Here is a 51123-nt window from a genome sequence, read left to right as displayed (position 1 = left end):
GTTCGCGGCCTCCCTGCTGGTCGCCGTCCTCGCGGGCTGGACGTGGGCCCTGTTCGGCAAGGGCGAGTGGATCCGCGTCCCGCCCCGGCCGCACACCGCGCACGGCGCCCGCTGGGACGCCTTCCGCCAGGCCATGCGGCACGACATCATGCACGCGGGCGGCTTCCTCGTGGTGGGCGGGCTCGCCGCGGCCACGATCAACGTCGCGGTGCCCCCCGCGTGGGTGGACGGCGTCGCCGGCGTCCCCTGGGCGCCCGTCCTGGTGCTGGCCGTCCTCGCCGTGCTGATGTCGATCTGCTCGGAGGCGGACGCGTTCGTCGCGGCCAGCCTCACCTCGTTCTCCCCCACCGCGCGGCTGGCGTTCCTCGTCGTCGGGCCGATGGTGGACCTCAAGCTCATCGCCCTGCAGGCGGGCTTCTTCGGACGCCGCTTCGCCGTCCGGTTCATCCCGCTGACCTTCGTCCTCGCGGTCGCGGTCAGCACGGCCGTCGGAGGGATCCTGCTGTGACGCGGTCCGCCCAGAACCTGCTGCTCGTCCTGATCGGCGCGGCCGTGCTCTGGATCACCCTGGGCTCCGGCGAGTACGTCAACTACGTCAAGCCGGGGTTCCGCCACCTGCTGGTCCCCGCGGGCGGCGTCCTCGTGCTGCTCGGCGCCGCCGGCCTGCGCCGCGAATGGCGGGACCGCCCGGGGAGCACGCCCGGAGCCGGTGACGGCGGCGCCGATGACGGGCACGGGCACGACCACGCGCGCGGCCCGCGGGTCGCCTGGCTGCTGTGCCTGCCGGTGGCCGCGATCTTCGTCGTCGCGCCGCCCGCGCTCGGCTCCTTCACCGCCGCCCGCGACACCGGGCGGCCCGCGCCGCCGCCCGCGCCGCCCGCTCAGGGCTTCGGCGCCCTCCCCCGCACGGGAGGGCCGGTCTCGATGACCATGGGCGAGTTCATCGGGCGTTCCTACCAGGCCCAGACGGGCGACCCGGCCTCACTGACGGGCGTCCCCGTTCGCCTCACCGGCTTCGTGACCCCTCGCAAGGGCGGCGGCTGGCAGGTGACGCGCCTCAAGATGGCCTGCTGCGCGGGTGACGCGATCCCGTTCCCGGTGATCGTCCGGGAGCTGCCCCGGCCGCCCGCCGACGCTTGGGTCCAGGTCGACGGCGTCTGGGCGCCACCGGCCTCGGGCCGGGTGGAGACGGGCGTCCAAGAGCTCCACGGCACGGCGGTACGGCGGATCGCCAAGCCGCGCAACCCGTACGAGTAGCTCCCGACTCAGACGCGAGGGGCGGGGCCGCTCAGGGCCGGCCGATCACACCACGCGTGACGGCCTCGGGGTCACCGTCCGAGGTCCTCATGCACACGGGCGCCGAGACCGGCGCGCCGTTCGTGGACGTCGTCCTGGACCAGGCCCGAGCAGAAGGGCACCGGCCGCTGGAGGCGCGGACCGCGCTGGACCACGGAGTCCCGGTGGGCGGTATCGCCGAGGCGGTGTTCGCCCGGCCGGTGTCCGGCCCCGGGTCGAGAGATCCCAGGGCCGCCGGACGGCGCGCGATCAGTGCGTCGGGTAGACCGAGGGCACCAGCGGTACCGGGCCGGTTCCGCCCGGGAACATCGGCGCGCCGGGGGGCGGCTCGATGAACGGCGCCTCTCCGTACGGGGTCTCCCCATACGGAGTCTCCACGTACGGGGGTTCCCCGAAGGGGGAGCCCGCGACCGCCATGGGGCCCCGCGCCGGCACGGCGGCCTGCGCCATGGGCGGGGGTTGCGCCGGCGGCGGCACGTGGGATCCGTCCGCCCTGCGCTGCTCGGTGGGTGGCGCGCCGGTCCGCTCCAGGCGCCGCTCGGCCAGGACGGCCATCAGCGCGCGGGCGGTGCCGGCGTCCATCCGGAGCAGGACGCTGGGCGTCCCCGCCGGGTCGACGAAGGGAGAGACCGAGGGGGCGGCGGCCTGCGGCGGAAGCGCCGCCCGCATCTCCTCACGGAGATCCTGGGCCAGCCGCAGCGCCTGTCGGTCACTGTCGCTCAAGTGTGCGGTCATCGCGATCTCCGGGGAGTTCACGTGCGGGGGGTCCGGGGCAATCCTGCTAGGGATAGCGTGCAGGTGCAAGAGCTGATGCACGTGCATTTTCCGAAAAATCCTCCCGTATCCCCCGCCCTCGACGCTCGTTAACGATCATTCCATGCCGCGCCCGCCCGGCGTCCAGAACGGCTTGACCAGCACCGATCTCCGCTCCCACCCGCGCTCGCGCACCAGGTGGGCGCGGACGGCCTGCACGGTGCGCGCCTCGCCGGCCACATAGGCGGCTCCCGCCGGCGCCGGAGGCAGCTCCAGCTCTCGCACGGCGTCCACGAGCGTCGCCGACGAGGCCGCCGGAGCGTCCCCGCGATGGCGCCAGACGAGCTCCGCTCCCCTCGGCAGCGGCAGCCTGTCCTCCGCCCCGGCGACCTCGATCACCCCGCGCACCGGCTCTTCCGGCGGCAGGGCACGGAGCATGGCCCCGAAGGCGACGGAGGCCGTCTCCTCTCCCACGAAGAGGTGGAACGCGGCCGGCCTGAGCGAGAGAGCCCTCGGGCTTGCCGAGGACGACCTCCTGGCCCACCCGAAGCGTCCGGGCCCACTCCGCCCCCGGGCCACCCTCCGGGTGGTCAAGCACGCACAAGTCGAGGACGCCCGCGGCCGCGTCGTACTCCCACACCGAATAGGTCCGCAGCGCGTTCCGCACGGCTCCGCCGACCCAGGTGCGGGCGGCGGTGATATCCGCCACATGGACGCGGACCTGCTGGCCCGGCGTCCATTTCAGGCCGGGCATCCCGCCGAGGCGGATCCAGCGCATCCGCCGGCCCGCCGGACGCACGTGCTCCACCGTCCCCCGCGCGAAGAGCAGATCGAGAAGCCTTCCGCGGACCCCGCGAACCGGACGACCTTCTTCCAGGACCACGTCCACTCCTTGCGATATATCTCATTTGCACCCACGCCATCGTCACCCGCGGGGCGTCCGGTCCCGGCCTGGCAGCCCCAGCGCGACCACGACGGCCGCCGCCAGCACCACCAGCGCGACCACCCGGTATCCGGCCCCCATGGCGCCGGTGAACGCCTCGACGACCCGCTCGTGCGCGCCCGGCCCCGCGCCCGCCGCGTCCGATGCCGCGAGCGCCTCTCCCGCCGAGTGCGCGTGCCCGGCGAGGGCGGGCGGCAGCCCGTCCGCGAACCGGCCCGTGAGGACCGTGCCGAGGACGGCGACCCCGAGGGCACTGCCGATCTCCCTCGCGGCGCCGTTCAGCCCGGAGCCGAGGCCCGCCCGCGCCGGCGGAAGCGCGGCCATGACGCCCACCGACAGCGTCGGCACGCACAGCCCCATGCCGAGCGACATCACCACCAGGCCGAGCGCGTACAGCCAGTAGGGCGTGGACGCGCCGGCCAGCGACAGCAGGCCCAGCCCCGCGGCGATCGTCGCCATCCCCGCCGCGACCATCGGGCGGCTCCCGAAGCGACGGGCCAGCCCGACGCTGCGCTTGGACACCGCGACCATCCCGACGACCAGCGGCGCGATGGCCACTCCGGTGAGCAGCGGCGAGTATCCCTTCGCGTACTGCAGGTACTGGGCGTTGACGAAGAACAGCGCGAACAGGCCGAAGAACGCCAGCCCCACCCCGAGCACCCCGCTGCGCAGCGGGGCGATCGCGAAGACCCTCGGGTCGAGGAGAGGGTGGGCCGCCCGCAGGCCGTACACCGCGAACAGGGCGAGCAGGGCGGCCCCGCAGGCGAAGCCGCCGAGCACGGGCGCCGCCGACCAGCCGCGCTCGGGACCCTCGATGATCCCGAACAGCAGGGCGAACAGCGCGAGCGTCAGCATCGCCGCGCCGGGGACGTCCAGGTCGGCGGGATGGCGCTCACCCCGCGGGGCCAGCCGCGCGACGAGGAGCGCGAGCAGGGCGGCCAGTGGTGCGCCCGCGAGGAAGAGCCCCTGCCATGGCAGCCACTGCAGCACCGCTCCCCCTCCGACGTTGCCGACGGCGCCCGCCACTCCGGTGGCCGCCGTCCACGTCGCGATCGCGTGCGGACGCCGGGCCGGCTCCGTCACCTGCAGCAGGAGCGACAGCGTCGCGGGCATGATCAGGGCCGCGCCCGCCCCCGTCACGAGGCGCCCGGCGAGCAGGACCACCACCCCGGGCGCCGCCGCCGACAGCAGGCACCCCGCCGCGAAGACGCCGAGACCGCTCAGCAGCACCCCCTTGCGCCCGTACCGGTCCCCGAGCGCCCCGGCGGGGATCAACAGGCAGCCGAACACCAGGACATAGGAGTCGACGATCCACAGCAGTTCGGTGGACGACGGGCTCAGCGAGCTCGCCGACAGCTTGGGAATGGACAGGTTGATCGCGGCGACCATGGCCACGACCAGCACCACGCATCCCGACATCAGCGGGGTCATCCCGCGGGCCGCTGCGCGGGCGGTTCCCGGCGGCGCGGCGTGCCGGGCGGCATCGATCGTCATGAGGGCTCCTCACGAAGGACGGTGAAGGCCGCAGGACCCGGAGGTCCCGGAGCACAGGGAGGGCGGAGGGGGATATCCGGGCCGCGCGCGCCGTCTCCGCGATCCCCAACGTAGGCTCGTCCTCACTTGCTTTCAAATGCATCTTTTGCAGCTCAGGAGTGCGTCCGATGCAATCCAGATTGGACCTGAACCTGCTCGTCGCCCTGGACGCCCTCCTGGAGGAGGGCAGTGTCACGGGCGCGGCCGAACGACTGCACCTGTCGGGTCCCGCGATGAGCCGCACGCTCGGCCGGATCCGCAAGGCCCTGGGCGACCCGATCCTCGTCCGCTCCGGCAGGTCGATGGTCCCGACGCCGAGGGCCCTCGCGATCCACGCCGAGGTGCGCGAGCTCGTCCAGCGCGCCCGCACGCTCTTCGCGGCGGACGGCTTCGACCCGGCGGAGCTGACCGGGAGCTACTCCCTCCAGGCGGAGGAGAGCAGCTTCGCCGTCCTCGCCGGCCCCCTGCTGGAACGCGTCGCACGCGAGGCCCCTCACCTCACTCTGCGGTTCCTGGGCGAGGGACCGCGGGACACCCACCTCCTCCGCCGCGACACCGTCGACCTGGAAGTGGGCGTCATCACCGAGGCGGCCGACATCCGGACCGAACCCCTCCTGGAGGACCGCTTCGTCTCGGTAGTCAGACCCGGCCACCGTCTCGCGGGCCGCGAGGTCACACTGGACGAGTGGGCCGAGGCGACCCAGCTCGTCAACACCCGGCGCGGCCGTCTCACGGGCCCGATCGACGACCTCCTCGCCGGCCTCGGCCGCACGCGCCGCCTCGCCGCGACCGCGCCCACCGTCGCCACCGTCCTGCTGATCGTCCAGACCACCGACCTGATGGGCTTCGCCGCCGAACGGCTGCACGGGCCGCTGGTGGACCGCCTCGGCCTCGTCCGCGTTCCCGTCCCGTTCGAACTGCCGCCGCTCCGCCTCTCCATGGCCTGGCATGCCCGCTACGACGCCGACCCCGCGCACGCATGGCTGCGCCGCCGCGTCCGCGAGACCCTGGCCGACGTCCTGGACGCCCCACTACCCTGACACCGAATGGAAGACCTCGCAGGTCGTGGAACCGGCCGCCCCGGCGGGCCGCATGAGCCGCGCGCTCACGGCGCTCCGAACATCGTCCATCACCTCGATTCCGTCCCGGAGACGTCCGGGACCATGAGAAGGCGACCACCATGGCGGACACCCTCAGCGTCCAGGCCCTCAACAGGGCCACGCTGGCACGGCAGCTCCTGCTGGCCCGGGAGGCGATCCCGGTCGCCGACGCGGTCGGACGTCTCTGCGGCCTCCAGGCCCAGGAGCCCAAGCCTCCCTTCTTCGGGCTCTGGGCGCGCCTGGAGGGTTTCCGGCCGCCCGACCTCGTCCAAGCCCTGCACGACCGCTCTGTCGTGCGCGCCACGATGATGCGCGCCACCCTTCATCTGATGACCTCCGCCGACTACGCGGCCTTCCGGACGTCGATGCAGCCGATACTCGACGGCGGGTTGCGCGTCCTCGGCGACCGCGCCGAAGGACTCGACCTGGGGAAGGTCGTCCCCGCGGCGCGGACTCTGCTGACGGAGCGTCCCCGCACCTTCAACGAGGTGCGGGCGCTCCTGCGGGAACAGTTCCCGGACGTCAACGACCGGGCCTTGGGCCATGCCGTCCGGATGTGCGTGCCGCTCGTGATGGTCCCGACCGGGGACAGGTGGGCCTTCCCCCGCGCGGCGGAGTTCGCGTTGGCCGACGGCTGGCTCGGCGCCGCCCCCGCCCCGGCCCCGTCTCTCGACGAGCTGATGCTGCGCTACCTCGCCGCCTTCGGTCCCGCCTCCGCGGCCGACGCGCAGGCGTGGTCGGGCCTGCCGGCCCTCGGCGAGGTCTTCGACCGCCTGCGCCCGCGCCTCAGGGTCTTCGCCGGCGACAAGGGCCGTGAGCTGTTCGACCTGCCCGACGCCCCGCGTCCCGCCGAGGACGTCCCCGCACCCGCCCGCTTCCTGCCCGAGTTCGACAGCCTCATGCTGGCGCACTCCGACCGCCGCCGCGTCATCTCCGATGCCCATCGCCCCGGCCTGACCACGAAGAACCTCCGTGTGCGCGCCGTCTTCCTCTGGAACGGCCTCGCCGCCGGAACCTGGGACATCGCGTCCAAACGCAAGATCGCCACCTTGAACCTCCACCCGTTCGAGCCTCTTCCCCCGGCGGCCCTGGACGCCCTGAGCGCCGAGGGCGAGTCACTGCTGCGCTTCGCTGAGCCCGATGCGAAGGAGACCCGTGTCGCGCTGGTCGAAGCGCCCTGAGAGGACCACCTCGCCCATGCCCCGCGTCACCTCCGTTCGGCTCCCGCCGGGCCGCCTCCGGCATGCCCATCGGCACCCATAACGTGCGGCTTATGACGCTGCGATCACCTACCAATCCGAATAGTGATCAATCCGAGACCTGGACTGATTGAAAGATCCACCAATTCGGTTCAGGCTGGCTCCCGACGTCTGGAATGACCCGCCCGTTCCTTCCGACCGACCGCCGACAGGACGCACATGTTCGAGATCTGGGAGACCGGCGAGCCCGCGCGGCTCATCACCGACGCGGGGAGCCTGGAGGTCGCTCTGGAGAAGGTCGACACGATGTGCCGCCTCCGGCACGACCAAGCGGTCGCACACGTCGGCGACGAGGACGAGAGCTACCACTTCGAGATCAGGGACCAGGACGGCAGGGCCCTGGCCCGCCTCAGCTACGTTCCCGACACCTCCCGCGCTTACCAGAGCGTCGTCGTGAAGGAGATGCGCGAGGGCGAGCACGACGCCGGCTGAACCCTCCAGACCGCCACCGGCGGCCCGAGCCATATCACCTCCCTGTCACCCATTCTCGATCGCCCGAGCACCGTCCGTGACCAGAATCCGATTCTGGGGATAACTCCCATAGGTGACGGCCCTCCAGGCGAACGGTGAGCGAAACTCCGGGGTCCCTAGGGAGTCTCCGCGCAGGGACCGGTCCCCGCGTGGCAGGATCGTCGTGCCCTGGTGAGAGTGCCTCAGGACGACGGGAGTGCCGGTGCGGAAGGCGTGGTGGCGACCACGGTCCGGAGAGGCGGCGGCTCGGCCCTCGGCCGCCGCGCCCACCTCTGCGGAGCTGGCCGCGGAACTGACGGCCGAGGCGCTGCGGGCGCTCTCGCACGGCGACGACGGCGGCTTCCGCCGGCATGTCGCCGAACTGGCCGGGGAACCCGATGTCGCGGAGTGGGCGCACGCCGTCGACCGCCGCCTCGCCGCCGCGCTACAGGACGGCGTGAGCACGGCCTGGGAGAGGGGCTGGCAGCCGGCCGACGTGATCCGGTTCGTCGGCCGCCGCCGAACCGCCCGGCACGTCCGGCTCGCGCTGGACGCGATCGCCGCCGAGATGCGCGCCTACTCCGCCGCCACCGTGGACGACCAGTGGCGAGAGCAACTCGCCGTCCTGGGCGCCGAGGTGTGGTGGGAGCACGACGACGAGCATCTGGCCGCCTGGTCCGAGGGGGAAGAAGTGGACCGGGCGGAGATGGTCGCCTGCGCGGTGGAACTCGTCCACTTGCTGGCGGGCCTGCCCCGGCTCGCGAGCATCGGCCCGCGGCCAGGCACCCCCCGGCGAGAGGCGCCGGCCTCGACCCGAGATCAGGTCCGGGACGTCGACCAGCGGATGCTCGGCAAGGTGCGGGCTCTGCTGGCCAAGGCGGAGTCCACGGAGTTCCCCGAAGAGGCCGAGGCGCTCAGCGCGCGCGCTCAGGAGCTCATCGCCCGCCACAGCATCGATCACGCCCTGCTCGCGGCCGAGAGCGGCGACACCCGCGGACCGTCCGGCAGGCGCGTCGCGGTGGACAACCCCTACGACGCCCCCAAGGCCGTCCTGCTGACGGTGGTCGCCGACGCCAACCGCTGCCGTGCCGTCTGGCATCGCGAGCTCGGCTTCTCGACGGTGCTGGGATTCCCGGCCGATCTGGCTGCGGTGGAGATGCTGTTCACCTCGCTGCTTGTGCAGGCGACGACCGCCATGGTGCACGCGGGCCCCAGGCGGGACGCGCGGGGCCGCTCACGGACGCGGTCGTTCCGTCACGCGTTCCTGAACGCCTACGCCGCGCGCATCGGGGAGCGGCTCCGGGAGGCGGCCGGAGAGGCGACGAGCCGGGCGGCCGCGGGCGAGGGTGGGAAGGATCTTCTTCCCGTGCTGGCCGCGCGGGACCGGGCGGTCGAGGAGGCCGTCGACACGATGTTCCCGAACCTGGCCAAGGGCCGTGCGGGTTCGGTGTCCAACTACGAGGGCTGGGTGGCGGGACGGGCGGCCGCCGACCTCGCCAGCCTGAACGGGCGCTCCGAGGTCACCGGAGCCTTCCCTCGTTCCTAGTGCTCGGTGTCCCCCCGGGGGGCGAGGGGGACGTCCGGCCATGGTCACTTGCCTGTGTTCTTCCTGGGGAGCGGTTCAGTCCTTCTTGCGCCGGGTGTTCCCGCCTCGGCCGCGTAGCGGGACGCCCGCCTCCTTCAGGACGTTGTAGATGAATCCGTACGAGCGGCCGGTCTCGGCGGCCAGATCACGGATGCTCTCGCCGGCGGCGTAACGCGGGGCGAGTTCCGCGGCGAGCCGCGTGCGTTCGGCACCGGTGACGCGGGTGCCCCTCGACAGCGTGCGGGTCACGGAAACCTCCTGTTCCGAAGCTGGGCCGCGGGACGGTCCCCGCAGCTCACAGCTGTGTTGATCTACCCAACGTACACATTCCCCCCAATTAACCCCGTGATGCCGCGCGAAAGGATGCGATATCGGCCGAAGCTGGACTTTTCCATGGTCAACGGCGTGTCGGAGCTGGACAGACGGTCCCTATGCCCCCGTCACCTGCGACCTGGGCACTTGCGAGGGCACCGGAAGGGCCTGGACCGGTCCGGTTTACCGACGCTCGTGGGGACCTCCGGCGGCACGGCCTTCACCGCGTCGCCTCGTCCCCCACAAGGAGCATCCGTCTCCCTCGCCGCCGAGGCCGGAGCGGAGACCCATGGTCACCCCAGCGGCACCGGCACCGGCGGAAACCTCATCACCCCACGCCGCGGCCCCCTCGAACGACGACCGAGACCTTCGGCCCGAACACCCGCCCCAGCCGGCCCCTAAGAGCCCGCGGACACCTGGGACGACTCTGGCCGCGGCGCCGGCACGGACCGCTGGAGGGACGCGTTCTGCGCCGCCACGGCCGTCCGGGGCTCGGAGCCGTCGGGCCCGCCCCCGGCGGCGCCCGGCCCGGCGGGAACGGCGGGCTCCACCGGGACGACCTCCTGCGATGCGGCCTCCCTGGCGGACAGGTCCGAGCGGCGCAGCGGATGGCGCGGCGGCTCGAAGGGAAAGCACGAAGTCTCGGCCAGGCCGTCGACGGCGAGCAGCTCTCCGGGTTCGAGGGGCCGCCAACGCGGGTGGTCGTCCATCGGCTCGCTGGCGATGATCACCGCGGGCACGGAGGCGGGCGGCCCCGCCTCGCTCTCGGGCCCGCTCCTGCCGCCCTCAGCGGGCGAAAGGACCCACAGCTCGTTGCTCTCGGGATAGCGCAGGGCCCACATGCGCCCCGCCTCGGCCAAGACGAAGTTGAGCGAGTACACGGGCAGTTCCGCTCCGATGCGCCGGACCGCCCGCGTGATGCCGGCCGCGGTGTCGGCCTGGCGGCGGATCTCGGCCGTCACATAGGCGAAGAACAGCTCGGAATCGGTCTCTCCGGCGACGTGGGCGTACTCCACCTCGCTCAGCCACGTCCGCAACGTGTCGTGCCCCTTCACCACGCCGTTGTGGGCGAACAGCCGGTCGTTCATCACGAACGGATGGCAGTTGTGGACCGTCAGGTCCCCGACGGACGCGTCACGGACATGGGACACGAACGTGTGCGACAGGACGTTCCGGGCGTGCAGCGCGAAGTCCGTGTTCTCGAAGGCGGCCACGGGCGCCCTGTCGCGGACCGGCTCCCCTCCGAGGGAGAACCAGCCCAACCCGGCTCCGTGCTGCATCCGGTGGCTCTGGACGCGCAGACTGCGCGGCGCGTCCAGCAACCAGTGGGCCGCTCTGACCCGGGGCCCTCCCGTGCTCATCCCGAACAGCCGGCACATGCCGTCACCTCTCAGTCGTTCCTGGTCCCGTGTCTCGACCCGGAAGGGCGGGAGGAGCAGGGCGTCGGCGTTGATGGCTGGGACGCGGTCATACGCGTGCGACCGCACCACGAGCGCAGCCGGCTTCGACCGGCATCGCACGAAATTAACTGCGAGTGATGACGACTTTACCCAAAGTCGCCACCACCTGTACGCCGAACCTCGCCGCTCAACCGGTCAGTTCGCGCTCGAGGAGGTCCATCAGCAGCCCGTCTCGCCACTCGCCCGTCAGCGGATCGCGCTCGTACTCGCGCATCGTCCCCACGGGCCTGAAGCCCACCTTGCCGTAGCAGCGGATCGCCGCCGCGTTGGCGGCCGCCGGATCGATGGTGATCCTGTGGTGCCCACGGTCAGCGAAGAGCCATCGTGCGAGCGCGCGCACCGCGTCCGCCCCCAGCCCACGCCCATGGTGGCGAGCACTGAGGAAGAGATCGATGCTCGCGCGCCGGTAGTCCTCGTCGAGTTCCTCGTCGTACGAGATGGCGCCGACGACCTGACCGTCGTCCAGCACGACCGCCAGCATCCCCTCGAAGCCGTCCGGCGGCGCCCACCACGCGGCCACCTCCGGCTCCCTGACGATCGCGTAGAGAATCTCGGCATCGGCCGCCGTGACATCACGCAGGACGATCCGCTCCCCTTTGATCTCCATGCGCTCAGTCCTACCTTGATCTCGAACGGGACCACCACCGCAAAAACCGGGTGGCGGGCTCCGGGATCACCCAACCCACGACCCGAGGATTATCCACAGAACGGCGTTCTACTTCTCTGGGAAGGGCCGCCAGCGGATCCTGGCAACGACTCGTCGTGAAAGGAGCACCTCGATGCCCACGGTCGCCTTCCCCGTTCCCGCCACCACGACCTCTCGCTTCGCCGTGGCCGCCGACCACATCCCGCACGATCTCAAGGGGCTTCTTCTTCGGAGCCCCTGCGGCGTCTTCGAGGCCCACATGATCGGACGCCTCGGATCACCCCAACTGGAACTCACCCGGGAAGACCTCGCCTCCCTGCGCTGGGACCCCACCCAGATCAAGGCCGTCCACGCCGACCAGCGTCGCCTCGAGCGAGGCTTCCAGCAAGCCGAGCAGTTCGCCGTCATCACCTCCTCCGCGCCCGTCACCGACCAGCCCAGAGGCGCCCAGGTGGCTCGCGCCGCTGCCCACGCCCTCGCCGGCGCCACGGGAGGAGTCTCCGCCGACCTGACCACCGGCCACATACTCACGCCGCCCACGTCCGAACGCGCGGCCTTCGTCCTGGCGGACCAATGGCTGGGCGATGTCCTTCCTCCCTTCAGGGCCAACGGCCGCTGCACCGCCCCCGACCCCGAGCGCGACCCAGACGGGGTGAACGGCTGTAGCTGCGTCCGCCTCCGCACCCGCGGCCTGCGCCGCTTCGGCCTCCCGGAACTGCAGATCGCCAACGTCGCATGCCCCCACGACCTGGCCGCCCTCAACGTCCTTCGCACCACTGCCCGTCACCTGCTGACGGCCCACTGGTCCTGGCTCTCCACCGGCCCGGCCGCCCAGGGCCGCGTGATCAACGCCGCGCTCCAACTGGACGAGAAGGACTTCGACGACTTCTGGGGCTCCACGCCCCGCGGACGCCACACGTCCGGCCCCCTCGACGTCCGCCTCACCACGATGACCCCGCGCCTGCTGTCGGTCGGCCCACCCGACGACTTCGAAGGCACGATCAACGACTGGCTTTGGGGCGACACGCTTCCCCTGGGCATGTACGACCTGGTCTCCTCCCCCGCCGCCCCGCCTCTCCCGGAAGCGGCCTGACCGCTGGGCCGGCCGGCGTGGTCATGCCCGACCGAGGTGGAGCACGACGCCCGACCAAGCACCTCCGAGAGCCCCGCCGCTCCTGAGCGGATCACCGCCCCGGAACGTTCCCGATCACGTCGAGAGGATGAGATGACCCCATACGAGCCCGCCGAAGCCGAGGGGTGAGGGGCCAGGGCCGGGAAGCCGGAGGCCGGGGAGCCGGGGAGCCGGGGAGCCGGGAAGCCGGAGGCCGGGAGACCGGGAAGCCGGAGGCCGGGGAGCCGGGAGGCCGGGAAGCCGGGGCCAGGGCCAGGGCCGGGGCCAGCATTCCGCCCTCGTCCTCCCCGCGTGGCGCCGACGACGACGCCGAGGTGAGCAGCCCATGGGTGCGGGGCCCTCCCAGGAGTTCTGAAGCCTCCCCGGCCCGGTCTCGGGCGGGGCCCGGGGCCAGGGGGCCGGGGGGCCGGAGGCCGGTGGGCCGGAGGCCGAGGGGCCGGAGGCCGAGGGGCCGGAGGCCGAGGGGCCGGAGGCCGAGGGGCCGGAGGCCGGTGGGCCGGAGGCCGGTGGGCCGGAGGCCGAGGGGTCGGGGGGCCGAAGACCGGGAGTTGAGATTCGAGGTTCCGTTGGTCCGAGGGCGGACGACCGAGGGCCGAGGGGCCCGGGTTCGAGGATCCTGGCGGCGAGGGGATACGGGGGGCGAGGGGCCCGGGGGGCGAGAGTCAGGGCGACGGTCGGGGACGCTGCCGTGGGCCGAAGGGGGTGGCTGTGGGTGCGGCGGGAGTCACCTCAGGGCGAGGGGGGACATATCGCCCAGCTTGGTGGGCGAACGTGAATGATCACACAGAACAACTGTCACCAATGCTCAACGCTGCGTAGCCGAATTGACTACGATCGGCGTTCTGACGGTGACCAACGCGATCCCCGGGGCGAAGATGAGCCGTTTCCTGGCAGATCCCAGACGCGCCGACATGATCGGCGACTTCCTCCGCTGCACTGGAGGAGTGCTGGGATGCACTGCGGTGGCCGGAGCCATCTCCCTCGGTGCCGCCACGGCGGCCGGCGCGGCCACGGCGGCCGAGCCTGAATCACGCAGACCGGTCCCCGCCATCTGCCGTCACCCCGTGAGCATGACGGACTGGTATACCGCGCGGATGTGCAAGGAGGCATGGCTGGCCATGTACGGGAAATCTCGGAAGAGGGCCCATCGGCACGGTCCTCGTTCCGGCCGATGGGGCGTGCGCCTGGAGCGGACGCCCAAGACTGAGCATCGCCCTCCGCCCATCAAGAGGCGGGCCAAGCCGGCCCCTCGGCCGGTACCGCCGATCCGTTCCAAGGAACCGACCCCATCACCTACGCCCCCGCACCATGGGACCACGGCGTCCGAACCTGCCCGCATCGATCGGCAGGCCGAGGGAGAAGCGCCCCGATCACGCTCGTTTCAGCCGCTTCTCCTCCTGGGCCTCCTCCTCCCGGCGGCGGCCGCGATCTACTACCCCTTCCGCCACCGGCTCTACGCGGCCGCAGGCCAGTTCGCACCACCGGCCGACGGCGGTGTTCCAGCGGTGCGAAGCACCCCGCTCACCTACCGGCCCGCTCTGGACCCGTTCGCCACACCGGCCATGGGGCTCGCGGGCCCCGCGGCGGTGAGCACCGCGCGCATCTTCGCGCTTGCCGCTCTCAGCGATCACGGCGACACGTCTCTCGTGGTGATCCCGCGGCCCGACGCGACACTGCTGTTCGGCCTGGCCGAAGACGAGCTGCTCGACGAGACCACGGCCGGGCTGTTCATACCGGGCAACCTCGACGCCGCGGTCGCCTACCTGGAGACCGAGCTGATCATCCGCGAGAACACCGGCGCAACGCAGGCGCGGCGGCTGCTCCTCGTGGCCGACTGCGATGACGAGGTCGGCCGGATCTCGAAACTGCTCGCACGGCACCCGGGTGGGGTGTCCACGGTCCTCCTCGGCCCCTGGACGGGTGATCGGGCGTCCATCGACGACGACGGGCTCGTCGACGCGCCGCCGGCGCTGTCCGCGCACCTGCCCAACCGCCTTCCCGCCCTGTCCCGGACGGAGGCTCGAGATCGCCTTTACGCGGCGATCCAACTCCACGAACCCGAACGGAAGCGCCCTTCGGGACGGCGTACCGGTACGAGACGATTCTGAATCCCCTCGCCCGTGTGCTCCGCGCGCACACGGGCACTTTCAGCGGTTTCTCCAGCCGAGGCAGGCCGCCCAGGGCTTCGAACAGCCTGGGGGCGATGAGGTTCTCGGCTTGAGCAGTGGTGATGGCGAAACCGGCGGATCCACATCTTCCTCCTGCGTCGTTCTCATGCGAGGCCCTCGTGTGCGGTGGTCCGAGCCGGGCTCACGCTTCCAAAGTCCCCCGCGTGGCCGACTCGGGTCCTCTGAAGGCGATGTGCGAGCCCACCGGAGAAGCACTCGGAGTCGCACCGCCCCAGCGGCGTGGCTACGACGTTGCGAACCGCTCCACCAGGACGTCTTCCGGTGGCCCCACCGCGAAACAGACACCGTCGATGACGGCCAGAAACGGCCCCGCCTCCGAGCTGGGCGGACACCGATCCGCAGTGACGACGTGGGGCCATTTCGGGACGTCCGCCATCCGCCGAGGTGGAGCCACCCGAGGACGTCACCCCGGGGCCAAGCGTGAACGTCATAGCCAAGCGGCGGGGAGAATCGCCGTATCGGAGCAGAAACGGACCGGCTCGATGACCTAGTAGGGCGGGCGTTCGAGGTCCGGGAACTGCCGCCGGGTCCGGTCGCCCCGTTCGCCGCCGAGGCACCGCCATTGCTGGTCGCGCCTCCTCCCCCGTCGCCCGCCCTCGAGCGGGAGGCGGCGGGCCCGGGTGCCGAACTGTTCTCTCCGGGGCGGAGGCTCGCCTCGGCATCAGTGCCAGGGTGATGCCTCCCGACCACGCTCCCTTTGAGCTCAGGTGGAGTCGAGACTTGAGCCACGAGAGCGACCTCGCGGACCAAGCGCGTTGCGGCAGGCGGCTGTACCGGGGCGCTCCGACACCCGGGCTCGCGGGCTACGAGCCCCACGATGGTCTCCGCCGGGCCGATGAGCGCGTCTGCGGGTCGACGCAGCGTCTAGGGCACCTCGTGCTCCTGCTTCATACTCTCCGCCCTTGCCGTGACAAGGGCGCGCAAGGTCCGGCCGATGGACGTGGTGTCCGGCGGCTGATCGGCGACCCGGTCGATGTACGCCGTGCATTGAACGAGCCAACTGCGCACCACGTCCTCGATCCTGGTCTCCGTTCGCCGCGTCTTGGCCAGGGCCAGGCGTCGCTTCTCTTCGGAGACCGCGCGCATCAGGACCTCGTCCGAGGCGAGACGCCGGACGTCGGAGAGCGAGTAGCGCCCCAGCCGGTCCGTCGCGAGGTCCTGCTCGCTCGCGATCCGGTCGAACGCCTTGCGGGGCCAGTCGAGGATCACGGCGGCGCCGTTGCCGTCGACGCTGTCGAGCAGCGGCCCCTTCCTCGCCGAGACCACCTCGCGCACGGCGTCCGGGTCGAGGCCGTCGAGGTCGCGGATGAGGTACACGGGATGGCCGCGAAAGCTGCTGATGACGTTGAGATCGCCTCTGGCGACCAGTACCTCTACGTCCCTGCGCTCCACGTCCAGCCCGACCCTGCTCGCCAGCCTCGCCGCCGCCCGGACCGACCCGATCGGCGGCTCCGCCCCGAACATGGCGATGACCTTGGCGCCATTTCCGTCGGCCTCGCGTACGAGCCGGGCGGACCAGCGTTCCCCGTCGAGATCGGGACCCGGGAGCATCCCGTGCTCCCGGCCGACGCGAAGCTGCCACCTGGAAAGCCCCAGGCGGGCCGCGAACTGCTGGACACCGAAGTCGCCGTGAATGATCTGCGCGGGCATCGCTGCTCCCTGTCGTGGTGGAACCGATGACGCACACCAGCCTCGCCCACATTCCGGCGAGGCAACACTGGAATGCGATTCTGTGGATAACTTGTTGACAGGGGCAGCGCTCGCCAATAATGGATTCATCGGACAATTTGGATATCCCAGTGCCGACCGCCCGGACTCGGCGTGATGCGTGCCAGGGTGAGGGGATGGATGCGATGCGACGCCTGGGGATCGGGCTGGCCGCACTGGGACGGCCGGCGTACATCAATATCGGACGGGCGGAGGAGCTCCCGCTGAGCCGGACCGTCAGAGAGTTGCGGGACGCGACGTGGAGCGTCCTGGACGCGGCCTACGCGCGAGGCGTCCGATGGGTGGACACGGCACGGTCGTACGGCAGGGCGGAGGACTTCCTCGGCGGATGGCTCATCGCACGCGCGCCCGTACAGGTGACGGTGTCAAGCAAGTGGGGTTACACGTACGTGGGCGATTGGAAGATGGACGCCGACGTGCACGAGGTCAAGGAGCACAGCCTCGACCGTTTCCAGGCTCAGTACGGCGAGACGAGGACAGTGCTAGGCGAGCACCTATCTGTTTATCAAGTGCATTCGCTCACTGAGGAAAGCCCCTTCTTCCAGGACGTCCCACTGCAGGCGGCCTTGGCGCAGATCTCTTCGGAGGGGGTGCGCGTGGGGTTCTCTACTTCGGGCCCCCGTCAGGCCGAAACGATTCGCCGGGCCATGGCGTTGAAAGTATCGGGTCAACGACTCTTCAGCACCGTCCAGTCAACGTGGAACGTCCTGGAAACCTCGGCCGAGCCAGCCCTCCGAGAAGCTCATGATGCGGGTCTCCATGTCATCTTGAAGGAGGTCCTCGCGAACGGGAAACTGGCTCTCCGCCCGCCCATGGACGTACGGCGGGTCGCCTTCCGCAATCACGTGAAGCCGGATGCCTTGGCTTTGGCAGCGGCCTTGAGCCGCCCCTGGGCGGACACCGTGCTCATCGGTGCGGTCAGTCCCTCGCAATTGGAGGCGAACCTCAAGGCGACAGAGGTGTCGCTCGATGATGAGGATCTGACGCTCCTCGCGGGGGTGAAGGTGGCATCGGAGCGCTACTGGGCCGAAAGGGGCGCGCTGCCCTGGACATGAGCATCGGCCGTGCGGAGCGATGGGACGTTTCGTGGCACGATGAAGCACGCCCATCATGATCGGATTTCGTGCGCATGCAGTCTGACCTCCCGCGGTCGATCGGCCCCTACCGCGTGATCGCGCGGCTCGGCGCGGGTGGGATGGGCGAGGTGTTCCTCGCGACGTCACCGAGCAGGCGGCTCGTCGCCGTGAAGGTCATGAGGCCGGAACTGCTGGACGACCCGCGGTGGAGGGCGCGATTCCGCCGGGAGGTGTCTTCGGCACGGTCGGTCAGCGGCTTCTACACCGCGCCGGTGATCGACGCCGATCCAGAGGCTGAGCAACCGTGGCTGGCGACGCAGTACATCCGGGGGGTGAGCCTGGCCGCGGCGGTTCACGAGAAGGGGCCGCTCCCGGAGCAGGCGGCGTGCAAGCTGGGCGCCGGGCTTGCCGAGGCTCTGATCGCGATCCATCAGGCGGGGATCGTCCACCGGGACCTCAAGCCGTCGAACGTCCTGCTGGCCTCGGACGGTCCGCGCGTCATCGATTTCGGTTTCGCGCGCCCGCTGGACGCGTTGCCGCTCGCCCGCGCGGAGGTTTTGGGGACTCCCGCGTACATGTCGCCGGAACAGGCCCTCGGGGAGCTTGTGACACCCCTGAGCGACGTGTTCTCCCTGGGGGTGACCCTGGTGTTCGCCGCGACGGGCGCGGCGCCGTTCGGCTCCGATCACAAGGTCCGGGGGCGGATCGTTTACAGCAGACCCGACCTGAGCCGGTTGCCCGACCCGATGCGGGGACTGGTGACGCGGTGCCTGGTCAAAGAGCCGGGAGAACGGCCATCACCGGAGCAGGCGCTCACCGCCCTCTCCACGCTTCTGGACGCCCACTATGGGGAAGAGTGGCTGCCCACTGATGTCGAAGACCTGATCGGCACACGGGAGCGGACGCTCGTCGAGATCCCGGCGGAGCTGCCCACCGTCCAGGAAGACCCTCGCTGACCCTCGTCTGCCGTTCCGAGGCGGAACCGCTTGATCCGCCCCCGGGATGATTACCCTGCGCAACGGTCGGATACGTACAGGTGAACGGGGTTGTCAGAGCCTCCTGGGGTGAGGCGGATGCGGAGTAGTACCGAAGCACCGGCGAAGGCGTTGCGGACGCCCCGCGCCGCGGGCATCGCGGGCATCATCTCCGCCATCACGCTCGGAGGCGCCATGGCCCTGGTGCACAGGGCGGTTCCAGATCATCCGGTCGACGCGGCCACCTGGCTCGCGAACACGGAGGACCGCCGGGCGCTGCGGGCGGCCCTGGTCCTGCTGCCCTTCGGGGGGATCTTCTTCCTGTGGTTCATGGGGGCCATGCGGGACTTCGTCGGGGGACGGGAGGACCGGTTCTTCATGACCGGCTTCCTGGGCGCGGGCTACCTGTACGTGGCGATGATCTTCGTCTTCGGTGCGACGGCGACCGCGTTCCTGGCCACGATCGACGATGTGGAGCACACGTCCCAGAAGATCGAGTTCTTCCACTATGGACGGCACCTCACGTCGAGCCTGCTGCGTGAGTACGCGCCGCGAATGGCCTGTGTGTTCGCACTGACGACCACGACCATCGGAACCCGTCTCGGGATTCTCCCCCGCTGGCTGTCCTGGCTCGGTTACGTCGCCGGGCTGGTGCTGCTCACGCTCGTGAGCAGTGTCGTCTGGGCGGAGATGGTGTTCCCCGTGTGGGTCCTCGTGCTCGGGGGCTATCTGACCGTCGCCCACATACGGCATGAGCCTGCGGAGAATGGCTGATCCCTCCTGTCACGAGGATGCCATCTCATTACCCTCCGCTCCACTTCAACAAGAACGGGGCGGGTAGAGCCGAACTGATCTGCCTGGTGTGCGTGCGACCACAGCGTTCAACGGGGGAAACGTCGTGAGAGTAGTCGTTGATCTCACGCGCTGTCAGGGCTACGGACAGTGCGCCTTCCTGGCACCGGACGTGTTCACGATGCGCGGCCGGGAAGCGCTCATGTACGACCCCGACCCCGCTGACGATCAGCGCGAGCAGGTGCTCCGCGCGGCGGCGGCGTGCCCTGTCCAAGCGCTGCACGTCGACCGGATGACCACCCAGCATCGAACGGTCCGGCCGGAGTTGCCTCCGTCACCGACGGGGGGCGACGACGACTTCAAACGCAACGGCAGGATCGTCATCGTCGGTGCCTCCCTTGCCGGCGGCAGAGCGGCGGGAGTGCTTCGCAGGGACGGGTTCACGGGCTCGCTCACTCTGATCGGAGACGAGGACCATCAGCCTTACGACCGTCCACCGCTCTCCAAACAGGTACTGACCGGAAGGGTCTCCGCCGAAGGAACCACCCTGCCCCATCTCCGTGAGATCGAGGTCGAATGGCTCGCGGGGACGCCGGCCACCGGACTCGACCTCGCTGCCAAGCAGGTGGGGCTGGCCGACGGGCGGAGGATCGGTTTCGACAAGGTGCTGATCGCCACCGGCGCACGGGCAAGGCGATGGCCCAACGAGACGGAGGCCGGACTCGACGGGGTGCACGTCCTGCGCACGCTGGAGGAGGCCGAGTTGCTGCGGGAGCGGCTCGATGCCGGGGTGAAGCGGGTCCTGGTCGTCGGAGCCGGCTTCACCGGGGCCGAGGTGGCCTCGGTGTGCCGTGGCCTCGACCTGCCGGTCACCGTCGTCGAGTCCGGTGCGGCGCCGCTCGTGGGGGCCCTGGGCGGGGTGGTCGGCGCGGTCGCGGCGGATCTGCAACGCGAGAACGGCGTCGACCTGCGCTGCGAGGTCAAGGTCACGTCTCTGGAGGGAGACGACCAGGGCCGGCTGACCGGGGCACGGCTCTCGGACGGCAGCATGGTGGAGGCCGACGTCGCGGTGATCGCGCTCGGCGCGGTCCGCAACGTCGAGTGGTTGCGGAACTCGGGGCTGGCGGCCGGGCCCTGGGGCGTCGCGACGGACGCGGGGTGCCGCGCCGTCGACGTCAACGGCCTGGTCACCGACGACGTGTTCGTCGCCGGTGACGTGGCACGGTTCCCGCACCCCGTGTACCACTACCAGTTCATGTCGCTGGAGCACTGGGGCAACGCCATCGCGCAGGCCGAGATCGCCGCCCACAACATGCTCAGCGACCAGGCCCATCGGTGGCCGCACCTGTCCCTGCCGGTCTTCTGGTCGCTCCAGTTCGGCGTCAACATCAAGTCCGTGGGCGTACCGACCTTCGCCGACGAGGTCGTGATCGCCCACGGCTCGGTGGAGGAACGCCGGTTCGTCGCCGTCTACGGCTATCAAGGGCGAATCACCGCCGCCGTCACCTTCGATCAGGCCTTCTGGCTCGACTTCTACCGGCGCCTGATCGAGCAGGCCGCGCCGTTCCCTCCCGATTTCCGGGTGGTCGACCGCCAGGACGGGGCACGCCCTGTTCCCGCGGAGGTCTCACAGCGGGTCGTGCCCGCTCAGGGGGCGACCGTCATGGTGACGGGCCACGACCCGGGCGAACGCCGGGTCGCGCTCGCCAACATCCAGGACGAGGCACGGCACTGAGCAAGGAAGGGAAGGGACGGGCATGAAGCCCACGAGTGTCTATGAGCGGATCCAGAAGCTCTCCAGCAGAGCGGACCCGTATCCGCTGTACACCGAGCTTCGCCGTACCCCGGTGTCACTGCAGGAGGACGGCTCGTACGTCGTGAGCACCTACGAGGAGATCATCGCTCTGCTGCACGATCCCCGGGTCAGCTCCGATAGGCGCAACCTGGCGAGCCCGCCCTCGCCGCAGCAGGACGGGCTGCCGCCCGCCTTCATCGGCCTCGATCCGCCCGAGCACGACCGGCTCCGCCGGCTGACGATGCGGCACTTCGGACCGCCGGACACTCCGGGCAAGGTCGCCGGCATGGAGGGCGAGCTCCGCGAGATCATCACGGGGCTGATCGACGGCATCGCGGACCGCGGGCGCGCCGACGTCGTCGACGACATCGCCTATCCGTTCCCGGTCACGGTGATCTGTCATCTGCTCGGGGTGCCCCGCGAGGACGAGCCGCGCTTCCATCAGTGGGCCGAGGAGATCGTCGAGACCCTCGGCCCCGGGGAAGGCGACCAGGAGGAGCGGGCCGGGCGACGCCAGGCCGCGATCCTCGCGCTGGGGAAGTATCTGGCCGAACTCGCCAACGCGCATCGGGACAGGCCGGGGGACGACATCCTGTCCGGGCTGGTCACCTACAAGGGACCCGACGGGCCCATGTCGGACATCGAGGTGATCACGACCTCGGCCCTGCTCCTCGTCGCCGGGCACGAGACCACGGTCAACCTCATCGCCAATGGAACGCTCACCATGCTGCGCGACCCGGTCCTGCTCGAGCGGCTCCGCAACGAGGCCGACCTCGTGCCCCATTTCGTCGAAGAGCTGTTGCGTTACGAGCCGCCGATCCAGTTCCTGCCGAACCGCGTCGCGCTCGACGACATCACCATCGCGGGCGTCACCATCCCGCGGGGCTCCTCCATCGTCCTGGCGCTCGCTTCGGGAAGCCGTGATCCAGCCCATACGAAGGATCCTGACCGTTTCGACCCCGACCGTGCCTACAACCAGCACCTGGGCTTCGGTGGCGGCGTCCATCACTGCTTTGGGGCGCCGCTAGCCCGCCTGGAGGCACAGATCGCGCTCAGTGAGCTCGCCCACCGCCTGGTCAATCCGCGCCTCGTCAAGGACCCGCCCGAGTATCGCCCAAGCTCCACTCTGCGCGGCCCTCGCCACGTCGAGGTCGAGTACGACGGAGTGGTTCCTCCCGCTCGTTGAACCTCCGCCGTCCCGGCCGCCAACGAACCCGGGGATGTCGGCGCCTCCCTGCGCCGGGCCCTCAGGTCAGGTCTTCCGCGAGCGCGTCCCAGAAGGCGGTCTCGTACGCATGGAGCAGACGTGCCGCGCGGGCGATCTCCCGAGGGTCCTCTCCCGCCGCGAGCCCGGCGGCGACGACGGCGAGCGCCTGCTCCTCGAACCCGGGCGGTGACTCGGCGAAGAAGCTGAAGAAGCCCACGGACTCCTCATCGAACCCATAGTGGGCGCGCAACGCCGCGGCGGCCCGCCCACAGAACCCTCCCCACTCCTCCAGGTTGGCGAGCATGGCCAAGGCGACCTCGGCCGCCGTCCCGAAGGCGGCCCTCTGTGCCAGATAGGCGGGGTACGCCTGCGCGAACGGACGCGGTTCGTAGACGCTGAGATTCTTCTCACTTTCACCGAGCGCTTCGGCGAAGCGGCCGAGCAGCCGGAGCGCTTCCCCCTCCCCTTGGGCGAGAGCGAGGAACAGGTCGCCGGCGGGCGAATCCGGAAAGCGGGCGGCCAACAGGGCGAAACTGCGCCGATCACTACGGACGATCCGATACTCCTCTCCAGCCAGCCAGACCAGGCGTTCTCGGGGCAACCGCCCCGCTTCAAGAAGATCGAGGAAGCGGTTGCCCGTGCCGGCGGCCGAGACCTCGCGGCGGGCACGCGCGAGGAGTTCGGCGGCGTTGTCGTCGGTCATGCCCCTACCGGAGCACCTCTCCGGGCCCTCCGTCAACGATACGGGCCCGGGAAGGCCCATGTGATCACGTGGATACGATGAAAGTCGGAACGTCTACGCAGGTGTGGACGGAGTTGGGAGCGAGCGAGCATGTCGGATTTCGAACTCAACCACGCGGGCGGCCGGGTGCCCCTGGAGGCGACGGAGGCGACGGAGGGACCTTCGGGGCTGGTGGTCGGCAACCTTCTGAAGGAGACCGGCTACGTCACCCTCGATCCCGGTTTCACCAACACCGCGTCCACCACGTCGGCGATCACCTACATCGACGGTGAGGCGGGGATCCTGCGCTACCGGGGCTACCCGATCGAGGAGCTGGCGGAGAAATCGTCCTTCCTCGAAGTCGCCTACCTGCTCATCTACGGCGAGCTGCCGACGACCGACCAGCTGTCGGAGTTCACCGACAGCGTCCGCAAGCACACGCTGCTGGACGAGAAGTTCCGTGCGTTCTTCTCGGCCTTCCCGCGTCGCGCGCACCCGATGGCGGTCCTGTCGTCCGCCGTCAGCGCCCTGTCGACCTTCTACCAGGACAGCCTCGACCCGTTCGATCCGGACCAGGTGGATCGATCCAGCATCCGGCTCATCGCGAAGCTGCCCACCATCGCCGCGTACGCGTACAAGACCTCCATCGGTCAGCCGCTGCTCTACCCGGACAACTCCCTCGGATACGTGGAGAACTTCCTCCGGATGACGTTCGGGCTGCCCACGCAGCCGTACGAGGTCGACCCAGAGATCGTCCGGGTGCTCGACATGCTGTTCGTCCTGCACGCCGACCACGAGCAGAACTGTTCCACCTCGACGGTACGGCTGGTCGGGTCCAGCCAGGCGAACCTGTTCTCCTCTGTCTCGGCGGGCGTCGACGCCCTCTTCGGTCCCCTGCACGGTGGCGCTAACCAGGCCGTCCTGGAGATGCTGGAGCGCATTCACGAGAACGGCGACAACGTCGACTCGTTCGTGCGGCGCGTCAAGGACAAGGAGCCCGGCGTCAAGCTGATGGGCTTCGGCCACCGCGTCTACCGCAACTACGATCCGCGCGCCGCGGTCGTGAAGCAGGCGACCGGCAAGGTGCTGGAGGCGCTCGGCAAGTCGGACCCGCTCCTGGACCTCGCCATGCGCTTGGAGGAGGTCGCCCTCAGCGACGACTACTTCGTCGAGCGCAAGCTCTACCCGAACGTCGACTTCTACACGGGCGTCATCTACAAGGCGATGGGCTTCCCCACCAACGCGTTCACCGTCCTCTTCGCCCTCGGCAGGCTCCCCGGCTGGATCGCCCAGTGGCGGGAGATGATGAACGACAACACCACCAAGATCGGGCGTCCGCGCCAGGTGTACGTGGGTCCGAACGAGCGTCACTACGCGGACATCTCCGCTCGCTGACGGCGATCAGGTCCGGCGGGTCGCGCCGCCTGCGCTTCGCTTCCATTGCGAGCCGCGTGGCGAGCGCTCCGTCCGGCCCACGGTTTCGGTGCGCGGCGGGCGGGCGTGGACCCCGCCCGCGCGCGCCCTCATCGGTACCCGCGGAGCCGGCACGACCGCACCGCCGGCGTGAGTGATCGCATTCTGAGGGTGGCCGCGTTAGCCTGTGGACGGCGACTCCCCCAGCGGAAGGCGGCTCCCCCCGATGCCCTCCCTCGTCGAGACGCAGTTACCCGATCTTGGCTTCTGGGCCAGGCCGCTGCCCGAGCGTGATGAGCATTTCAGTGCTCTGCGCGCGGCCGGCGGGCGGGTGTTCTGCCCGATCTCCGACCAGCCCGGTTTCTACGCGCTCACTCGGTACGAGCAGGTCAGCGAGGCGAGCAGGAACCCCGAGGCGTTCAGCTCCCAGCCGAGCGCCGTCAGCCTCATCGACCCGCCGCCACAGATCGCCGAGTTCGCCGGATCGATGATCAGCCTGGACGACCCCCGGCACGCCAGGCTCCGCAGGATCGTCTCCCGCGCCTTCACCCCGCGCATGGTCCAGCGCGTCGCGGGTGATGTGACCGTTCTGGCGCGCGGCATCGTCGACGACCTGACCGAACGCGGCGCGTGCGACTTCGTCGAACATGTGGCCGTGCCCATGCCCTTGCGGATCATCTGCTCCATGATGGGCATCCCCGACTCGGCCTACGGGGGCGTCATCGATGCCACCAACGCGATCCTCGCGATCGGGGACCCGGACTATGTGGGCCCTGACGGGAAGGACCGCTCGGCGACGCTGAAGGAGAAGCTCTCCTACTTCCACGGACTCATGGAGGATCTAAGTCGTCATCGCCGCGAGAACCCCGCCGACGATCTCGTCACCGCTCTGACGCATGCCAACGTCGATGGGGAAGCGCTGACCGAACTCGAACTGGCGCGCTTCTTCTCGCTTCTGGTGGTGGCCGGCAACGAGACGACCCGCAACGCGCTCTCGCACGCTCTCGCCCTGCTCACGACCCATCCGGCCCAGCGGGAGATCCTCCTCGCCGATCTGGAGGGGCATCTGCCCGGCGCGGTCGACGAGGTCGTCCGCTACTCGACACCGGTAACGTGGATGCGCCGCACCCTCACCCGCGACTACGAGTTGCTGGGGCAGACCTATCGATCGGGTGAACGGGTGGTGCTCTACTACAACTCGGCCAACCGCGACGAGAGCGTGTTCAAGGATCCGCACTCCTTCGACATCACCCGTTCTCCCAACCCGCACCTCGGGTTCGGAGCCCCCGGCCCCCATTTCTGCCTTGGCGCTCATCTGGCGCGTCGCGAGATCACCGTGCTGCTGCGTGAACTGTACACACGGCTTCCCGGTCTCCACTCCACGGCACCGCCGGTCCGGCAGCGAGCCAGCTTCATCAACGGAATCAAAACCCTTCCGTGCGCCTTCTAGCAAGGCCCCCAAAGCGCGAATATTAACAAGATAAACGACATCCGGGACATCACCCCCGCGGTTTTCCACAGAATTCCATTCCACTTCCCGTGCCTCGCCAACTCCTCGAAGCTGGACACACGCATCGGTCCGTCCCGAGGAGGCTGTCATGCCCGTCACCATCATGGTGCCCGCGATGATCATCAGTGGTTTCGCCGTCGCCGCCGACCGCCTGCCCACCGACCTTCCCGCGCTTCTCCGCCGGGCGCTTCCGGCCCCGTTCACCACCGCGGCGACCGAGCGCCTCGGCACACCGTCTCTGAAGATCACCCCGAGCCGGGCCGCGGACTCCGCGTGGGATCTCAGCCGCGCCGCGGCCGCCGACGAGGACGACCGCGCGAAGATCCTCCGCGCCGACTGGCATATCGGCATCGCCTCGGAACTGCCGGCGGGCGACCTGCCTCTCGGCCTCCACCTCGCGCGCGCCACCGCCAAGGCCATCGCCGAAACGCTCTGCGGCGTCCCCATCGATCTGGACTCGGGCCAGGTTCTCCCGGCCGACCCCGTCAGCGCCCTCGACGAGTTCAGGCTCGCCGACGGCTGGCTCGGCGCGTCCCTGCCTCCCTACCGCAACGCCGGCCACTGCCCGGCCGACGATGACGACATCGACGGATGTACCTGCGTCGACCTCACGACGCGGGGCCTCCACCGGTTCGGGCTGCCCGAACTGGAGATCACCGACGTGGCCTGCCCCCACGACGTGGCGGCCCTCAACATCCTGCGGACGACCGCGCAGCGTCTGCTCCCTCTCGGCAGGCACCCGGGAGACCATGTCCTCCCCTCAGAGATCCCGCTGACCGGTGAGGACTTCGCAGCGTTCTGGGGAGCCCGCGACCCCATGTGGGACGACGGCCCGGTCCCCGTGCGCCTGATCGAGGAGTCGCCCCGCCGCCTCAGCATCAGAGCACCGGACGATTTCCCCGGCACACTGAACGAATGGCTCTGGGACGAACTGCCGCCCATCCTGCACGACCTGCTCATCTGCGAACCCGACGGCTCCCCTACCCCAGGCTGACCGGCAAGGCGGCGCCAGGGCGTGGCCTCGGCCGGAAGCCGTCGCCATGCGGAGGAGGCGGCTAACGTCGATTGATATGCAGAAAGATCAAGAACCAGGGTCCCTGACGCGGGTGCTGGCCGATATCGCCGACGAACGCGCCGCACAAGACCAAATGTGGGGTGTCCAGGAGTTTCCCGACGGCAGCGGACCAGAGTTCACAGAACACGCGGAATCCGCCAAGGAGGAATGCGGCGCGGCGTGGTCGCGAGGTCGGCTGACCTGGCGGCACATTCTCACCGAAGAGTTCTTCGAGGCGCTGGCCGAGTCCGAACCGGAGAAGCTGCGCACCGAGCTGGTCCAGACGGCGGCGGTCGCCGTGAAATGGGTCCAGTCCCTCGATCGCCGACACGGCATCACACGGCACTCTGTCAGGGAAGGGGGCGGCCGGAGCGAGAAACTCGTCCGGGACCGCATCCCCGAGATCATCCAGGAGACCGGTCGCGCTGCGGACTTCCGCACCGCCGACGCCGACGAGTACCCGGCCCTGCTTCGGGCCAAGCTCTACGAAGAGGCCGGCGAGTACGTCGCGACCGGAGACCCGGCCGAACTCGCCGACCTGCTGGAGGTCGTCCACGCTCTGGCCTCGCTCCACGGCATCACCCTCGGTGAACTCGAACAGCAGCGTTCCGCGAAGGCGGCCCTGCACGGAGGGTTCACTGCCCGGCTGGTCCTGCGCCTACCGGAATGATCACCCATCCCAAACTCCGCCCCCCACTCCCTGCACACCCATCGGCCCCTCCGGAATGGACCCCGCGACGTGCCATCGAGCAGGCACAGGGGCGGACGCTTCCGATGCGTGCAACCCAGCGGCGAGCCCGACACCGTGTTTCGAAGTAGGTGGAGCCATTCGTTGATGGCGGTGATCTCAAGGATGGCCTGGTAGCGGACGGAGAGCTTGTCGTATCTGGTGGCCACGGCCCGGTGGCGCTTGAGGCGGTTGATGCCGCACTCCACGGCATGGCGGCCGCGGTAGTCGACCGGGTCGAAGGCGGGTGGACGACCGCCGCGGCCACCCCGCCGCAACCGGTGCCGGGCCTGGTCGCCCGGCACCGGGATCGTGCTGGCGATACCGCGGTGCCGCGGATGCGCCCGGATCGCCCGGGACGAGTACGCCTTGTCGGCCCGCACCCGACCCGGCCGGGTCCGGGGACGCCCCGCCCGGGTCGGGCGACGCCGATGCCCGCCATCACGGCTGTGAACTGCGGGGCGTCCCCGCGCCGCCCAGCCGGCACCACCAGCGACAACGGCATCTGCCCCTGCTCACAGGCCAGATGCACCTTGGTCGACAAACCCCGCGTGAGCGACCCAGCGCATGATCGGCCGGCTCGGCGACCGTCCCGCCGGGCGGCTCACGCTGCAGGTCACCGTGCCGCCGGGCCCCAGCGGCGTGCTGATGGGCCCGCATGATCGTGGAATGGACGTTCACGTCCCAGGCGATCAGCCCGGTCGCATCCGCCCGGGTCTGCAGGGCGGCCAGGATCCTCGCCCAGGCGCCGTTGCGCTGCCAGCGGCGAAACAGCCCATAGACCGCCTGCCGCTTCACCCTTTGGGCCGTCGTCCGCCACTTGTGTGATGGGCCGGTCGTTCTTGGCGGCCGGCGCCCGTCTAGCCCGATTGGCGGCTAGCCGGAGCACGCGTTTACTGCGCGTCCAAGGGGGTGCTGCATGCCCCTGGGACACGCGGTGTCCAAAGGCGCGTTGTGAGGCTTCGCTGGTTCCAGCGCGATCGAACCCGGCGTCGGCGCATCCGGATGAACATGGTCTGTCCGAGGCGATCGAGCCGGAGGGCCTCGGCCCGCTTATCTGCCGGACGCTCAAATGTCGGGGCGTCTGCGCCGAATAGCGGACGCGGCTCCTCTCAAGGGGCTGCGCAGGTCCGGGGAAATGGCCGGTGTCGTCGCCTTGCTCGCCTCCGATGACGCTTCGTGCACCACCGGTCACGAGATCATCGTGAATGGCGGTGTTCCTCAGTCAGGGACGGGTTGTCAGGACCAGACCTTGTGGAGCGTCCACGGAGCGGCGGAATGCGCGGGCGGGGCCATGACTTCGGCGACGGCGGGTCCGTCGGGAGTCGAGATCTGGAGGCGGTAGAACCTCGCCTGACCGGGCGCCTGCCATTCTTCCAGGACGCGCCGGACCTGGTAGCGGCCCCGAGGCCCGGAAAGCTCGGACGGGCGGCCAGTTGGCGTGGTCTGGGCCGAGACCGGTTCATCGATCAGCACGAAAACACACCCTAGACCGAACACACGTTCGAGTACAGCGGAACACGCGGATCTGGGACGGCCGGCTTGGCGCCTGGCGATGATCCCTTAAGACCTCTGCCGACCTGCGTTGGGGTCAACATGTTCTTGCTCGTGCCGGGGCCGTGCAGTCCTCAGAGGGGACGCACGGCTAGCGTCGAGGTGTCTCGGGTATGTGGCCCACTCGGTGGTGGCCGCGTTTGGGGCGAGGCAGGGGCAGAGGGCAGGTTTCGAGGCCGAGGGCGGGCAGGTCGCGGGGTTCGGGGCGCTGCCTGGGGGCGACGCCTTGGTGATCGCGCTGGGCCTGGTGGGTGGGTACAGCAAGGCTTATGCCCTGGTCGGGGGCGATATCTGTTGCAGGGGAACGCCCTGCGGAGGGCCGGGGAGGTGTTGCCGAGTGTGGGGACCGGACGGGGGCCTTGGCTGGTGCGTTTTGTCGGAGGGGAAAGGTAGTCGTACGGAATTGGGCGTCAATCGACCAGAGGCTTGATCGAAAGGGGTGATCAGAGTGGCCGCATTCGTGCTCGTTCCAGGTGCCGGGGGGCGTGCCTGGTACTGGCATCGGCTCGTGCCGGAGCTGAGGGAGTTGGGGCATGAGGTGGTGGCCGTCGACCTGCCCGCAGAGGACGGCACGGCGGGACTTCGGGAGTACGCCGACACGGTCGTGGAGGCGATCGGCGAGCGGTCCGGGGTGGTGCTGGTCGCGCAGTCACTCGGGGGGTTCACCGCTCCTCTCGTCTGCGCGAGGGTGCGGGTGGAACTGCTGGTCATGCTGAACGCGATGGTTCCGGCGCCGGGTGAGACGGGCGAGGCGTGGTGGGACAACACGGGCCACAAACGGGCGATGACGGAGCAGGCGGCGCGGGAGGGGCGGACGCTCGGCGCCGAGTTCGACCCGGAGGCGCTCTTCTTTCATGATGTGCCGCCCGAGCTGACCGCCGAGGCGTTCTCCCAACCGGAGCCCGGTCAGTCCGACACGCCTCTCAAGGAGCCGTGGCCCCTGGCCGCGTGGCCCGACACGCCAACCGTGTTCCTCCAGGGACGGGACGATCGGTTCTTCCCACTGGAGTTCCAGCGGCGCGTCGTGTCGGAACGGCTCGGCATCGAGGTGGACGAGATGCCGGGCGGCCATCTGCTCTCGTTGAGCCGTCCGCGAGAACTGGCGCAACGGCTGGAGGAGTACCGGGTTCGGGCGTCCGTGTAGGGGACGGGCTTCAGAGCGCGCGCGGGCAGGCCCAGAGATCCGTGACGCGATGTCACGAAACTCGAGAACGTGGGGCCTGGCCCGGCTCGTCAGTCGGCGCCCAGACTGCGGGCCAGTGAAGGGGGTAGCGGGTAGAGGCGCTCGGTGGGCAAGAGCGCCTTGGCTCGGCCAGCCTGACCTGTCTGGAGCAGGCGGTGGATGCGGCGTGTCAGGGGCGTGATGTCGTCTATCCCCAGGATCCAGTCGTCGACGTACCTGTCGATGATGTGGCGGCTGAGGCCGATCTGGATGCTGCGGACCTCACGTTTCTGGCCCCGCAGCGAACGTTCGGGGTCCCACTGGACGTGGACGACCGCGTTGGCGAAGGCCGCGCGCCACTCGTCGGTGCTGCGGAAGACGCGGCGGTCGGGGTCGGTGGGGACCGCGCGGGCGAGCGCGTCCTCCCACCCGGTACGGCTGATCCGGACGGCGAGGACCGCCTCCTGGCCCGGTCTGCGCGCCCAGTCGCTGCGGGCCATGAGCCACAGGTAGGACGGTTTGATCCAGGTCATGCGGCCGCGGGAGAACGGCGGGACGAACGTGCCGTGCTCGGCGGCCGGAGCGGCGATCGCCGGCGCGTACGCCTGGTACACGGTGATCGAGTCGCGGTCGTAGGCGGCGCGGATCTCGCGGGTGCGCACGGGCGGCTCCTGGTCGGGGCACGCGGGGATGTCGCCCGGCGCCGGGTCGGGGTCCCGGCAGGGTCCCGTGGCTTGGAGCCGGGGATCAACCGGTTTTCGGCGTCCGGCGGCGATGGGCCCGCTGGCGGCAGGCCGGCCCGCAGAAGCGGGCGGGACGGCCCGTGCGGCGGGTCCGCAAGGGGGTTCCGCAGTCCTCACACCGGGTTTCGTTACGTGACACGGGCAGAGTTTCGTTATGCGAGGGCAGCGGTCCGGTGACGGCGGACGGGCGGAGCGCCGCGCCGACGAGCGCCGTCATGCGGCCGGGCGGGCCCGTCGCGCGGTGGCTGCGCTCCATGAACAGGCAACCGGTCATGAGGGTCCGGACGTCGGCCACGTTCACGTCGGCCCGCACGGCTCCCGCCGCCTGGGCGTTGGCCAGGAGAGTCGCGAGAGCCTGCGCGAACTCCGCCTCGGCGCATTCGGAGTCGAACGTGGCCATGCCCCCTTCGAGGGCCAGGGCATCGCACAGGGCATGGTTGAACTTCGCCCGCTCGACGACCCACTCCAGGAACCCGTAGAAGGCGCCGCCGGGGTCCTCCGCAGTGGCGAGGGCCTTCGCCTCCTCCACGATCCGCTCGATCCGGTCCGCCACGACGGTCTTGAACAGGGCCTCCTTCGTGGAGAAGTTGCGGTAGACCGTCCCGGCGCCGACACCGGCGCGGCGGGCGATGTCGTCGAGGGGGACGAGCATGCCGTCGGCGGCGAACGCCTCGAGGGCGGCCCGCAGGATGCGGGCGCGGTTCCGGCGCGCGTCGGCGCGCCGGGGACCGACGGGATCGGCGTCCATGCGCGGCCTCCTCTCACCACGGTTGACAACCGGGGCGATCGTTCCGGTAACGTCGCTAAGCGGGCTGTTGATTCCGATTGTATCGGCCCGGTACCGGAGGAGGAACGATGGCGATCGAAGCGGTCGACGAGGCGCGGCGCGGGCTCGGGCGGATCGGGGTGGCGCTCACGACCCCGCTCGCCCCCGCGGCGGAGTGGCGGGACGCGGCGCGGCGCGTGGAGCGGGCGGGATACGGGTCGATCTGGGTGAACGAGGCCGTCGGCGGGCGGGAGGTGTTCACGCAGATGAGCGTGATGCTCGGCGCCACCGAGCGGATCGTGCTCGGCTCCGGGATCGCGAACCTGTGGGCCCGGCACCCCGCGACGATGCAGGGCGCCGCGTCCGTGCTCGCCGACGCCCACCCGGGCCGGGTCGTGCTCGGGATCGGCGTCAGCATGAGCGCGCTCGTCGAGCGGAGCGGGCAGTCGTGGTCGAGTCCGCTGACGCGGATGCGCGAGTACCTGGACGGGATGGACGCCGGGGTCGAGGCGGCGCCGGTGCCCGCGGTGCCGTTCCCGCGGGTGGTCGCGGCGCTGGGCCCGAAGATGCAGGAGCTGGCGCGGGACCGCGCCGACGGGATCCTGCCGGCGGCGATGCCCGTCGAGCACACCCGGCGGGCCCGGGAGACGCTCGGTCCCGACAGGCTGCTCATCGTGACGCAGGCGGTGATCGTCGAGCCCGACCCGGAGAAGGCGCGGGCCATCGCCCGGCAGTCTCCGCTGCTGACGATGCCGGGGTCGCCGTACGTCCGGTCGCTGCGGAACCTCGGCTTCGACGAGGCGGCGCTGGCCGGCGGCGGGTCCGACGAGGTCATCGACGCCTGTTTCATCTGGGGGGACGAGAAGGCCGTCGCCGCGGGCGTCCGGGCCCACCTCGACGCGGGGGCCGACCACGTGGTGGTGACGGCGTTCACGCCGGACCTGGCGTCGTCGGCGGCGGAGTTCGAGCGGCTCGCCCCCGTCCTGCTGTAGGCGGCTCGCCGCCGTCGGGGCCGCCCCGCCCGAGGGGCGGCCGCCCTGCCGTGGGGTCAGCGGGGCCGGACCAGGCCCGTCTCGTACGCGGTGATGACCAGCTGGGCGCGGTCGCGGGCGTGCAGCTTGGCCAGCAGGTGCCCGATGTGGGTCTTCACCGTGGCGGGGCTGAGCCGCAGGTGCTCGGCCAGCTCGGCGTTCGACAGGCCGCGGGCGATGAGGGTGAGGACCTCGCGCTCGCGCCCGGTGAGGCCGTCGAGCCCGGCGGGCGGCCGCTGGGCGGGACCGGGCCGCCGTACGAACTCGGCGATCAGCCGCCGGGTCACCGTGGGGGCGAGCAGCGACTCCCCCACGGCGACGATCCGGACGGCCGACAGGAGGTCCGCGGGCGGGGTGTCCTTGAGCAGGAAGCCGCTGGCCCCCGCGCGCAGGGCGGCGTAGACGTAGGTGTCGAGGTCGAACGTGGTGAGGATCAGGACGCGGACGTCCGGCAGGTCTTCGCAGATGAGCCGGGTCGCCTCGATGCCGTCCATCTCGGGCATCCGGACGTCCATCAGCACGACGTGGGGGCGTTCACGGGCGGCCAGCTCGACGGCCTCGGCACCGGTGCCGGCCTCGCCGACCACGGCGAGGCCGGGCGCGGTCTCCAGCAGGACGCGGAAGCTGCCGCGCAGCAGCGCCTGGTCGTCGGCGACGAGGACACGGGTCCGGTCCATGGGGCTCCTGCGGGTCACGGGGGGCCGTCGGCCGGATCGTAGGGGAAGGCGGCCGACACCGCGAAGCCGCCGCCGGGGCCAGGGCCCGCGGAGAAGTCGCCGCCGTACATCATGACGCGCTCGCGCATGCCGATGAGGCCGTGGCCGCCGGGCGCGGCGGGCAGCACGCGGGCGCCGGGTCCGTCGTCGGTCACCTCGATGCGCATCCACGCGTCGTCCGCGGCGACGCGGACGCGGCAGCGGGCGGGGGCGGCGTGCTTGACGACGTTGGTGACCGCCTCCTGGACGATGCGGTAGGCCGACAGCGACACGCCTTCGGGCAGGTCGCCCACGGTGACGTCGAGGTCGACATGGACGCCGGCCATGGCGGCGCGCTCGGCGAGGCCGCCGAGCGCGGTCAGTCCGGGGGACGGGGCGAGGTCGGCCTCGGGCAGGGTCCCGGCCCGCAGCACGCCGAGAATGTGCCGCATCTCGGCGAGCGTGCCGCGGCTGGTCGTCTCGATGACGCGCAGGGCGTCCAGGGCCTCCCCCGGGCGGGCCTCGGCGACGTGGACGGCGACCCCGGCCTTGACCGCGATCAGGCTCATGCTGTGCGCGACGACATCGTGGAGCTCGCGGGCGATGCGGACGCGCTCGTCGGACACGGCGCGGTCGGCGAGCTGGCGGGCGGCCCGGTCGGCGTGCGCGCGGCGCTCCCGGACGGCCCGGCCGAGGGCCCAGGACACGCCGAGGAGCGCGACGCCGAGCACCAGCCGGCTCTCCTCGCGGGTCTGCCAGCCGCTCGGACCCACCACCACGCCGCCGAGGACGAGCAGGGCGCTCAGCACGCCGATCACGGTGGTCGGGACCCAGCGCCGGCGCCGCCGGGTGAGCGCGACGGTGTAGAGCGCGAACGCGGCGGCGGCGAAGGAGTCCCACGGCAGGTCGAGGGCGAGCGCCAGGACGGAGGCGGCGAGCACGGCGGCGAAGACCGGGACGGGCCACAGCCGCCGCGCCGCGAGCGGCAGCGCGGTCGCCGCGCCGACCAGGCAGCCGAGCCAGGGCGGCGCCGTCCCCCCGCCGGAGAAGACCACGAGCAGGAGCGTGCCGAGGACGGCCGCGCCACAGTCGAGGCCGATCAGCCGGCGGCGGCCGAGGCGCGGGGCGAGCAGCGGGCCCGGCTCAGGTTCGTCCACGTCCCGACGGTAGCCGGACGGCGGACCCGGCCGCCTCGTGCCGGTGGACGTCATCCCGGGGTCCGATGCCGGGCGGTGCTCTCGGAGCACGGTCTGACGGCCGCGGCGCCTTGTCGGCCGCCGGTCGTAACCGCGGGTGCCGCCCTGGTTCCGATGTGCGGCGGGCCGCCGCGCGGAATCGTTGACGTCATGATCGAAGTACGCGAGCTGACCAAGCGCTACGGCGGGACCGCGGCCGTGGACGGCCTGTCGTTCCAGGTGCGGCCGGGGACGGTCACGGGCTTCCTCGGGCCGAACGGCGCGGGCAAGTCCACCACGATGCGGATCCTGCTGGGCCTGGCCGCGGCGACCTCCGGCGAGGCGCTGGTGAACGGGGGACGCTACGCGGAACTGCGGCGGCCGATGCTGGAGGTGGGCGCGCTGCTGGACGCCTCCGCGGTGCACGGCGGGCGCCGGGCGTTCGACCATCTCGGGTGGCTGGCGCGCAGCAACGGGATTGGGCGGCGGCGGGTCGCGGAGGTGCTGGAGCGGGTCGGCCTGGCGGGCGCGGCGCGCCGACGCGTCGGCGGGTTCTCGCTGGGCATGCGGCAGCGGCTCGGGATCGCCGCGGCGCTGCTCGGGGACCCGGGGGTGCTGCTGTTCGACGAGCCGGTCAACGGGCTCGACCCGGACGGTGTGCGGTGGATCCGCGAGCTGATGCGCGGGCTGGCCGCCGAGGGCCGCACGGTGCTGGTGTCCAGCCATCTGATGAGCGAGATGGAGCTGACCGCCGACCGGCTGGTCATCGTCGGCCGGGGCCGGCTCATCGCCGACACGTCGGTGCGGGAGCTGGCGGAGCGGTTCGGGCGGGGGGTGCTGGTGCGGTCGCCGCGTCCCGCCGAGCTGACCGGGGTGCTGTCGGCGGCGGGCGGGAGCGTGGAGGACGATGCGGGCGGCGCTCTCACGGTGGCCGGGCTGGACGTCGCCGACATCGGCGAGCGCGCTGCGGCGCACGGCATCCCGCTGTACGAGGTGAGGCCGCGGAGCGCCTCGCTGGAGGAGGCGTACATGGAGCTGACGGCGGGCAGCGCGGAGTTCGAGGCCGCGATCTCATGACCGACGCGATCGCGGCGGAGTGGTACAAGCTCCGGACCGCCTGCTCGACCGCCTGGATCCTCGCGGTGGTCGCCGCGTTCGTCGTGCTCAGCGCGCTGTCCTCGTGGTACCTGGCGCACTACTGGGACGGCCTGAGCCCGCGCCGGAGGGAGGAGTTCGACGCGCCCTCCGCCGACCAGCCGCTCTCGGTGGCGCTGCCCGTCTGCGCGGTGGTCCTGGGCGCGCTCACGGTGACCTCGGAGTACGCGACGGGCATGATCGGCACCAGCGTCGCGGTGCTGCCGAGGCGGCGGTTGTACGCCGCGAAGGCGCTGGTCGCGGCCGGGGTCATGCTCACCGCGGCGGCCGCGGGCACGGCCGTCGCCGTGCTCGCGGGCCGGGCCATCGTGGGCGGACGGCCGGTGCCGGTGCTCGGCGCGCCGCTCGCCGACGGCGTCCCCCACCTCCTGCTGACCGGACCCGTCGCGGCCGCGTTCACGCTGATCGCGTTCGGGCTCGGCGCGGTTCTCCGCTCCACGGCGGCGACGATCACGACCATGGTGGCGCAGATGGTCGTCCTCCCGACGCTCACGGGCCTCCTCCCCAGCCCCTACGGAGAGCGGATCTGGTCGGCGCTGCCGGAGGGCCTCGCCGAGCAGATCGCGGCGCCGCCCGGGGTGTCCGCCGGGCCCGGGGTCCTGTCCGCGCCCGTGGCGGCGGCGGTCCTGCTGGTGTACGTCGCGGTCGCGCTGGGGGCGGGACGGCTGTCGTTCCTGAGAAGGGACGCTTGATGCGCGACGCGATCGCGGCCGAGTGGTGGAAGCTGTGCTCGGTCCGCTCGACCCGGTGGGTCCTCGCCATCGTGGCGGCGTTCGTCGTGCTGCTGCTGGCCCTGGCCTTCCAGGAGGCGCAGATCTTCGACGGGCTCGCACCCGGGCGCCGTGAGAAGCTCGCCTTGCGCCCGCTTCAGGAAATGAGCCCGTGGGTGACCGGGCTGTGCATGGCGGTCACCGGGGTGCTCACCGCGACGTCGGAGTACCGCAGCGGAACGATCCGGAGCAGCCTCGTCGCGGTGCCGCGGCGGAGCCGCCTGCCCGCCGCCAAGGCGGTGGTCGTGACGGCGGTGTCCCTGGCCGCCGGGGAGGCCGCGACGCTCGGCACGTTCCTCGGGTCCCGGCTGGTCATCGGTGACCGCCCGTTCGTCGACCAGCGCGCGCCCCTGCCGCACGACCTGCCGGGCTTCGGCGTCGAGGCGGTCTCGGTGCCGGTGTTCGCGCTGCTCGGGCTCGCCCTGGGGCTGCTGCTGCGGTCGGCGGCGGCGGCGATCACGGCGGTCGTCCTGCTGTGGCACGTCCTGCCCCTTCTGGTGTTCCACCTGCCCGCGCCGTGGAACGAGCGGCTCGGCTCGGTGATGCTCGGCGGCCTCGGCCCCCGGGCGGCGGGGCACAGCGTGGAGAACTCCATCTACGGCGGGGCGCTACCCCCGTGGGGGGCCGCCGCGCTGATGCTCGCCTACGCGCTGCTGCCGCTCGTCGTCGCCGTCTCCGTCTTCGCCCGGCGCGACGCCTGACCGGCCCGGACGGAAGACGGGCTCGGCGGGAACGCGAACGGCGGCGCCCCCGGCAGGGGACGCCGCCGTGTCCGTCCGCCTCCGGCTAGGCCGGGTGCGCCGGATCGGTCCCGCCCGCTCAGCGGGACGAAGGATTCGTCACGCGCTGGTGTTGTAGAGCACGTGGTCCGGCGTGACCCGGACGGTGACCCGTACCTCGCCCTCCGCGCGGAAGGGGTACTTGTCCTGGCCGAGATACTTCTTGGCCAGCGCGTCGATCAGCTCCTCGGCGCCCTCGCTCTCCAGTTTGCCCTGGCCGGCGACGGTGACCCAGTGGAACGCGTCCTCCGGGTCGATCATGCTGACCGACACCCGGGCGTCGTTGCGCAGGTACCGCTCCTTGGCCCGCCCCACCGCGGTGTTGATGAGCACGTCGTCGCCGTCCACGGTCACCCACACGACGGTGTTGTGCAGGGATCCGTCGGGCCGGACGGTGGTGGCCCAGGCGGGGAGTGGGCGGCCGAGCAGCTCCTTGGCTCCGGACGAAAGCTTGCCCATCGGTTGTCCTCCTACTTGGCGGGAACAGTGCTTCTCTGACCCGAACTCGCGAGTGCCTCACACTGTTCCCGGCCGCGGGCGCGTCCCGTCCGCGACACGCCGCGACGGGTCCGAGGCGGCCCGTCACGGGGACCCCTCGGCGCGCCGTTCCTTCGCCGCGCGTCCAGGCCGCGGTCATTTCCGCGCCATATGGGGACCGCGGGAAAACCGATCACATTGGGCCGCCCGCGGAGTCGGAGAACGCCTGGCAATTCCTGTGCCAACGGCGGTGCGCGGCGAATGGAAATGCGGTGCCACCGCCGCGGCGGATCCTGCGCTTACCACGTTCCGCAGCCGGGCCGACACCGAACGCACCGGTCATGACCGGTCGTCACGGTCCAAGTAACGGACCTGTGGTTCAAACGCCACCGAACGCGACGCGCCGAAAGATCTCAGAGAAGTCGTCTCCGGGATGCGCGCCGGTGGGGCCGGGCACGCGGCGCGCTCTTCTACGATGGAGGGGCCGCCGGGCCGAAGACGCGTTTTTCATACTTCCCAAAAACGTGCTTCCATCCTCTAACATAGGGCGGTGCCGTTCCGCCCTCGAGCAGACCCGTCGACTGGCTGGTGACCCCTTGCCCCAGGATTCAGCTGCCCCCACTCCTCCGGCCGAGGACGATCCGGCCGGCCGGCTGATCGACTATCCCCGGCGCGGCGGCCCCACGGTGCTGCGCATCCTGCTCGGCGCGCAGCTGCGCCGGCTGCGCGAGTCGCGCGGAATCTCCACCGAGCAGGCGGGCTATGAGATCCGCGGCTCGCACTCCAAGATCAGCCGCATGGAGCTCGGCCGCGTCGGCTTCAAGGAGCGCGACGTCGCCGACCTGCTCACCCTCTACGGCGTGGCCGACCCCGCCGACCGGGCGCCGCTGCTGGAACTGGCCAAGGAGTCCAACACGCCGGGCTGGTGGCACCGCTACGGCGACGTCCTGCCGAGCTGGTTCGAGGTCTACCTCGGGCTGGAGGAGGCCGCCTCGCTGCTGCGCACCTACGAGCTGCAGTTCGTCCCCGGGCTGCTGCAGACCGAGGAGTACGCCCGCGCCGTCGTGCGGCTCGGCTTCTCCGAGGCGTCCGACGAGGAGGTCGAGCGGCGCGTCCAGGTCCGCACGACCCGCCAGCAGCGCTTCACCTCCCCCGGCGCGCCGACGCTGTGGGCCGTCCTGGACGAGGCGGTCGTGCGCCGCCCGCTCGGCGGCCGCGAGGTGATGCGGCGCCAGATCGAGCACCTCATCACGATGTCGGAGCTCCCGAACGTCACGCTGCAGATCGTGCCGTTCGGCGCGGGCGGCCACGCGGCGGCGGGCGGCCCGTTCACCATCCTGCGCTTCGCCGAGCCGGGGCTGTCCGACGTCGTCTACCTCGAGCAGCTCACCAGCGCGCTCTACCTCGACAAGCCCACCGACGTCGACACCTACATGCGCGCGATGAACAACCTCTGCATCACCGCGGCGCGTCCCGACGACACGGCCCGCCAGCTCACCGGGATCCTCAAGGAGCTCTGAGCCGCCGCCCGCGGGCCCGCCACGGCGGGGCCCGCGGGCGCGGTTCCCTTTCGCGGCGCGGGCGCGCCGTGTAGCGTCGATGTGGGAACATTCGTTCGACCGCCGTCCGTCCGACGCAGCCGAGGGTGCCGACGTGCCGACCTCACGGAGTGCTGACACCGAGCCGCCGCCACGGCTGCTGGGACGCTGGGGGATCGGCGCGGCGGACGCGCCCGAGCCGATCCCGGCCGGGCCGGGCGGCCGGTGCTGGAAGGTCACCGCCGCCGAGGGGCCGTTCTTCCTCAAGGAGTACGCCGCGCCCGACCGCCGCCGGGTGCTGTTCCAGCACGAGGTCACCGGGGCGCTCGACGCGGCGGGGCTGCCGGTGCTGGCGCCCGTCCCCGCGCGCGGCGCCCGCGGCGCCGGACCCGGGCGCACGCTGGTCACCTCGGGCGGGCGGGGCTACGCGCTGCACCCCTGGGTCGCCGGACGCGGGCGCGGCGGGCTCGAGCTGACGTTCGCCCAGTGCGAGGCGCTCGGCGGGCTGCTCGGCCGGCTGCACGCCGAACTCGACCGGCTGACGCCGCCGGTCCAGCAGAGCATGCTCGTGCCGGCGCCGCGCGCCGCGGAGGCGGCCGCCGTAGTCGAGGCGATCCTCCCGGCCGTCCCGGACGGCGGCGGCACCGACTTCGACGCCCTGACCGCGCGGCGGCTGCGCGAGCGGCACGCCCTGCTGCTGGAGTTCGCCGACCACCGGCCGCCCGAGATGGAGGTGAGCACCGTCGGCCACCTGCACGGCTCGTTCCACGCCGGGAACCTCCGCTACGGGGGCGCGGGCAACGTCACCGCCGTGCTCGGCTGGGACGCGATGACCACCGGGCCGGTCGCGGGCGAGGTGGTCCGGGCGGCGGCGCGGCTGTTCGCGGGCGAGGACGACCGGGGGCTCGACCTCGACCGGGTCCAGGCGTTCGTGCGCGGGCACCGCGCGGCCTTCCCGCTGGACGCCGGGCAGATCCAGTCGGCCGTGCACCGCGAGTGGTGGGCGCGGCTGTGCGACGTCGCGCCGCTGCGGCACCGCTACCTCGGCGAGCCGGGCACGGCGGGCGAGCGCGGCTCGGCCGCGCTGGTCTCCTGGTGGTCGGCGCAGCTGGAGCGCACGCTGGAGGCGTTCGCCGCGCCGTACGCGGCCGGCTACGAGGACGCTCCGGACGGCAGCCCCGCCTACGGCTGACCCTCTCGCAAAATTTGACCGGTCGTTACAGAATCCCCTAGTGTCGGGGCATGGCACGCACCAGGGAGTTCGACACCGAGGCGGCCGTGGCCGCCGCGATGGAGGTCTTCCGGAGCCGCGGCTACGAGGCGACGTCGATCCAGGACCTCGTGGAGGCCACCGGGATCGGGCGCGGCTCGCTCTACGCGGCCTTCGGAAGCAAGGACGGCCTCTACGAGCGGGCGCTGCGGCACTACTCCGCCGGGTCGCTGCGGACGATGGCCGGGCGGCTGGACCGGGACGCGCCGATCCGCGAGATCCTGCGCGACCTGCTGCTGGCCTTGGTCGACGACACGGTCGGCGACCCCGACCGGCGCGGCTGCCTCATGACCAACACGGCCGTCGAGCGGCTGCCCGGCGACGCGGTGGCGGGACGGATCGTCGGCGAGTCCTTCGACCGCGTCGCCGGGCTGGTGGAGGAGGCGCTGCGGCACGGACGCGCGCGCGGCGAACTGCCGCCCGACGCCGACGTGACCGCGCTCTCCGACTTCGTCACCACGACGATCCAGGGGCTGCGCGTCCAGGGCAAGGCCGGGGCCGACCGGCGCCGGCTCGCCGCCGTCGTCGACACCGCGCTGCGCGCCCTGCCCCTGCGCGGGTAGGGAAGGTTCAGGCGGGTTCAACTTACTGTAACGATCAGTCAAGATAGTGAGGACTTCCACCATGGCCACTGTCGCACTGCTGGGCACCGGAATCATGGGGGCCGCGATGGCCCGCAACCTGCTCAAGGAGGGGCACCGGGTCTCGGTCTGGAACAGGACGCGGTCGCGCGCCGAGCCGCTTGCGGCCGACGGCGCCACCGTCGCCGGCTCGCCCGCCGAGGCCGTCGAGGGCGCCTCGGTGATCATCACGATGTTCAACGACGGCGACACCACCCTGACCGCCCTGGCCGAGGCGGTGCCCGCGCTGCGCGCCGGGCAGATCTGGGCCCAGATGAGCACGGCCGGGATCGCCGTGCTGGACCGGCTCGCCGGCTTCGCGGCCGAGCACGGGCTGACGTTCGTCGACGCGCCCGTCCAGGGCACGAGGCAGCCCGCCGAGCAGGGCGCGCTGGTGATCCTGGCCGCCGGGCCGGTGGACGCCCGGCCCGCGCTGGAGCCGGTGTTCGGCGCGGTCGGCAAGAAGACGCTGTGGCTGGACGAGGACGGCGCGTCAGGCGCGGGCACCCGGCTCAAGCTCGCCGCGGTGAGCTACGGCATCTCGATGACCTCGATCGTCGCCGAGTCGCTCGCGCTGACCAAGGCGCTCGGCCTCGACCCGGAGCTGTTCGGCGAGGTCGTCACCGGCGGTCCCATGGACAGCCCGTACCTGCAGGCCAAGATGAAGGCCATCCTCGCCGGCGACTTCTCGACGAGCTTCGCCGTCCGCAACGCCGAGAAGGACACCCGCCTCATCCACGAGGCGGCCGAGTCGGGCGGGATCCGCCTCGACCTGAACGACGCCGCGGGCGAGCGGTTCCGCCGCGCCCTGGAGCAGGGCCACGGGGACGAGGACATGGCCGCGACCTACCACGCCAGCTTCAGCGGCTGATCCGGACGCGCCGTGGCGGACCGGGACACACCGGGCGCGCCACGGCGCGTCACGGTGCCGGACCCGGAATGATGGGGCGGCATGGAGGTTCTGAGCAGCCGCGTCCTGCTGCGGCCCCGTGACCCGGAACGAAGCCGCCGGTTCTACCGCGACGTGCTGGGCCTCGCGGTGTACCGCGAGTTCGGCCCGCCGGACGCGCCCGGCGTCGTCTTCTTCCTCGGTTCCGGGTTCCTGGAGGTGTCCGGGCACGGCGCCGGGGACAGCGGCGCCTCGCCGATGCTCTGGTTGCAGGTCCGCGACGTGCGGGCCGAGCACGAGCGGCTGGCCGCGGCGGGCGCGACCATCGTCCGGGAGCCGCGAGAGGAGCCGTGGGGGCTGATCGAGATGTGGATCGAGGACCCCGAGGGCGTGCGGATCGCCGTCGTCGAGGTGCCGGCGGCGCATCCGCTGCGCCGCGACCCGAGGCCGGCCTCATGACCGGCGAGTACTGGAACCACAACACGCACTACCACGACGTCGTCCTGCGCAACGTCCCGCGCGGATGCGGCGAGGCCCTCGACGTCGGCTGCGGGGACGGGCTGCTGGTGCGCCGCCTCGCGCCGCGGGCGGCGCGCGTGACCGGCCTGGACCCGTCGGCGGAGATGATCGCCAAGGCGCGGCGGCTGAGCGCGGGGATCGGCAACGTCGGCTTCGCCGAGGCCGGGCTGCCGGAGCACGACCTGCCGGAGCGGCACTACGACTTCGTCTGCAGCGTCGCCACCATCCACCACATGGACTTCACCGCGGGGCTCACCGCGATGCGCGACGCCGTCCGGCCGGGCGGCCGGCTGGTGGTGATCAGCCTCGCCGCCGACCGGGGGCTCCGCGACCGGCTGGTGTCGGCGGCCGCGGTTCCTGCCCATCACGCGCACCGGTGGCGCAACCGGCGGGCCGCGGCGCGCCCGGGTCCCGGCGCCCCGGTCGCCGACCCCGAGATGAGCTGGGACGACGTGCGCGCGGAGGCGTCACGGGTGCTGCCCGGGGTGGTGTTCCGGCGTCACCTGCTCTGGCGCTACTCCCTCGTGTGGGGCAGGCCGCGGTGACCGCCTCCCGGCGACATGGTCGCCACAAAGCTGGAAAACGCTGGAAGTGTCTGGAAGCTCCTGTACTGTCACCCGCATGCCCCGCTCCCCCGGCCTCCCGACACCGGACGCGCTGGAGGCCCGCATCGCCGAGCTCCGCGCCGCCGTCCGGCGGGCGGCCGCGGCCGGTGACCGGCGGTCCGCCCGCGACCTGCGCGCGGACCTGCGCCTGGCCGAGCGGCAGTGGGACGACGCCGTCCTCGGCGCCGAGGACGGCACCGGCGAGCCCGTCCGCGACGACGACGATGACGACGGCGAGCGCGACGAGGGCGGTGACCGTCCGCAGCCCGCCCGGGACGAGGCCCCGGGTCGTGAACGCGGCGCGCGCGCCGGGACGAAGGCCGGACGCGGGCTGCTGCCCGTCCGCGAGCAGGTGCACCAGGCGCTGACCCTCCTCGGCGCGCCCGCCGCGCCCAAGCTCGTCGGGTCGGTGTACGCGGCGTTCTTCCCCGGCGAGATCGCGGCGAGCCGGCTGACCAGCCTGCGCCGCGACGAGGAGCGCTCGTTCCGCACCGCGCCCTACGCGCGGCCCTACTACCTGTGCGCCGCGCTGACCGCCGACCTGCTCGCCCCCGCCCGCGGCCTGCTGACGGTGAGCACCTGGCCGCTGGAGCGGCGGATCGTCGGGCCGCTGAGCCCGCGCACCGACTTCCTCACCGCCGCGGTCCGCCTCGCCGAGCACGCTGGGCGCGCGGCGCCGACCCCCGACGTGCAGCGGCTGCTGTGGCGGTTCGCGTCCAACATTCCCGGCGCCGTCACCGGTACGGTCGGTACCGTCGAGCCGGCCGATCTCGCGGCGGCCGCGCGGGCCGAGCTGGACGTGCACCGGGAGCCCGACCGGCGCGGCCGGGCGTCGGCGGCCGGGCGCGCCCGGGCCCGGCTCGACGACGCGGAACGGCTGTTCGGCAGCCGGCTGCGGGCCCTGAACACATCCACCAGGCGCCGTGCCACCACTGGAGAGACGGACCGATGACCGAGACCGCGCCGGACCTGGACCGGCTGCGCGGCGGCGCTCCCCCGCGCAACCACGACGCCCGCACGATCGCCGCGCTGACCGCCAATCCCGGCTGCGCCCGCCGCGGGGTGATGGACGCGGCGGGGGTCGACAAGGACGCGGTCGCGCGCGAGCTGGGCTTCCCCTCGCCGTTCGGGCAGTCGCAGTTCGCGATCACCCGCGGGAACGCCTTCGAGGCGCAGGTGAAGGCCGACGGGTGCGCCGAGCTGCTGACGCTGCTGCGCGACGGGCTCGGCCTCGCCGTGCCCGAGGTCGCCTACGACGACCTGGAGGTGGTCGCGGGCAACGAGGGCCGGGAGCTGCGGCACGCCCGCACCCGGCGCCTGCTGGCCCGCGCGCTGGAGTCGGGCGAGGGCACGCTGTTCGACCATCCGCTGCTGCGGCTGGAGATCGCCGGGCAGCTCGCCTACCTGGAGCCCGACGTCATCGCGTTCCAGCTGGCGGGACGGCTGCACGTCATCGAGATCAAGTCGTTCGCCGTCGTCGACGGGCAGGCCGAACCCGAGCAGGTCGCGGCGGCCGCCCGGCAGTCGGCGGTGTACGTGCTGGCGCTGCGCCGCCTGGTGAGCGAGCTGGGCCACGACCCGGCGAGGGTGTCGCACGAGGTGTTCCTGGTCTGCCCGGAGAACTTCTCCAACCGGCCCGTGGCGGCGCCGCTGGACGTGCGGCCCCAGCTCGCCGTCCTGGAGCGGCAGCTCGCCCGCCTCACCCGCATCGACCGGATCCTCGACGCGCTGCCCGGCGATCTCACGTTCGGGCCCGGCGCGGCGCTCGCCGACGCGGTGCGGACGGTGGAGGCGCGGTACGCGCCCGAGTGCATGGCGGGCTGCGAGATGGCGTTCTTCTGCCGGGACGAGGCGCGCGCGTGCGGGGCGACCGGCGCGCTCGGCCGGTCCGTCCGCGACGACCTCGGCGGCGTCGACACGATCGGCACCGCGCTCGCGCTCGCGGACGGCTCGCTCGACCCGTCCGACGACCTGGCCGAGACCGCCGCGCAGCTGCGCACGGCGGCCCGGCTGCGCGACGAGGCGCTGGCGGCGGTGCGGGCCGAGACGCTGGCCGGAGCGCCGACGCCGGAGGCGCGCGGGGCGCGGGACGGCGCCGCGTGACCCCCGGGAACCCGCGCGCATGAGCGCGCTGACCTCGCTCGCCCAGCTGCGGGCGGCCGTGGACGGGATCGCCCAGCCGCTGGCGACGGTCCGGCACTGCCATGTCGCCGAGGCGCCGCTGGTCCTGGTCCCGCTGAAGCTCGCCGGGGAGGCGGCGGCGCCGCTCGCGGTGCTGGTCGGCGCCGCCCGCGACGACGCGTCGCTGCTGGTGGTGCCGCAGCCCCGCAACCGCGACCTGCGTTTCCAGTTCGCCGCGGAGTTCGCCAAGCTCGTCCTGAACCACATCGAGACGAGCCGCGGCGGGGTGGAGGAGCTCCCGCCCGGCAAGGACGGCGACGAGCGGATCCGCTACGGGGACGCGCCGCAGCTGCTCGTCCCGAACCGGGGCGGCGTCGGCTTCCTGCGGCTGCTCGGGCGCTCGACGCGGTTCCGCAGCACGGAGGGCCCGTACGCGGTCGACCCGGCGGTGCCGGTGCTCGGCCGGTGGCTGACGTGGTTCGCCGACCGCTACGACCATCCGGGGTCGTCGCTGCTGCGCGCGATGACGGAGGTGCTGCGGCTGCACTGGGCGACCGGGCAGTCCTCCCTGGAGGACGGCAACCTCGCGGCACTGCTCGGCTGGATCGACCCGCCGGACGGGCTGGACGGCCCGGCCGCCGCGGCTCGCGCGGAGGACCCCGTGACCTGCCCGCCCGCCGGGCCCGCGACCGACCCCACCTTCGACAACGAGGTCCTCGCCCCGGCGATCGCCGCCTACGACCGGTCGGGCGGCGACCACCGCGCGGAGGAGAGGCTGCGCGGCGCCATCGCGGGGCAGCTCGAGCCGACGTGGGAGCTGATGTGGCGGGCGGTGGGCCTGCTGCGCGCGCTGCCGGAGGGCGCGAGCGTGCCGGGACGCTGGGAGCGGGACCGGGACGCCTTCACCTACTACCACCAGACGTTCGGCGAGGCGTATCCCCAGGCGCGCCGCGACCCGCCCGTGCGGGCCGCGCGGCGGCTCCACGACCTGGAGCGCGCGCAGGACGCCTACGACGCGCAGCGCGCGTTCGACGACCCGCTGGTCATGGCCGAGTACCGGCTGGCCGGGCAGGCGTTCGGCGGCGTCGTCACCGACTGCGAGCCGGACCGGCTCGACGAGACGGGCAAGCGCCCCAAGCTGCGCCCGCACCTGCGGGTGGGCACCGCCGACCCGGTGCGGCTGGACGTGGGGACGACCGTGTGCAACGCCGCGCGGCCCGCGCTCAAGGGAAAGATCGTGGAACTGGCCGCCGGGAGCGTGCTGCTGGAGCTGACCGGCGGGATGGGCCGCAAGCTCACCGCCGAGCCGGGGAGCGTGCCGCGCCCCGGTGAGCGGGTGTGCTTCACCTCGCTGTCGGAGGGCTCGTTCGGGGCCGCGAAGTTCCCCGACCGCGAGGACACGCCGTGGACGCACGGCGGGCCGCCCGAGGAGTACGTGCCGACCGACGAGGACGCCGAAGAGGAATGGTCATGACCGAACGCCGCCCGGCCGCGCAGGTGGACGACGGCGCCGACCCGTCCGCGGCCGCGACGCGGGTCGTCGAGGACGTGCTGGCCGACCTCGCCGGATCCCACCGGGGCGTGGTCGTCGACTCCCCGCCGGGCGCGGGCAAGTCGACGCTGGTGGTGCGCGCCGCCGCGCACCTGGCCGCCGCGGGCGAGCGGCTCATGATCGTGGCGCAGACGAACGAGCAGGTCGACGACCTCATCGAGCGCATCGCGGACAAGCACCCGGACGTTGCGCTCGGCCGGCTGTCGGCCTCGGGGTACGCGCCGTCCGAGCGCGTCCTCGCGCGCCCGTCGGTGCGCGTCGCGCAGAAGGCCGACGACCTGGCCGAGCGGACCGTCGTGATCGCGACGGCGGCGAAGTGGGCGACGCTGGCCGGTGGGTCGTGGCCGTGGGCGATCGTGGACGAGGCGTACCAGATGCGCTCGGACATGCTGCTGCGGATCGCGGGGCGGTTCGAGCGGGCGCTGTTCGTGGGCGATCCCGGGCAGCTGGACCCGTTCTCCACCGTCGAGGTCGAGCGTTGGACGGGCCTGTCGTGGGATCCGATGCGCAGCGCGGTGTCGGTGCTGCTCGCGCACAACCCCGAGCTGCCCGTCCACCGGCTGCCGGTGTCGTGGCGGCTGCCCGCCTCGGCCGCGCCGCTGGTGTCGGAGGCGTTCTACCCCTTCACGGGTTTCCGCGCCGGGACCCGCGAGGGCGAGCGGCGGCTGGAGTACGGCGCGCGCGGCATGGGCACGACCTACGACCTCGCGCTGGAGGAGGCCGCGGCGTCCGGGTGGGCGCTGTACGAGCTGCCCGCCCGGCACACGCTGCGCACCGACGCCGAGGCCGTGCGCGCCACGGCGGCGCTCGCCGTGCGGCTGCTGCAGCGCGGGCCCGTCGCGCACTCCGAGCACGGCTCCGCGCCGGTCGGCGCGGACCGGGTCGCGATCGGCGCCGCGCACCGCGACCAGGTCACCGCGATCCGCGCGGCGCTCGGCCCGCACGGCGAGGGGATCACGGTCGACACCGCCAACCGGCTCCAGGGCCGCGAGTACGACGTGACGGTCGTCCTGCATCCGCTTTCGGGGCGCCGGGACGCCACGGCGTTCCACCTGGAGTCGGGTCGGCTTTGCGTCCTGACGTCGCGGCACCGGCACGCGTGCGTGGTGGTGGCGCGGGCCGGCATCCCGGAGCTGCTGGACGCCCATCCGTCCACCGAGCCGGTGCACCTCGGCGTGCCCGTGAAGTTCCCGGACGGGTGGGAGGCCAACCAGGCGGTCCTGGCGCGGCTGGCGGCCCACCGCGTCGAGGCGGACTGAGGCCCGGCCGCTACGCCGGGCCCGCGGTCGCCGCCCAGCGGCCGTTGTTCCGGGTGATGGTGATCGGATGGTCGAAGCAGGCGCTGACCCGCTCGGTGGTGAGCACGTCCGCGGCGGGGCCGGAGGCGAGCACCCGGCCCTCCCGCAGCAGCAGGGCGTGGCTGGTGCTGGTGGGAAGTTCCTCCAGGTGATGCGTGACCAGCACGGTCGTCAGCTCGGGCCGGTCGGCGCGGAGCTGGTCGATGCTCGCCAGCAGCCGTTCCCGGGCGGCGACGTCCAGGCCGGTGGCGGGCTCGTCGAGCAGCAGCAGCGGCGGATCGGGCATCAGGGCGCGGGCGATCAGCGCCCGGCCGCGCTCGCCCTGCGACAGGTGCGGCCAGCGGGCCTCGGCTCGGCGCTCCAGGCCCAGCAGCGCGATCAGCGCATCGGCACGACGCAGCTCCTCCGCGGTCGGGGTCCAGCGCGGGACGAGCTCGATCGTGCCGGTCACCCCGGTGAGGACGATCTCCCGGACGGTCCGCGCCGACTCCAGCGGGTGCCGGGGGTTCACCTGGCCGATCAGCCTGCGCAGTTCCTGGACGTCCACCCGGCCGAGCGTGCGGCCGAGGATCTCCGCCGAACCGCGGGTGGGGTGGGTGTAGGCGCCGAGGATGCCGAGCAGGGTGCTCTTGCCTGCGCCGTTCGGCCCGATCAGGGCCCAGTGCTCGCCCCGGAGCACGGTCATGGTGACCCCGTCGAGCAGCGGCCGCCGCTCGCGGACGAGGTCGATCTTGTCGGCGTTCAGGACGACGCCGGGACGGTCGGGCACGCGGGGCAACGGGACCTCCCCAGAGGGACGCGGCGGGCGGGCCGCCGAGACGGGACACGGACGCGGGCGAAGAAGGACGCCGCGTGACCATCCCGGACACGGTGGGTGAGGAAACGGTACGGGACACGCGGGCGGGGACGCGCGGGTGGGCGGCACGCGGAGACGCGGACGACCGGGATCACCGGGGCGAGGGCGCCAGAGAGGATCTTCAAGGTACCCGATGAGCCGTGGCACCTGGTACGTGCCGGGCGCCCGGGCGGATACTGTGAGAGCCGGTGCCTCAGCGATCCGGGGAGGGACATGGAGGACATCGGCTTCATGTGCGCCCGCTGCGGCGGCGAGGTGCACGACGTCACGCACAACCGCGAGGGCTCGCTCGACGGGATCGGCTACCGCCACAACCGGCGGGTGGAGCCGTGGGACCACGAGCTCGAGCTGGCGGTGGGGGCGCCCGCCCCGCATGACCAGGCGTGCGACTTCTGCGCCGTGCCGGGGCCGAGCTGGCTCTACTACCCCACGCTCGACCCCGAGGACACCGACATGTTCGAGGTCGAGCTCGACACCACGCAGCTGTCGGACGACGACACCGCGGTGGCCGTCCTCAACATGCTCTACCCGTGGTACGCGTGCGACACGTGCTCGGTGCTGGTCGCCGACCGCAACATCGAGCTGCTGATCGCCCGCGCGCTGGAGCGCACGCCCGTCCCCGCCGGCGGCGCCGTCGACGAGGACACCGTGCGCGCCCGGCTGAAGGGCTCGCTGTCGGTCTTCTTCACCACCCGGCCGGGACGTCCCCAGCCGTCCCGCGCGGTCTGATCCGCACTCCCCCGGCCCGCGCGCGCCGGCCCGTCCCCTGAGCGTGCCGCCTTCATAGTGCCGACCCGACCGGGCACGCCGATCCGCATGCCGGGAACACGGTGGGGAAAGGCCGGGGAAAGACCGGGGAAACGCCGGGCGGCCCCGGAACCGGGGCGGCGGCCGGACCGTCAGACCGAATCATTATGATCGGTGCCGTTTTGATCGGTGCATGTGAGCACGGGGGAACCTAAATGATCATTGAGCGGCGGTTTCACGGGCCGGACGGCTCGGGCAACGGCGGTTACGTGGCGGGGCTGCTGGCGGAACGCGTGGCGATCGACACGGTGACGGTGACGCTGCGGCGGCCGCCGCCGCTGGAGACCGAGCTCACCGTCACGGCGGAGGACGAGCGCGGGCACAGCGTGCGGCTGTGGGACGGGGAGCGGCTGATCGCCGAGGCGTTGGCCGGGGCGATCGTGGTGCCGCCCGTCCCGCCGGTGCCGTTCGAGCGGGCGCAGGAGGCGGCGGAGAAGTTCCGGGCCATCGAGAACCACCCGTTCCCGCGCTGCTTCGTGTGCGGTCCGGAGCGCGAGCCCGGCGACGGGCTCCGGCTGGCACCGGGACCGGTGGCGGAGGAGGCCGGCACCGAAGGCGTCGTGGCCGCTCCCTGGGTGCCCGCCGAGGCGCCTTCGCGCGAGCTGGTGTGGGCGGCGCTGGACTGCCCCGGCGGCTGGTCGTTCGACGTGGCGGGCCGTCCCGCCGTCCTCGGCACGATGACCGCGCAGGTCGCCGGGGTCCCCGAGGCGGGCGAGCGGTGCGTGGTGATGGGGCTGGCGCGCAGCAGAGAGGACCGCAAGATGCACGCCGCGACGGCCCTGTACGGGGAGGACGGGCGGCTGCTGGGCCGCGCCGAGCAGATCTGGATCGAGATCGACCCGGCGACCTTCGGGACCTGAGCCGCGCCGCGGCCGTCCCGCCCGCGCCGCCCGGTCAGGGACCGGTGAACAGCGGGTCCTCCCGGTCGGCCCCGTTCAGCGACGAGCCGCGGTGCGGCCGGTTCCCGCCCTGCGCCGGGTGGCCCGGGGCGCCCCACACGTACGGACGGCCGATCTTGGTCATCGCGTAGCGGAGCGCCTGGGCGGCCTTGCCGGTGCCGATGACCGGCAGCTTGCCCAGCTCGGA

At 72.1% G+C, this 51123-nt stretch carries 51 protein-coding genes and 2 pseudogenes; 36 read left to right on the top strand and 17 right to left on the bottom strand.

Annotated features, from left to right (window positions below; genetic code table 11):
* The 3 genes from E1291_RS10240 to E1291_RS10230 all read left to right on the top strand — a co-directional run.
* Positions 1-508: permease (locus E1291_RS10240; protein ID WP_207400658.1), on the top strand; the 508-nt coding region annotated here is incomplete at its 5' end.
* Entirely contained in the window at positions 505-1257 is a 753-nt protein-coding gene (locus tag E1291_RS10235) for a TIGR03943 family putative permease subunit (protein ID WP_131737506.1), read from the top strand. The genes E1291_RS10240 and E1291_RS10235, both read left to right, overlap by 4 nt.
* Positions 1258-1346: 89 nt before the next feature.
* Positions 1347-1631: a hypothetical protein gene (locus tag E1291_RS10230; protein WP_131737510.1), complete on the top strand. Its 285-nt coding sequence runs from the start codon at positions 1347-1349 to the stop codon at positions 1629-1631.
* On the opposite strand, the gene E1291_RS10225 is transcribed toward E1291_RS10230, so the two are convergent.
* From E1291_RS10225 to E1291_RS10215, 4 genes and pseudogenes are all read right to left on the bottom strand, one after another.
* The gene (locus E1291_RS10225) at positions 1546-2031 is read right to left on the bottom strand and encodes a hypothetical protein (protein WP_131737505.1); all 486 of its coding nucleotides are present in this window, start codon (positions 2029-2031) and stop codon (positions 1546-1548) included. The genes E1291_RS10230 and E1291_RS10225 overlap by 86 nt on opposite strands.
* A gap of 135 nt (positions 2032-2166) precedes the next feature.
* Positions 2167-2523: a siderophore-interacting protein gene (locus E1291_RS45075; RefSeq protein ID WP_207400657.1), complete on the bottom strand. Its 357-nt coding sequence runs from the start codon at positions 2521-2523 to the stop codon at positions 2167-2169.
* 43 nt (positions 2524-2566) lie between these two features.
* Positions 2567-2803, bottom strand: a pseudogene (locus E1291_RS45070) (siderophore-interacting protein); the annotation flags it as partial.
* A 171-nt stretch (positions 2804-2974) separates the two neighbouring features.
* Positions 2975-4486: an MFS transporter gene (locus tag E1291_RS10215; RefSeq protein WP_207400656.1), complete on the bottom strand. Its 1512-nt coding sequence runs from the start codon at positions 4484-4486 to the stop codon at positions 2975-2977.
* 167 nt (positions 4487-4653) lie between these two features.
* Here E1291_RS10215 and E1291_RS10210 point away from each other — a divergent pair, with 167 nt between their 5' ends.
* The 4 genes from E1291_RS10210 (at position 4654) to E1291_RS10195 (ending at position 8880) form a co-directional block, all read left to right on the top strand.
* Positions 4654-5565, top strand: coding sequence for a LysR family transcriptional regulator (locus E1291_RS10210; protein WP_131737504.1), 912 nt, complete (start codon positions 4654-4656; stop codon positions 5563-5565).
* 140 nt (positions 5566-5705) lie between these two features.
* Positions 5706-6806 carry a winged helix DNA-binding domain-containing protein gene (locus E1291_RS10205; RefSeq protein ID WP_131737503.1) on the top strand — a complete coding sequence of 367 codons (1101 nt, stop codon included), beginning with the start codon at positions 5706-5708 and terminating at the stop codon, positions 6804-6806.
* 237 nt (positions 6807-7043) lie between these two features.
* Positions 7044-7316 (top strand): hypothetical protein, encoded by a 273-nt coding sequence (locus E1291_RS10200; RefSeq protein WP_131737502.1) that lies wholly within the window; start codon positions 7044-7046, stop codon positions 7314-7316.
* A 241-nt stretch (positions 7317-7557) separates the two neighbouring features.
* The gene (locus tag E1291_RS10195) at positions 7558-8880 is read left to right on the top strand and encodes a DUF2786 domain-containing protein (RefSeq protein WP_131737501.1); all 1323 of its coding nucleotides are present in this window, start codon (positions 7558-7560) and stop codon (positions 8878-8880) included.
* 75 nt (positions 8881-8955) lie between these two features.
* On the opposite strand, the gene E1291_RS10190 is transcribed toward E1291_RS10195, so the two are convergent.
* The 3 genes from E1291_RS10190 to aac(6') all read right to left on the bottom strand — a co-directional run bounded on the left by E1291_RS10190 (position 8956) and on the right by aac(6') (position 11298).
* Positions 8956-9168, bottom strand: coding sequence for a helix-turn-helix domain-containing protein (locus tag E1291_RS10190; RefSeq protein WP_067469735.1), 213 nt, complete (start codon positions 9166-9168; stop codon positions 8956-8958).
* A 461-nt stretch (positions 9169-9629) separates the two neighbouring features.
* On the bottom strand, positions 9630-10610 hold the full coding sequence (locus E1291_RS10185; RefSeq protein WP_131737500.1) for a class II glutamine amidotransferase: 981 nt from the start codon (positions 10608-10610) through the stop codon (positions 9630-9632).
* A 208-nt stretch (positions 10611-10818) separates the two neighbouring features.
* Complete coding sequence (gene aac(6'), locus E1291_RS10180; RefSeq protein ID WP_131737499.1) at positions 10819-11298, bottom strand: aminoglycoside 6'-N-acetyltransferase; 480 nt, start codon at positions 11296-11298, stop codon at positions 10819-10821.
* Between the two features lie 172 nt (positions 11299-11470).
* Here aac(6') and E1291_RS10175 point away from each other — a divergent pair, with 172 nt between their 5' ends.
* A complete protein-coding gene (locus E1291_RS10175; protein WP_131737498.1) occupies positions 11471-12430 on the top strand; it encodes a hypothetical protein in 960 nt (319 codons plus the stop codon).
* Positions 12431-13974: 1544 nt separating this feature from the next.
* Positions 13975-14577, top strand: a complete 603-nt coding sequence (locus tag E1291_RS10165) for a hypothetical protein (RefSeq protein ID WP_131737497.1) — start codon at positions 13975-13977, stop codon at positions 14575-14577.
* 945 nt (positions 14578-15522) lie between these two features.
* Here the strand turns inward: E1291_RS10165 and E1291_RS10160 are convergent.
* Positions 15523-16308 (bottom strand): hypothetical protein, encoded by a 786-nt coding sequence (locus E1291_RS10160; RefSeq protein WP_131737496.1) that lies wholly within the window; start codon positions 16306-16308, stop codon positions 15523-15525.
* 194 nt (positions 16309-16502) lie between these two features.
* On the opposite strand from E1291_RS10160, the gene E1291_RS10155 reads away from it, so the two are divergent.
* The 5 genes from E1291_RS10155 to E1291_RS10135 all read left to right on the top strand — a co-directional run bounded on the left by E1291_RS10155 (position 16503) and on the right by E1291_RS10135 (position 22209).
* A complete protein-coding gene (locus E1291_RS10155; RefSeq protein WP_131737495.1) occupies positions 16503-17441 on the top strand; it encodes an aldo/keto reductase in 939 nt (312 codons plus the stop codon).
* 113 nt (positions 17442-17554) lie between these two features.
* A complete protein-coding gene (locus E1291_RS10150; protein ID WP_165495051.1) occupies positions 17555-18418 on the top strand; it encodes a serine/threonine-protein kinase in 864 nt (287 codons plus the stop codon).
* Between the two features lie 117 nt (positions 18419-18535).
* The gene (locus E1291_RS10145; protein ID WP_131737493.1) at positions 18536-19210 is read left to right on the top strand and encodes a hypothetical protein; all 675 of its coding nucleotides are present in this window, start codon (positions 18536-18538) and stop codon (positions 19208-19210) included.
* 124 nt (positions 19211-19334) lie between these two features.
* Positions 19335-20963: an FAD-dependent oxidoreductase gene (locus E1291_RS10140; protein WP_131737492.1), complete on the top strand. Its 1629-nt coding sequence runs from the start codon at positions 19335-19337 to the stop codon at positions 20961-20963.
* Positions 20964-20985: 22 nt separating this feature from the next.
* Positions 20986-22209 (top strand): cytochrome P450, encoded by a 1224-nt coding sequence (locus E1291_RS10135; RefSeq protein ID WP_131737491.1) that lies wholly within the window; start codon positions 20986-20988, stop codon positions 22207-22209.
* Between the two features lie 61 nt (positions 22210-22270).
* Here E1291_RS10135 and E1291_RS10130 read toward each other — a convergent pair whose 3' ends face one another.
* Entirely contained in the window at positions 22271-22933 is a 663-nt protein-coding gene (locus tag E1291_RS10130) for a thiaminase II/PqqC family protein (RefSeq protein ID WP_165495050.1), read from the bottom strand.
* Between the two features lie 129 nt (positions 22934-23062).
* Here E1291_RS10130 and E1291_RS10125 point away from each other — a divergent pair, with 129 nt between their 5' ends.
* From E1291_RS10125 to E1291_RS45065, 5 genes are all read left to right on the top strand, one after another.
* The gene (locus tag E1291_RS10125) at positions 23063-24346 is read left to right on the top strand and encodes a citrate synthase (RefSeq protein WP_131737489.1); all 1284 of its coding nucleotides are present in this window, start codon (positions 23063-23065) and stop codon (positions 24344-24346) included.
* A 244-nt stretch (positions 24347-24590) separates the two neighbouring features.
* A complete protein-coding gene (locus E1291_RS10120) occupies positions 24591-25814 on the top strand; it encodes a cytochrome P450 (protein ID WP_131737488.1) in 1224 nt (407 codons plus the stop codon).
* 148 nt (positions 25815-25962) lie between these two features.
* On the top strand, positions 25963-26868 hold the full coding sequence (locus tag E1291_RS10115; RefSeq protein WP_131737487.1) for a hypothetical protein: 906 nt from the start codon (positions 25963-25965) through the stop codon (positions 26866-26868).
* A 76-nt stretch (positions 26869-26944) separates the two neighbouring features.
* Positions 26945-27598, top strand: a complete 654-nt coding sequence (locus E1291_RS43850) for a nucleoside triphosphate pyrophosphohydrolase (RefSeq protein ID WP_242614059.1) — start codon at positions 26945-26947, stop codon at positions 27596-27598.
* 1129 nt (positions 27599-28727) lie between these two features.
* On the top strand, positions 28728-29000 hold the full coding sequence (locus E1291_RS45065; RefSeq protein ID WP_131737486.1) for an SDR family oxidoreductase: 273 nt from the start codon (positions 28728-28730) through the stop codon (positions 28998-29000).
* Here E1291_RS45065 and E1291_RS41900 read toward each other — a convergent pair.
* Positions 28895-29131, bottom strand: coding sequence for a hypothetical protein (locus E1291_RS41900; RefSeq protein WP_165495049.1), 237 nt, complete (start codon positions 29129-29131; stop codon positions 28895-28897). The two genes, E1291_RS45065 and E1291_RS41900, sit on opposite strands and share 106 nt — an antisense overlap.
* Before the next feature lie 517 nt (positions 29132-29648).
* On the opposite strand from E1291_RS41900, the gene E1291_RS10090 reads away from it, so the two are divergent.
* Positions 29649-30353, top strand: a complete 705-nt coding sequence (locus E1291_RS10090) for an alpha/beta fold hydrolase (RefSeq protein WP_306434455.1) — start codon at positions 29649-29651, stop codon at positions 30351-30353.
* An 89-nt stretch (positions 30354-30442) separates the two neighbouring features.
* On the opposite strand, the gene E1291_RS10085 is transcribed toward E1291_RS10090, so the two are convergent.
* The gene (locus E1291_RS10085) at positions 30443-31033 is read right to left on the bottom strand and encodes a DUF4291 domain-containing protein (RefSeq protein ID WP_131737484.1); all 591 of its coding nucleotides are present in this window, start codon (positions 31031-31033) and stop codon (positions 30443-30445) included.
* Between the two features lie 85 nt (positions 31034-31118).
* Positions 31119-31862, bottom strand: coding sequence for a TetR/AcrR family transcriptional regulator (locus E1291_RS10080; RefSeq protein ID WP_131737483.1), 744 nt, complete (start codon positions 31860-31862; stop codon positions 31119-31121).
* Positions 31863-31969: 107 nt separating this feature from the next.
* On the opposite strand from E1291_RS10080, the gene E1291_RS10075 reads away from it, so the two are divergent.
* Positions 31970-32872: a TIGR03620 family F420-dependent LLM class oxidoreductase gene (locus E1291_RS10075; RefSeq protein ID WP_131737482.1), complete on the top strand. Its 903-nt coding sequence runs from the start codon at positions 31970-31972 to the stop codon at positions 32870-32872.
* A gap of 56 nt (positions 32873-32928) precedes the next feature.
* On the opposite strand, the gene E1291_RS10070 is transcribed toward E1291_RS10075, so the two are convergent.
* Together E1291_RS10070 and E1291_RS10065 are read right to left on the bottom strand one after the other, a co-directional pair.
* The gene (locus E1291_RS10070) at positions 32929-33588 is read right to left on the bottom strand and encodes a response regulator (RefSeq protein ID WP_131737481.1); all 660 of its coding nucleotides are present in this window, start codon (positions 33586-33588) and stop codon (positions 32929-32931) included.
* A gap of 14 nt (positions 33589-33602) precedes the next feature.
* Positions 33603-34763 carry a sensor histidine kinase gene (locus E1291_RS10065; protein WP_207400655.1) on the bottom strand — a complete coding sequence of 387 codons (1161 nt, stop codon included), beginning with the start codon at positions 34761-34763 and terminating at the stop codon, positions 33603-33605.
* A 189-nt stretch (positions 34764-34952) separates the two neighbouring features.
* Here E1291_RS10065 and E1291_RS10060 point away from each other — a divergent pair, with 189 nt between their 5' ends.
* Genes E1291_RS10060 through E1291_RS10050 form a run of 3 tightly spaced genes read left to right on the top strand, consistent with a single transcriptional unit; the run spans position 34953 to position 37407 of the window.
* The gene (locus tag E1291_RS10060; RefSeq protein WP_131737479.1) at positions 34953-35858 is read left to right on the top strand and encodes an ABC transporter ATP-binding protein; all 906 of its coding nucleotides are present in this window, start codon (positions 34953-34955) and stop codon (positions 35856-35858) included.
* Positions 35855-36628, top strand: a complete 774-nt coding sequence (locus E1291_RS10055) for an ABC transporter permease (RefSeq protein WP_131737478.1) — start codon at positions 35855-35857, stop codon at positions 36626-36628. The genes E1291_RS10060 and E1291_RS10055 overlap by 4 nt, the downstream gene beginning before the upstream one ends.
* Positions 36628-37407: an ABC transporter permease subunit gene (locus E1291_RS10050; protein WP_131737477.1), complete on the top strand. Its 780-nt coding sequence runs from the start codon at positions 36628-36630 to the stop codon at positions 37405-37407. Before E1291_RS10055 ends, E1291_RS10050 begins: the two co-directional genes overlap by 1 nt.
* A 138-nt stretch (positions 37408-37545) precedes the next feature.
* Here E1291_RS10050 and E1291_RS10045 read toward each other — a convergent pair whose 3' ends face one another.
* On the bottom strand, positions 37546-37944 hold the full coding sequence (locus E1291_RS10045) for a PPOX class F420-dependent oxidoreductase (RefSeq protein WP_131737476.1): 399 nt from the start codon (positions 37942-37944) through the stop codon (positions 37546-37548).
* Positions 37945-38615: 671 nt separating this feature from the next.
* Here E1291_RS10045 and E1291_RS10040 point away from each other — a divergent pair.
* From E1291_RS10040 to E1291_RS09995, 10 genes are all read left to right on the top strand, one after another.
* Entirely contained in the window at positions 38616-39482 is an 867-nt protein-coding gene (locus E1291_RS10040; RefSeq protein ID WP_131737507.1) for a Sco1979 family transcriptional regulator, read from the top strand.
* A 133-nt stretch (positions 39483-39615) separates the two neighbouring features.
* The gene (locus E1291_RS10035) at positions 39616-40692 is read left to right on the top strand and encodes a phosphotransferase enzyme family protein (RefSeq protein WP_242614057.1); all 1077 of its coding nucleotides are present in this window, start codon (positions 39616-39618) and stop codon (positions 40690-40692) included.
* A gap of 50 nt (positions 40693-40742) precedes the next feature.
* Positions 40743-41333 carry a TetR/AcrR family transcriptional regulator gene (locus E1291_RS10030; protein WP_131737474.1) on the top strand — a complete coding sequence of 197 codons (591 nt, stop codon included), beginning with the start codon at positions 40743-40745 and terminating at the stop codon, positions 41331-41333.
* Positions 41334-41379: 46 nt separating this feature from the next.
* Positions 41380-42261 carry an NAD(P)-dependent oxidoreductase gene (locus E1291_RS10025; RefSeq protein WP_278045242.1) on the top strand — a complete coding sequence of 294 codons (882 nt, stop codon included), beginning with the start codon at positions 41380-41382 and terminating at the stop codon, positions 42259-42261.
* Positions 42262-42342: 81 nt separating this feature from the next.
* A complete protein-coding gene (locus E1291_RS10020; protein ID WP_131737472.1) occupies positions 42343-42738 on the top strand; it encodes a VOC family protein in 396 nt (131 codons plus the stop codon).
* On the top strand, positions 42735-43343 hold the full coding sequence (locus E1291_RS10015; protein WP_131737471.1) for a class I SAM-dependent methyltransferase: 609 nt from the start codon (positions 42735-42737) through the stop codon (positions 43341-43343). Before E1291_RS10020 ends, E1291_RS10015 begins: the two co-directional genes overlap by 4 nt.
* Positions 43344-43419: 76 nt before the next feature.
* Positions 43420-44355: a hypothetical protein gene (locus E1291_RS10010; RefSeq protein WP_131737470.1), complete on the top strand. Its 936-nt coding sequence runs from the start codon at positions 43420-43422 to the stop codon at positions 44353-44355.
* Positions 44352-45506: a hypothetical protein gene (locus tag E1291_RS10005; protein ID WP_131737469.1), complete on the top strand. Its 1155-nt coding sequence runs from the start codon at positions 44352-44354 to the stop codon at positions 45504-45506. The genes E1291_RS10010 and E1291_RS10005 overlap by 4 nt, the downstream gene beginning before the upstream one ends.
* 19 nt (positions 45507-45525) lie before the next feature.
* A complete protein-coding gene (locus E1291_RS10000; protein WP_131737468.1) occupies positions 45526-46998 on the top strand; it encodes a hypothetical protein in 1473 nt (490 codons plus the stop codon).
* Positions 46995-48335: an AAA domain-containing protein gene (locus E1291_RS09995; protein ID WP_207400654.1), complete on the top strand. Its 1341-nt coding sequence runs from the start codon at positions 46995-46997 to the stop codon at positions 48333-48335. Before E1291_RS10000 ends, E1291_RS09995 begins: the two co-directional genes overlap by 4 nt.
* Positions 48336-48345: 10 nt before the next feature.
* Here the strand turns inward: E1291_RS09995 and E1291_RS09990 are convergent, their stop codons facing one another.
* A complete protein-coding gene (locus tag E1291_RS09990) occupies positions 48346-49143 on the bottom strand; it encodes an ABC transporter ATP-binding protein (protein ID WP_207400659.1) in 798 nt (265 codons plus the stop codon).
* Between the two features lie 300 nt (positions 49144-49443).
* Between E1291_RS09990 and E1291_RS09985 the strand changes: the two genes are divergently transcribed.
* Both E1291_RS09985 and E1291_RS09980 read left to right on the top strand, forming a co-directional pair.
* Positions 49444-49959, top strand: a complete 516-nt coding sequence (locus tag E1291_RS09985; RefSeq protein WP_131737465.1) for a hypothetical protein — start codon at positions 49444-49446, stop codon at positions 49957-49959.
* A gap of 233 nt (positions 49960-50192) precedes the next feature.
* The gene (locus E1291_RS09980) at positions 50193-50897 is read left to right on the top strand and encodes a hypothetical protein (RefSeq protein ID WP_131737464.1); all 705 of its coding nucleotides are present in this window, start codon (positions 50193-50195) and stop codon (positions 50895-50897) included.
* Between the two features lie 34 nt (positions 50898-50931).
* Here E1291_RS09980 and E1291_RS43845 read toward each other — a convergent pair.
* Positions 50932-51123, bottom strand: a pseudogene (locus E1291_RS43845) (hypothetical protein); the annotation flags it as partial.

Source organism: Actinomadura roseirufa (assembly GCF_900659635.1).
Lineage (GTDB): Bacteria > Actinomycetota > Actinomycetes > Streptosporangiales > Streptosporangiaceae > Spirillospora > Spirillospora roseirufa.
The sequence above is the reverse complement of the archived record's forward strand: the minus strand, read 5'-3'. Positions and strand labels throughout refer to the sequence as shown.

Bases quoted from the DNA above. Each gene is read 5' to 3' on its own strand.
- E1291_RS10230 (WP_131737510.1), top strand. From the start codon at position 1,347: ATGCACACGGGCGCCGAGACCGGCGCGCCGTTCGTGGACGTCGTCCTG.
- E1291_RS10225 (WP_131737505.1), bottom strand. From the start codon at position 2,031: ATGACCGCACACTTGAGCGACAGTGACCGACAGGCGCTGCGGCTGGCC.
- E1291_RS10215 (WP_207400656.1), bottom strand. From the start codon at position 4,486: ATGACGATCGATGCCGCCCGGCACGCCGCGCCGCCGGGAACCGCCCGC.
- E1291_RS10210 (WP_131737504.1), top strand. From the start codon at position 4,654: ATGCAATCCAGATTGGACCTGAACCTGCTCGTCGCCCTGGACGCCCTC.
- E1291_RS10205 (WP_131737503.1), top strand. From the start codon at position 5,706: ATGGCGGACACCCTCAGCGTCCAGGCCCTCAACAGGGCCACGCTGGCA.
- E1291_RS10200 (WP_131737502.1), top strand. From the start codon at position 7,044: ATGTTCGAGATCTGGGAGACCGGCGAGCCCGCGCGGCTCATCACCGAC.
- E1291_RS10185 (WP_131737500.1), bottom strand. From the start codon at position 10,610: ATGTGCCGGCTGTTCGGGATGAGCACGGGAGGGCCCCGGGTCAGAGCG.
- E1291_RS10175 (WP_131737498.1), top strand. From the start codon at position 11,471: ATGCCCACGGTCGCCTTCCCCGTTCCCGCCACCACGACCTCTCGCTTC.
- E1291_RS10160 (WP_131737496.1), bottom strand. From the start codon at position 16,308: ATGCCCGCGCAGATCATTCACGGCGACTTCGGTGTCCAGCAGTTCGCG.
- E1291_RS10155 (WP_131737495.1), top strand. From the start codon at position 16,503: ATGGATGCGATGCGACGCCTGGGGATCGGGCTGGCCGCACTGGGACGG.
- E1291_RS10145 (WP_131737493.1), top strand. From the start codon at position 18,536: ATGCGGAGTAGTACCGAAGCACCGGCGAAGGCGTTGCGGACGCCCCGC.
- E1291_RS10135 (WP_131737491.1), top strand. From the start codon at position 20,986: ATGAAGCCCACGAGTGTCTATGAGCGGATCCAGAAGCTCTCCAGCAGA.
- E1291_RS10130 (WP_165495050.1), bottom strand. From the start codon at position 22,933: ATGACCGACGACAACGCCGCCGAACTCCTCGCGCGTGCCCGCCGCGAG.
- E1291_RS10125 (WP_131737489.1), top strand. From the start codon at position 23,063: ATGTCGGATTTCGAACTCAACCACGCGGGCGGCCGGGTGCCCCTGGAG.
- E1291_RS10120 (WP_131737488.1), top strand. From the start codon at position 24,591: ATGCCCTCCCTCGTCGAGACGCAGTTACCCGATCTTGGCTTCTGGGCC.
- E1291_RS10115 (WP_131737487.1), top strand. From the start codon at position 25,963: ATGCCCGTCACCATCATGGTGCCCGCGATGATCATCAGTGGTTTCGCC.
- E1291_RS43850 (WP_242614059.1), top strand. From the start codon at position 26,945: ATGCAGAAAGATCAAGAACCAGGGTCCCTGACGCGGGTGCTGGCCGAT.
- E1291_RS45065 (WP_131737486.1), top strand. From the start codon at position 28,728: ATGTCGGGGCGTCTGCGCCGAATAGCGGACGCGGCTCCTCTCAAGGGG.
- E1291_RS10080 (WP_131737483.1), bottom strand. From the start codon at position 31,862: ATGGACGCCGATCCCGTCGGTCCCCGGCGCGCCGACGCGCGCCGGAAC.
- E1291_RS10075 (WP_131737482.1), top strand. From the start codon at position 31,970: ATGGCGATCGAAGCGGTCGACGAGGCGCGGCGCGGGCTCGGGCGGATC.
- E1291_RS10070 (WP_131737481.1), bottom strand. From the start codon at position 33,588: ATGGACCGGACCCGTGTCCTCGTCGCCGACGACCAGGCGCTGCTGCGC.
- E1291_RS10060 (WP_131737479.1), top strand. From the start codon at position 34,953: ATGATCGAAGTACGCGAGCTGACCAAGCGCTACGGCGGGACCGCGGCC.
- E1291_RS10055 (WP_131737478.1), top strand. From the start codon at position 35,855: ATGACCGACGCGATCGCGGCGGAGTGGTACAAGCTCCGGACCGCCTGC.
- E1291_RS10050 (WP_131737477.1), top strand. From the start codon at position 36,628: ATGCGCGACGCGATCGCGGCCGAGTGGTGGAAGCTGTGCTCGGTCCGC.
- E1291_RS10045 (WP_131737476.1), bottom strand. From the start codon at position 37,944: ATGGGCAAGCTTTCGTCCGGAGCCAAGGAGCTGCTCGGCCGCCCACTC.
- E1291_RS10030 (WP_131737474.1), top strand. From the start codon at position 40,743: ATGGCACGCACCAGGGAGTTCGACACCGAGGCGGCCGTGGCCGCCGCG.
- E1291_RS10020 (WP_131737472.1), top strand. From the start codon at position 42,343: ATGGAGGTTCTGAGCAGCCGCGTCCTGCTGCGGCCCCGTGACCCGGAA.
- E1291_RS10015 (WP_131737471.1), top strand. From the start codon at position 42,735: ATGACCGGCGAGTACTGGAACCACAACACGCACTACCACGACGTCGTC.
- E1291_RS10010 (WP_131737470.1), top strand. From the start codon at position 43,420: ATGCCCCGCTCCCCCGGCCTCCCGACACCGGACGCGCTGGAGGCCCGC.
- E1291_RS10005 (WP_131737469.1), top strand. From the start codon at position 44,352: ATGACCGAGACCGCGCCGGACCTGGACCGGCTGCGCGGCGGCGCTCCC.
- E1291_RS10000 (WP_131737468.1), top strand. From the start codon at position 45,526: ATGAGCGCGCTGACCTCGCTCGCCCAGCTGCGGGCGGCCGTGGACGGG.
- E1291_RS09995 (WP_207400654.1), top strand. From the start codon at position 46,995: ATGACCGAACGCCGCCCGGCCGCGCAGGTGGACGACGGCGCCGACCCG.
- E1291_RS09985 (WP_131737465.1), top strand. From the start codon at position 49,444: ATGGAGGACATCGGCTTCATGTGCGCCCGCTGCGGCGGCGAGGTGCAC.
- E1291_RS09980 (WP_131737464.1), top strand. From the start codon at position 50,193: ATGATCATTGAGCGGCGGTTTCACGGGCCGGACGGCTCGGGCAACGGC.